Below are 48595 nucleotides of genomic sequence, written 5' to 3'. Positions count from 1 at the left end.
GTTCACCAAGGAGAGTTACGCGGTGGCCCGCCTCCTGTTCAGGGAGCGGTACTCATCCGTGGAAGTGCGCCCCGGGCAGACGCCCGCGCACTCCCGGCCGCTGATCGCCAACACCACGACGAGGGACACGATCCTCGAGGCGGCGGCCCTGATCGATCCCAAGCTCGCACGGCCATGACCGATCAGGGCGGGCAAGCCGGGTGTCGGTCGCAGGGCAGCGGGCGCATGCGGCCCCCAGATCGGTCACGGCGGCCCATGACCGATCCACGCCGATCGGTCATGACCGATGACCGGTCGACGGGCTATCGGTCATCGGTCACGCCGGTGGATCGGTCATGACCGATCCACCCCGAGGCCATCGGTCACGGTCTACGCGGCGCTCCAATCGGCCATGACCGACCGGCTCGGATCGGTCATGGGAGACCGCCACGTTCCTCCCGCCCTGACGGGCAGACGATCCGGGGACATGCTTCGGGCCCGGACGCTGACGCCCGGGCCCGAAGCATGTGTGGAGCCGCAGCGGCTCACGCCGACCGCAGGGGTCAGTCGCTGCGAACCGAGCGCAGGTGTGCGCGGCCGCGATCGCGCCGCTGCTTTTCCAGGATCTCCTTGGCCTTGATGACGTCACGCTGCCCTGTCTTGGGAGAGACCTCATTGCGGCGGGCCGCTTCGGCGCCGGACAACTTCTTGCCGTTCGCCTCCGCCTCGAGCAGCCACTGGACGACGCGCTCGATCCGCTGGCCCTCGGTCAGCTCATCCACCGGCGTTTCGGCGACCTGCTGCTCGGGGATGCGCGCCGTGGCTTCGCTTGTGTCCGTCACCGTCGCCTCCCAGGACGCCGCATCCCCGTCCGTGCCGCCCGCGGCCGAACCGGCCGTGAAGTCGAGAGCGGTCTGCCGCGGCAGCCGGCCACCGGCGGCCGGCGTGTCAGTCGCGGACGCCATGGGCGCGAGCACCGGCTCGGCGACGGGCGCCGCCTGGGGCGGTGCAGCGGTCGACGTGACCGACGGACCACCGAAGTGCGGATGCCCGGTGACCGATGCAGGGTGTGCGGCCGGATCGGTCATGCCGGTGGACGGGATGTCCGTGACCGACGGATCGGTCACCCACTCCCCTGGGTTCTCGACGCGGCGCCGCAGCTCTCTGACGACCGGCACGAGTTCCTTCTCGGCGACCGGGCCATCATGCGACGGGTCGGTGATGCCGTAGCCGTCCGCGAGGAAGAGGGCGAATTGGCGGGCGGTGGGGAAGTCGCCGTGGTGGTTGAGGTACTCGGCGTATGCCGTGGGGAAGCTGGAGTGCGAGTCCGCGGTCAGCTCCAAGGTGGCTACGTCGACCGGCTCTTCGACGAGCGCCTTTGGCTGTGCGTCGACGGTCTCCTCGGCGGCCCCGCCCGCGTCCAGGGCCCGGTGATGCTCAGCGCTCGCGGGCGCGAGCGGCATCGGATCGGCGTCCGGCGCCAAGCCGGCGAGGATGGGCATGGACTCGTCGATCCCGGCGGCCGCCAGCCCGGCAGGCGCCGTCTCCGCGCGCGGCATCCCGTAGCGGGCAAGCCGCAGCGGCATCAGTGACTCCACCGGCGCTTTGCGCTTCCATGCCCGGCCGAAGCGCGAGCGCAGCCGTGCCTGGTAGACGAGCCGTTCCTGCTCGAGCCGGATGACGTGGTCGTAGGAGCGTAGCTCCCACAACTTCATACGGCGCCAGAGAAGGAAGGTGGGGACGGGCGAGAGCAGCCAGCGGGTGAGGCGGACGCCCTCCATGTGTTTGTCGGCGGTGATGTCGGCGATGCGGGCGATGGCGTGCCGGGCCGCCTCGACGGCGACGACGAACAGCACCGGGATGACCGCGTGCATGCCGACTCCCAGCGGGTCCGGCCAGGCGGCGGCGCCGTTGAAGGCGATCGTCGCCGCCGTCAGGAGCCAGGCCGTCTGCCGCAACAAGGGGAAGGGGATGCGTATCCAGGTCAGCAGCAGGTCCAGCGCCAGCAGGACGCAGATGCCTGCGTCGATCCCCACCGGGAACACGTAGGAGAAGTTCCCGAATCCCTTCTTGAGGGCAAGCTCCCGCACGGCTGCGTACGAACCAGCGAAGCCGATCCCGGCGATGATGAGCACTCCGGTCACAACCACACCGATAAGAATGCGGTGCATCCGGGTGAGCTGCAGTGGGCTCCTCCTCGTCCCCGCGGCCACCGTTTCTGTCCCCTCTCCGAGCGTGAGACTGATCGGTCATCACACTTTCACGGCTGAGACCGGCACACAGCCGATCGGCTGTGCACGGTCCCTGATCATCGATCAAACGATTGATCCCAGATCCCTAGGGATTGCTGGGCTTCCTGGCGTCCGCGGTTACTTCCGTCCCTGTACGCGCCTCAAGACTGCGGTCCGATCCCCGCCTTCGAACTGGCTCAGTGGCGAACAGGTGCGGCCCGCGGCAGTACGGCAAGACGGGTGCGCGAAGCCAGCCATGTCCTATGGCGCACGCTCGGAGCCGAACGCGGTGGCTTTGTGAAGCGCTAGCGAGACGAAGGACGGTCATAGCCGTTCGGTAGGCGCTGCCATGCCATGCAGCGAAGGGCTTGTTCGGCAGTATCAGCTCTCCCCCTTCACCGCATGGCCGTCCCCCTTGGTGGCCGGAGTGGCAGCCGAGGGGTCAGCTCCGTCGGCCAGAGCTGACCCTCCTACAGCTACCTCTGGGCCTGTCCGATCCGAGTGGCGGCTCGCTCGGCAGCCGAGCTCGCTACCCTCCTGAGCCGAGCTGGATCTCTTTCGAGGGCTGTGGTCGTCAGGAACTGGAGCAAGGCGAAGAACGTGTCGTCCGACTCGATCTTTCTGTCCAGGAGCATCGCGAGGGAGCCAGGCTCGTCGTAAGGCACACCGCGGACTCGGGCGCCAGAAGCAGCGTCCTCATCGGTCCTCGTGGTCGACGAGTCCGTTCGTGGCTCTGGAACAGCCTGCTTGGGTGTTTCGCCGGCCACGTGGTCTGCCACTCGGGGGCGTGCGCGAGTTCCGTTGGACGCGCCGTCCCCTATTACGCCGTAATAGCCGTCGGTCGTTTCAGCCCGCTGCTCTGTCGTCTCCTCAGACGCCTGCTGGCCCTGGGCGCTCAGCGAGGACCTGATGGGCGTGCGTTCCTCTATTACGCCGTAATAGCCGTCAGGTGTACCGTCTCCTTCGAGGGCCGGGGCCTCCTCAGACCGAGCCTTCCGGCGGCCCGACGGACGCCGCTCTTCTTCCTTCCGGGCCCGCTCTTCCTTGAGCTCCTCGAGGGCGGCCTCCTGTTCTGCGGCGGGCTTGTTCGCGACAGCACGCAGCAGATCGATGGGCTCTTCGCCGATGAGGGCCTGAAGTTCGGGAGTGAGGTTGAGGAGCGCGAGGCGCTGAGATACCCAGCCTTGTGAACGGTGGAGTCGCTTGGCCAGCGCGGTCTGGCTTCCGTGGATGGCCAGGAGGCGCTGAAGTGCTCGGGCTTCGTCCAGTTCCGGAAGATCTTGTCGGTGGATGTTGGCGACGAGGGCTGATTCGAGCAGTTCCTCGGAGTTGGCGCCCTGATCGTCGCTGACCAGCACCTTGACCGCAGGGAGTTGTGCTTCACGGGCGGCAGCGAGTCGGCTGCTGCCATCGATGACCACGTGGGTCGTGTTGGGTTCGAGGTCCGCTTCACGCTCGGGGTTCGCCTTGATGTAGGCGTCGCGGTTCATGACCGTGATCGCCTGCTTCTGCCCATGCGTCTTCAGGCTGCCCGCGAGGTCAGTGAGGTCACCCAGGCTGGAGCGGGGGTTGTCTGGGTTGAGACTGACCCTGTGCGGGGGAAGCTCGCTGGGCGGGGCTACACCGTCAGTGGGCACTCCAGTGGCGGCGGCGACGGCCTGACGGCGTGCGCTCACAGGCCGTACTGCGGCGCTGAAGCGGCCGGCTCCCAGCTGGTCGGCCTTGCTCATGCGATCTCCCGGGCCAGTGCTCGCATGCCGATCGCCTGCTGCGATTTGGGGGCGTAGGCGAGCAGGGGGGCGCTTCATTCGGACTGCTTCCTTCTGTTCTTTGAGGTCCCCGATGAGGCCGACGACTCGTGGATCCTTTATGTCGATCCACCCCTGGAGTGAGGAGGTGGCGATGAAGCCGCGGCGGGAATCGTAAAGGTTGACGACGATGCCGAGGTAGTCGATGTCGACCATGAGGTCGTTGCGCAGGTCGTCGATCTGCGTCGTGAGTAGGTCGTAGGCGTCGGCGGAGCTGTCTTCCGCCTGCACCACGATCAGGGCGCCGGACTGGCCGGGCTTTTCGCCGTCACGACGCCGGCCGTAGTACGCGGCGGCGTCCATGCTGAGGCCGAGGCTGGGAGGGCAGTCCACGAGGATGACGTCGTAGTCGGCCTCGAGCGGGGCAAGGGCCCGTTCCAGCGCGGCTTCCCTGGCTCGCACGGCAGACAGGCGGACGTCGAGCAGGAAGGCGTCGTTGCAGGCGGGCAGAAGGTGGAGTCGGCCACCGAAGGTGCCGTCGTCGATGGAGATGATGAGGTCGCGGAGGTCGCCCTTGGGGTCTCCTGCCATGTGGTTGGTGAGACTGTCACCGTTCATCGGCAGAGGTGCGCCACCGAGCTGGTTGGTGAGGTGGCACTGGGGATCGAAGTCGACGAGCAGAACGCGGAGCCCGAGGCCGGGGAGGTTCTCGATGTCCAGTGGATCGTCGTCGGCCAGTTCGTCACCGGATTGAACGTCGCTCGCACGGAGCGCCTCGGCGAGGGCCTTCGCCACACGGACGGCGTGCAGCCTGTTGGCGTCTTCAGCAAGTGCCTCGCCGACACCAGCGGTGATGGCTGTCTTCCCGACGCCGCCTTTCTGGTTGCAGACGATGATGCGACGGGTGATCTCGGGCCGTGCGACGCCCGGAGCCGGGTGGGTGTCGAGCCACAGTTGGACCGACTGGGCCAGGCCTTGGATCAGGGAGACACGGCGGTCGGTGGCGACTTGACGGAACTGGTCCCACTGAACAGGTGGCAGGAAGGTGGAGAAGGAGTCAGCACCTGCGGTGTCGATCGTCGCACGGGTGGAGGCGAGAGCGCACCATTCCCGATGCCTTCTTCGACGGCTGCCTGGATCTCGACGCCGCGCTGCGCAGCTCTGACTTTGAGGTTCTGCCGGAGCCATCCCGGCAGTTTGGAGACGACCTTTTCGCGGTCGCTGGAGGGGGCTGGCGAACTCATGGGTGACACCTTACTAACGTCCAACGCCCTTGGAAGCATCGACACGTTAGTTTGGCACTTTTGGGGGCGGGTCAGCTGCGACGAACTTCCCAAACCTCTCAGGCATCAGCCCCGTCCGCCCAGCGGCGTCGAGGCGGCTGCGGGCTATTACGGCGTAATAGCCCGCAGGCACCCGGCGCCAAGGCCCTGTTCTCCCGAAGCTACGGCGAAGTGACAAGTAGCTCTGTGTAATCAGAGTGACGCTCGGTCAGGGAGCGCGAGGCGGGGTCCGGGGACTTCGCCGGCTTGGAGGGCGGCAAAGTCGGCGTGGGCCTGCTCGACGGCTTCGGGGTATGCCTCGCGCTTGGCATGTTCGGCGAGCGCCCGGTAGATGCTGGCCACGGAGGGGCTCTGTCCCTTGCGCTTGCCGGTGGGGATGATCAGGTCGGGCTGGATCTGCTCGACGGACTCACCGAGTGCCCGGCGGCGGAGCACGGTGTGGAGCATGTCCTCAGTGATGACCGGCGGTCGGCCGCCGTGCTTGCCCTTGCGGGCCGCGGTGTCGAGCCCCTCCAGCGTCGACTCGCGGATGTTCTCCCGCTCGGTCTCCGCCATCGCCGCGAAGAACGCGAACAGCAGCTTCCCCGGCCCGGTGGGGTCGAGATACCGGGCAGGGGACCTCCGAGCATCTCCAGGACCAGGCCGTGGGCGGTGAGGTGGTCGGCAAGCGCGGTGAGTTCGGCGGCGTCACGGCCGAGCCGCTTCATCTCGTACACGGTGAAGATGACCCGGCAGTGCGGTGCATGCGCCTTGACCTCCCGCGCGGTTCGCAGCGCCTCCTCGAACTTCGGCCGTACGCGGACCCGGGTGCTGATCTTCTCGCTGAAGATCTTGTCCCTGGGGATGCCGTGCTTGCTGAGCGTGTCGAGCTGGGAGTCGAGTTCCTGCCCGAGGGTCGAGCACCTCGCGTACCCGATGCGGATGTCCGCGCTCGGCAGGTCCGGGTCGATAGGCGCCGGCGGCGGGGTGCCGGGCCGCCAAGGCCGACCCGGGCCGCGGTCGGCCGGGGTCGGCACCCGCAGCGCCTTCTTCAGTCGGGGCACCAGGGTGAAGCGGCGGGTGTGGTAGGCGGAGGCGACCGCGCCGCCGCGCGAGCGGCAGAGCGAGGCGGGCTGCGCGTCACACTTCGGACAGGCGTGCTGTTCGACGTCGTCGGCGTCCGACCGTTCGGTTACGGAGGGCTGCTGAGGGTCCGTCACGGGTCCGGGTTCTCGCACAATGCAAGTCTCAGAAGGGGGTCCGTCCCGCTTTTGAGTGAGAACGTGTGCTGAGAACGAATCCGGGATTGACGGGGGTTCGGCGACTCGTAATTGATCTTGCTCGCACAAAGGGCCGTTTGCGAGAGTCTGCGGTCCGCGATCGCGTCCTGCGGCCCGAGGGATTGGTTGCGGGAGGCGCCGCGAGTTCGAGCTCGGTGACGCCGGGGTTCGGAGCCCGCCGTGCGGAGGTGGAACGCCTCGGGTGGCTGCGGCCGGGCTGGCGTTGGGTTACTGGGCGGTGTAACCGCCGTCGACGGGGAGGGCGACGCCGACCACGAAGCTGGCGCCCGGGCTGCACAGCCACAGGACGGCCTGGGCCATCTCCTCGGCGGTGCCCAGACGGCCGATGGGCTGGTTGCCTTCGGCTTCGGCGCGGTCGAGTTCTCCCTTGGCGATCATGTCGTGGACCATGGGGGTGTCGATGGTGCCGGGGCAGATGGCGTTGATGCGGATGCCGCGCGGGGCGTATTCGAGGGCGGTGCTGGTGGTCAGGCCGATCACGCCGTGCTTGGAGGAATGGTAGGAGGCCCGTCCGGGGATGCCGACCAGGCCGCCGAGGGAGGAGCAGTTGACGATGGCTCCGCTGCCTTGTGCGCGCATGTGGCGCAGTTCGTGCTTCATCGCGGCCCAGACGCCGCGCAGGTTGATGGCGTGGACCTTCTCGAACTGGTCGAGGGGTTCGTCGGCGGCGTCGGTCGGCGGGATCTGGATGCCGGCGTTGTTGTAGGCCATGTCGAGGCGGCCGAAGGTGTCGACCGTGCGATCGACGGCGGCGGCGACCTGGTCCTCGTCGGAGACATCGCAGACCAGGGCGAGGGCCTTGTGACCTGCGTCGGTGAGGTTCTTCACCACGTCGGTCACTGCGGCCTCGTCGACGTCGGCGAGGGCGACCGCAGCGCCGGAGGCGGCGAAGGCACGGGCAGTGGCCAGGCCCATGCCGGAGCTGGCGCCGGTGATGAAGGCGACCTGGCCGGTGAAGTCGTAGGTGGGGTTCATGAGTTACTCCTTGCGGGTCGTGCGGGGAGGTGCCGGTTCAGGAGTGCAGTGACGTCGCTTCATCCCTGTCTTGCGGTGCTGGGGCCCCTGCGTCGAAGGCGCCCCGGGCGACGACGCGGGTCGTGCCGCGTTTGGCGGAGGGGGCCAGGGCGGTCAGCGGCAGCAGGGTCAGGGCCGCGAAGAGCGCGCCGACGAGGGCAGGTCCGGTGACGCCGAGGGAGGAGGCGAGGGCTTGGCCGGCGAGCGCGGAGCCAGCGGCGATGCCGGTGTTGTAGGCGGACGTGGTCAGTGCCGAGGTCAGGGTGGGGGCGTCGCCGGCGAAGCGGACGGCGAGGGCGGTGACGACAGGGTTGATCGTGAACCCGGCCAGCGCCATGAGGAAGATCAGGGCGACGGCGGACGCCGGAGTCGTGGAGAGCGGGATGAGGGCGAGCAGGGCCAGCGCGGTCGCCGCGGCGGCCGGAATCGTCGTGGCCATCGGTCGGCGGTCGCCGAACCGGCCACCGATCACGGTGCCGCCCAGCGCGCCGGCGCCGAAGGCGACCAGGACCAGCGGCACGGCACTGGCCGGGATGCCGGCCCGCTCGGTCAGGAGGGGGGTGATGTACGTGTAGGTCGCGAGGACGCCGCCCATGATCAGGACGGCGGCGGCCAGCGCCAGCCACAGCCGGCCCTGCCGCAGCGCACGGATTTCGCGGCGCACGGAAATCCGGGCGTGCTGCTCCATGCGGGGGATGAACCGGCCGATCATCATGGCGCCGAGCGCGGCCAGGATGGCCAGCGCCCAGTACAGGGCGCGCCAGCCGGTGATGTGCCCGGCCAGCGAGCCGACGGGGACGCCGACGACGTTGGCGAGGGTCAGGCCGCCCATCATCACGCTCACGGCCCGGGTTGCGTTCGCCGGCCCGGCGGCGGTGGTGGCGATGACGAAGCCGACGGCCCAGAACGCGCCGGTGGCCAGGGCGGTGACGAACCGGGCGGCCAGGACGACGGTGAAGGAACTGGTGAGGGCCGCGACGACGTGACCGGCCGCGAAGACCGCCAGGGCGAGAACGAGGGTCAGGCGCTGGGGCATGCGCAAGGTGGCCAGGGCCATGGTCGGTCCGCCGACGATCATGCCGACGGCGAAGGCGGTGATCAGCAGTCCGGCGTGGGAGACGCTGGCTCCGAGGTCGGGGGCGATGTCCGGGAGGATCCCGGCGATCACGAACTCGGTGGTGCCCATCAGGAAGGTGCCAGCGGCGAGCACCCACACGACGAAAGGCAGGTTGCCCGACGCGGAAGCGGCGGGGTGGGGCATGAGAAAAGCCTCTTTCCGTACTCGGGGGTGTGGTTCACGCGGCGGGCGCGAGGGTGATCCGCTCGGCCCGGGCCAGCTGTTCGGCGGGGACGTCGAGGTGGCCGAGAATCAGCAGGTCCGCGGAAGGGGCGGGGCCGTCGTGGTAGAAGAGGGCCAGGTTCCCCCAGGGCGCGTAGTAGGCGAGGTCTCCCGCCTTGGCCGCGGACGGTGGGGGCGCCCCGTCGGTGGTGAGCTTGCGCGGCGGGTAGCCGATGCGCTCGGTACCGTGGAAGTCCTTCAGCTTCACGGTGAGTGGGAGCAGGCTCGCCAGGTCGCGGGCGGCGGGGCTGTCGTTCAAGGTGGCGTGAGTTTCGTGGCCGTCGATGGTCAGGCGAATGCGCATGGAGTTGGCCCTGTTGGATGGTGCGGAGGTCTCGTGCGTCGACGCCGGCTGACGCGAAGAGGGGGAAGGTGCAGGCGACGGGTGATCGCTGCAGGCCGTCACGGCCAGGACCAGCAGGGGGAGGCAGCTGCAGATACGTAGAAGGGCGCGAAGCACGGTCCTGCGCGAAGCACGGTCCTGCCTCTCTTGATGGGGCGAACGAGCCGCCCGCGTGGACCCGGGTCCGGGACGTGGCGGCATGGCGCGGGTTCAGCTGGTCGCCGGGGCGGCGGCGTATTCCTCGTCGGTGACGGGGGTCAGCCAGTGCACGACGTCGTGGTCGGCGTCGCCCTCGTTGATGGCCAGGTGGACCATCAGCCGGTTCGGTGCGGCGCCGTGCCAGTGCTCCTCGTCGGCCTCGAACAGGACGCGGTCACCGGGCCGGATGACCTCCACCGGTCCGCCGCGGCGCTGGCACAGACCGACGCCCTCGGTGACGAAGACGGTCTGGCCGAGCGGGTGGCGGTGCCAGTGGGTGCGGGCGCCGGGCATGAAGTGCACCAGGGCGGCGGTGACCCGGGACGGCTCGGGCGCGGCGGCGACGGCGTCGATGTACACGTCGCCGGTGAACCAGTCGGCCGAGCCCTTGACGGTGTCGACCGAGCTACGGGTGATCTGCACGAAAGCTCCTTGTAGGGCGTGAGTCAGGGCTTGAGGAGGGTCTTGATGGCGCGGCGCTCGTCCATCGTCTTGTAGCCTGCGGCGACCTGGTCCAGGGGCAGGGTGAGGTCGAAGACCTTGCCCGGGTCGATCGCGCCGGTCAGGACCCGGTCGATGAGGTCGGGCAGGTAGCGGCGTACGGGGGCGGGGCCGCCGCGCAGGCCGACGTGGGAGAAGAACAGCTCCTGCCCGTCGATTGCGACCTCATGGGGTACACCGACAAAGCCGACGTTGCCACCGGGCCGGGCCGAGTGCAGGGCCTGGCTCATGGCCTCGGCGGTGCCGACGCACTCCAGGACGGAGTCGGCGCCGATGCCGTCGGTCATCTCCTTGATCTTCTCGACACCCTCCTCGCCGCGCTCGGTGACGATGTCGGTGGCGCCGAACTCCCGGGCGAGCTTCTGCCGTGTCTCGTGGCGCGACATGGCGATGATCCGCTCCGCGCCCATCTCCTTGGCCGCGATCACGCCGCACAGGCCGACCGCGCCGTCGCCGACGACCACGGCGGTCGCACCGGGCTTCACCTCGGCGGCGTCGGCAGCCCACCAGCCGGTACCCATGACGTCGGACACGGCCAGCAGGCCGGGCCAGAACTTCTCGTCCGGCACCTCGTCGGTGGCGACCAGGGTGCCCTGGGCGTTGGGGATGCGGACGTATTCGGCCTGGCAGGTGGACATGAACTCGCGGTGCAGGCAGCTCGACTGGAAGCCGTTCTTGCAGTGCGCGCAGGTGTTGTCGGAGGTCGCGAAGGAGCCGACGACGAACTGGCCCGGCTTCACCGAGGTGACCGCGGAGCCGACCTCCTCCACGAAGCCGACGTACTCGTGGCCCATGGGGTGCGGGTCACCGATCGGCTCGGCACCGCGGTAGGGCCACAGGTCCGAGCCGCACACGCAGGTCACGGCCGTACGGATGACGGCGTCGGTCGGCTTGAGGATCTTGGCGTCCTTCACGGTCTCGAAGCGGACGTCGCCGGGGGCGTAGATCATTGCTCCGCGCATGGGAGAGGTTCCTTTGCTTGCCGAGGCGTGCGATCCCGGATGCCGGGGCCGTCGCCGAGTGCAGGGCCAGGTGCAAGATCCCGTCGTGATGACCGGGCGGAAAGCACCACGTCATCCAGGTAACCCGCTTCCCGCACCCGTAGCGAGACACCATCAAGGGGTGTACTGCCAGTACATCCCTGTGGACACGGGCGGGACGTACCGTCGAAAGCGTGGACAACCAAGCAGAGGTCCGCGAGTTCCTGACCTCGCGGCGAGCGAAGATCACCCCCGAACAGGCCGGGCTGCCCTCCGGCACCCGCCGGCGCGTGCCGGGCCTGCGCCGCAGCGAGGTCGCCGCCCTGGCCGACGTGAGCGTGGAGTACTACGCCAAGCTGGAGCGCGGCAACCTTACCGGCGTCTCCCCGGCCGTCCTCGAAGCCGTCGCCCGCGCCCTCCAGCTCGACGACGCCGAGCGCGCCCACCTGCTGAACCTCGCCCAGGCTGCCGACGGATCCGACACTCTCACCCGGCCCCGCCGCCGCACCGCACGTCCGTGGACAGCGCACCGCAGCCTGCAATGGGTCCTCGACGCCGTCACCGCCGGGCCCGCCTTCGTCCGCAACGGCCGCATGGATCTGCTGGCCGTCAACCGGCTCGCCCGCGCGTTCTACGCCGACGTCTACGCCACGGCCGCGAACCAGACGAACCTGGCCCGCTTCCAGTTCCTCGACCCCGCCTCGCGCCGCTTCTACCCGGACTGGGACCAGGCCGCCGACGTCGTCGTCGCCATCCTGCGCACCGAGGCGGGACGCAACCCCCACGACAAGGACCTTCACGACCTCGTCGGCGAGCTGTCCACCCGCAGCGACGCCTTCCGCACCCGCTGGGGCGCGCACAACGTCCGCCACCACGGCACCGGTACCAAGCGCTTCCACCACCCGGCCGTCGGCGACCTCACGCTCGCCTACGAAGGACTGGAGATGGCCGCCGAACCCGGCCTCACCCTCACCATCTACACCGCCGAACCCGGCTCGCCCTCCGATGAGGGCCTGCGACTGCTCGCCTCCTGGGCAGCCACTCAGGAGGCCGGCACTGCTGTGGGACAAGCCGCCGACTGACCGATGCCGAACGCACTGCCCACGGCCGACAGGAAGAACCCGAGCCGGCCGCGCCAGCCGCCGCTGCCGCCCCTGCGGACTTCAGACCCAGCCGGCGCTGCCGCCCGCGGGCTGGGCCGTGGAGGCTCCTGGCGCCGTGCGGGGGACAGGCACCATGGAGGCCAGGGCGGCGAGGTCGAGATGAGAGTTCATGTCCAGCTCGAACCGGCCGTAGGGGTTCACGTGTGTCCAGAACAGCGGGGACAAGGCCCGCCGGTCGGCGTCGGTGAGCCGCTTCTGCCACTTCTCCTCGCTCAGAATGTCCTGGAGGAGGAGGGTGTTGACGTGCACCAACGCCGACTGGAGCAGGTGTAGGGCGAGCATCGAGACTTCCTGGGACTCCTTGTCGGAGCCGGTCAGGTCGCCGTCCTTGCCGTAGAACAGGTCGTGGTTGGCGGAGTTCCAGTTCTCCACGACCTGGAGACCGTCGTTGATCTCGCGCCGCAGCTCGGCGTCAGCGAGGTAGTCGCAGATGAACGCCGTGCGCACCGCCCGCCCGAGTTCCTCGATCGCGCGGTAGGTGGGGTGCTTTGGGCCGCCGCGGGTGAAGTGCCGCAGGACCTGCTCGGCCTCGGCGGTGCCCAGGCGCAGGGCGGTGGTGTACTTCACGATCTGGTCGTACTGCTGGCGGATCAAGTCCCAGTCGATCGTCTTGGTCGACAGCACCGGCGACAGGTTCGGCCACTTCTCGTCCTCCCCTGCCGCCGGCCGGTACAGGCGCGCGGAGCCGACGTTCTTCAGCCTGGGCAGCAGGTTGAAGCCGAGCATGTGGGCGAAGGCGAACCCGACGATGGAGGCGCCGTGCGTGTCGGTGTACTGCCGGTCGATCTCCACGTCCGTGCAGTGCCGCAGCACGCCCTCGATCATCGCGGCGACCTCGGACGCTGAGCAGGACTTGAGCTGGCTGTAGACGCACAGCGACTTCTTCTCGACGTGCCAGTAGATCATCACCCCGGGGCCGCGGTACCGCTGGTGCCACTCCGTCATGAAGTTCGAGCTCCAGGAGCCGAACTTCTTGGAGTCGGACGCGCAGGCGGTGCCCTCGCCCCACCACGCCTCGTCGCGGGCGGCGAAGGTGGCGTTGACCAGCCGTACCAGTGCCGCGCGCAGGTTGGTCCGGTTGACGAACAGGTGCCGTACCCGGCGCAGGACAGCCTCGCTCTCGCCGTGCTTGCCGGTGACCGCGACCCGCTTGATGCCCATGTTCGTCCCCAGCGCGAACAGCACCAGCAGCAACCGGCGCCGCAGCACCGCCTTCGGCACCGCCTCCCTGGTGGCGACCGAGGTGAACTCCGAGGTGAAGCCGGTGGCGAACTCCGCCTCCTTGAGGATGTCGATCAGGTCGATGGTGCCCCACCGGCGCTCGATCTCCGCCTTCAGTGCGACGAGGTTCTCCGGCTCCTCCTGCTTGCCCAGCGGTGAGACCTTGATCCACGGCTCACCATGCCGCTTCACGATGTCCACCCCGCCCGTGGTGCCCAGCTCAAGCGCGGTGTCGAAGCGGGTCAGGGCCTCCCGCAGTCGCTTCTGGAGGGCCTCGATGAACTTCTCCGGGTCCTGCGGCTGGCGGATCGCGCCGTAGTGCACATCACGGTTGTCCTCGAAGTCCGGCGGCAGATCGTCTTCCGGGTTCTGCCACCGGTTCGCGCCCGGCACCCAGATCTCCCGCCGCCGCAGCGCGTCCCGCAGCGCCACGAGCACGCACAGCTCGTACGGGATGCGCTCGACCCGGCCGCGCTCGTCCACGACCGCCTTGCGCCATTCATCGCGCACCACGCCCGCGAGCGGGATCTTCTCCGCCTCGTCGAAGAACGCGCCCTCCCTGGCGATGGGCTGGTCCAGGTACCGCTCGAGCAGGTCGATCGCGTCCATCACCGGTCGGTAGGCGGTGTTGTTGCACTTCAGATCCAGCGCGTTCAGCAGCGGCGAGAGCATCCGCCGCCAGTGGTTGGAGTACGACGAGCGCAGCACCATACGCACCCAGGCCCGGTACCGCGCCTCGTTCGCCGCAGCCTCCGCCGCCAGCGCCTTCAACGTGGACTCCCCGGCCACCGGATAGATCACCTTGCGGAGCGTGCCGCCCGGCTCCGCGACCGCCGCCTCCGCCAGCCGCAGCAGAATGCCCTCCTTGCCCCGCACCCGCTTGAGCTCCTTGGTGAACTCGCCCTCGACCTTCTTCTCCGCCCGCGTGTTGATCTTCTGGACGAGCTGGATGAACAGCTCCACCAGAGAGTCGGTGATCTCCGTCTCCCGCACGTGGCATAGCGCGGCCAGCAGCGTGTACCGCACCGGCCCTGCCGCCGCGCGCAGGTCCGAGGGGTACTCCTTCGCCGCCCGCGCCCGCCAGGCCGCCACCAGCTTCCCCGACACGTCCGCGAACAACTCCGGCGGCAACTCCAGCGCCCGCACCCGCTGGAGCTTGTTCACCTCCGCCAGCAGACTGTCCAGCCCCAACGCTCCGGGATCGGCCTTCAGCTCGGTGAAGAACGTGCCCCCGCCGCCCGCGCTGTCGTCCGCGCCGGTGTCCTCGGCGATCAGATCATCCAGCCGGGACCGGGTCGCGGCCGACAGCCGGCCCACCGTGGCCGCGCAGAACCGTTCCTCGAAGGTGCTGACCGCCTTACCCACCAGCCGGGCGACCTACCCTGGGGCCGGCGGCTCCAGCCGGTCCTTGCGGCAGCGGGCCACCACCGCCTCCGCGAGCCGGTCCCGATTCAACTCCACCCCGCACAGCTCGACCGCCAGCCACTCGGCGAGCTGGGCCTGGTGCTCCTCGGTGCACTCACGGAAGCCGAACACGCCCCGGATCTCCATCCGGTGCCGCTTGATCGCCCGCCCCAACCAGTCGTAGGCGGCCCACTCCCCCGCGGGCACCCTCACCTGCTGAGCGACGTACGACACCGCCGGCACCGGGATCTCCCCGGCGTCCTCCGGGAACCGGGCCTCCACCTCGAAGAACTTCAGCAACAGCGCGAACCCCAACCGGTTCGCCCCCGACTTGTTCCGCAGCCGTTCCTGGTCCTCCTCCAGCAGCGTCCAGACCTCGATCAGGTCCTCCGGCTCCCACTCCTGCCGCACTCAGGGCTCCTTCCGGTCGTCATGACCGGACCAACCTCTCCGAGCACGGTCCCCGATGAGCCCAGAGAATCGAAACCACTGACAAGCCCATCCCTGATCCGCTACAGAGAGCTACTTGTCACTTCGCCGTAGCTTCGGGAGTACAGGGCCCTGTCCAGCGGGGCCAACTGCAGTGCTCGGTCACAGCCGCCGTCTGCCTGCTCTACCAGGCCCGCGGTGGCGCCGAGGCCGCACGGCCTCGCGCACACGCCGACCGGCAACCACAAATGCGCGTCCCCCCGTGACGGGCTATGGATCAGGCGACGAGCGCGGCGACGCGAACGGTGACCCGGGCTGAGCGCAGCGAGACTCACCCGAAATTCTGGTCGAGGAGGCCGGACGGGAGCGGGGACGGCGTCGCGCTCGCCTCAAGCGCCTGGATGCGCCGGTTGTAGTAGTCCACGTCGTGCGGCTTGAGGATGTAGTCCTCGATCTGCCCGTCGGGCTGGGGCGCCTGGAGCGTGAGCGTGCCTCCGCTGAGGGTGCCCTTGAGGGCGGTGCCGCCGACCTCAAAGTCGACGGTCAGGGTCACGCGCTCGCCCTTGACGCTTCCGCTCACCCTGCCGTGCCGATGCTGGACGTCGGTGCCGTCCACCTGAGTCGTGTCGAGCGTGCCGGTGACGGTCGTGCCGGACGTGTCGGTCTCCAGCATGGTGACGGAGTTGTAGTCCTCGCCGACGAGCGTGTGCGGCAGCCCGAGGCCGCTGTCCCCGGCGTCGGTGGAGCTGCCGGAGCCGCAACCGGCCACCGTGACCAGGCAGATGACGGTGACGGTCAGCGCCGCGGGTCTGACGTGCATGGTGCCCCCAGGGGTGAGGGCGCCACCGTAGCGCCGGTTCGCCGCCGTGCCCAGGGAGTCCGGGCATGGTGGTGACCGCGTGATCTGCGATGCCCGGTGCGTCTCATTCGTAGCTGCCCTCAACGGCTGGTCGCTGAGGAGAGCAAGGGCTGGGTATCGCAAGGGTGACGTGGCCCAATTGACTATCAGCCCTGAAGGTCAGAGCTCGCCGCGGTGCCACTGGTCGTGGTTGCTGGCGAGAAGGTCGAGGTCGACATATTCCTGGCGCAGGGACTCGACCCATGCTGCCACCAAGCCTCCGAAGGCTTCGAAGTCGGTCGCGTCCAGTCTGTCGCAGACCGTAAGGAGCTGTAACAGGGCTTCGGTATCCCGCTTCCCCTGGTCGCAGACCGAGCACAGTGTGCTCTCGCGCAGGCCTTCGATTCTTTGCCCGTTGCTGTTTGTCCAGGAGTGTGGGAATCGGGCCAGCAGAAGGGCTGGTCCGTCGCATCGTGTGCACGGCGGAGGGGTATCGACCCGGAGGTGGATTTCCTCGTTGCTGGCGTTTGGATCTTTCACGCGACGCCTTGCCATGCATCGGGTCCGAATGATCCCTTGATGTCGGAGGCGATCGTGGTGGCGTTCACGGTGGCCTGCAAGCGGTAGACGATCGTCTTTTGCACTCCGCGCACCGAGAGGTGAACTGGGTTCTCGCCGGGGTGAGCCCCCACGATGCGCCGGAGTTCCCTGACCGCGGGCTCGTTGATGCGGTGGTAGGGCATCGTGAGCACTACGGGGGCCGTGCCGGTGCGTTCTGCTGAGGTGACGTCGAGTACCTGCAGTTCCTGTCCGAAGATACTGATCGTGCCGTCTCGGTCGTTGATGCGGCCCTGGACGGACACGACGCTGTCTTCGACCAGGGCGCCAGCGACGAGTTGGTACGTGGCGGGGAAGAAGAGGACTTCGATCGTGCCGTCCCGGTCGGCAAGGTTGACGATCGCCCAGCTGTTGCCCTGCTTGGTCACCTTCAGCTGGACGCCGGTGATCAGGCCCGACAGGCGCACGATGCCCTCAGTGCGGCCGGAGGACACCAGGTCGACGATCGTGGTGTCGCGGTTGGCAGCGAGAATGTTCTCGGTGCCGTCCAATGGATGGGCCGAGACGTACATGCCGAGCATCTCGCGCTCCGTGGACAGGAGCTGCTTGCGCGGCCACTCCTCCTCACCGATCTTCATCTCGAGGCCGAACCCGGAGTCGTTGCCGCCGCCGTCGGCGCCACCCAGGCCGGCGAACAGGTCGTCTTGCCCGTACGCGGCGGCCTTTTTCAGCGGTACGACCGCGTCGACTGCCATCTCGTGCACGGCTGCCAGGCCCTTGCGGGTGTGCCCGAGTGAGTCGAACGCGCCGGCCTTGATGAGTGAGTCGATGGCCCGCTTGTTCAGCGCGGGCAGGTCGACCTTGTCGAGGAAGTCCTGGAACGAGGTGAACTTCCCCTTGGCCTTCCGCGCCGTGATGATCGAATCGATCACGTTCTCGCCGACGTTGCGCACCGAGAGCAGGCCGAACCGGACGTCATCGCCGACGGCAGCGAACTCGGCCAGGGATTCGTTGACGTCCGGCGGCAGGACGGTGACACCGAGCTTTCGGGCGTCTGCCAGGTACACGCCGGCCTTGTCCTTGTCATCACCGACGGAGGTGAGCAGCGCGGCCATGTACTCGGCCGGATAGTTGGCCTTCAGGTACGCGGTCCAGTAGGAGACGAGCCCGTATCCGGCGGTGTGGGACTTATTGAAGGCGTAGCCGGAGAACGGGAGCATGACGTCCCAGATCGCCTTGGTGGCTTCTTCCGAGTAGCCGTTGCCCGTCATACCGGCGTGGAAGTTCTTCCACTCCGCGGCCAGGACCTCGGGCTTCTTCTTGCCCATCGCGCGGCGCAGCATGTCGGCGCCACCGAGGGTGTACCCGGCCAGGGTCCGGGCGATGGCCATGATCTGCTCTTGGAAGATGAGCAGGTGATGGGTGCTGCCCAGGATCGGCTCGAGGACGTCCTTCAGTTCCGGGTGGATGGGGTCGGGCTCCTGCTTGCCGTTCTGCCGCAGCGCGTAGTTGGTGTGCGCGTTGGCAGCCATCGGGCCGGGCCGGTACAGCGCCAGGGCGGCCGCGATGTCCTCGAATCGGGTCGGCTCCATCAGCTTCAGCAGCGCGCGCATGCCGCCGCCATCGAGCTGGAACACACCGAAGGTGTCGCCTCGGCCCAGCAGTTCGAAGGTCTTCTTGTCATCCAGCGGGATGACGATGGTGTCCTTGTCGCCGTTCATCGGGTCGACGGTGGCCAGCTTGACACCGCGGTTCTCCCGGATGTTCTGCAGGGCGTGGTCGATGACGCCCAGGTTCCGCAGACCCAGGAAGTCCATCTTGATCAGACCCATGGCTTCGCACGACGGATAGTCGAAGCCGGTGATCTTCACGCCGTCGGAGGCCCGCATGTGCAGCGGGATACGGTCCGTCAGCTTCGTCTTGGACAGGATGACCGCGGCCGCGTGAACGCCGGTGCCCCGGGTCAGGCCCTCGACACCCTTAGCGGTGTCGATGACCTTCTTCACGTCCGGCTCGTTCTCGTACATCTGCCGGATCTCGCCGGCCTCGCCATAGCGGGGGTGCTCCGGATCGAAGATGCCGTCGAGCGGAATCGACTTGCCCATGATGTCCGGCGGCAGCGCCTTCGTGATGCGCTCACCGTGGGAGAAGGGGTAGCCGAGAATCCGTGAGGAGTCCTTGATCGCGTTCTTGGCTTTGATCTTGCCGAACGTGTTCACCATGGCGGTGTACGCGTCGCCGTACTTCTCGGTGACGTAGCGCACCATCTTGTCGCGCTGCCGGTCGTCGAAGTCGAGGTCGACGTCCGGCGGGTTGATGCGCTCGGGGTTGAGGAACCGCTCGAACAGCAGGCCGTGCTCCAGCGGGCACAGCTCGGTGATCCGCGTCGCGTACGCCACGATCGACCCGGTGGCCGAACCACGGCCCGGCCCGACCGGGACCCCGTTGTCACGGGCGTACTTGCAGATGTCGGCGACCACGAGGAAGTAGGAGGAGAACCCCATGGGGCCGATGACCGACATCTCGGTCTCGAAGCGCTCCAGCACTTCGGCAGGGATCGGGTCGCCGTAGCGCATGGCGAGCCCCTTGAGGACCTCCTTACGCAGCCAGGACTCCTGCGTCTCCCCCTCCGGCACGTCAGGGAACTGGGGCATCTCGTCGACGTAGTCGAAGACCTCGTCATACGAGCTGACCCGCTCCGCGATCACCAGCGTGTTGTCACACGCCGCCGGCAGCTCGGAGAACAGGGCCCGCATCTCCTGCGCGGTCTTTAGGTAGTAGCCGCTGCCCTGGAACCGGAACCGCTTCTCGTCGGCCTTGTTCTTCCCGACACCGATGCACAGCAGGTTGTCGTGCGCGTCGGCCTGATCCTCGTGGATGTAGTGCGCGTCGTTCGTGGCCAACAGCGGGACGTCCAGCTCCTTGGCCAGACGCAGCAGCCCGTCCCGGACCTCCCGCTCGATGGACAGCCCGTGATCCATCAGCTCCAGGAAATAGTTCTCCTTCCCGAAGATGTCCTGGTAGCAGGCAGCGACCTCACGGGCCTCGTCGTACTGCTTCAGCCGCAACCGGGTCTGGATCGCGCCGGACGGGCAGCCGGTCGTCGCGATGATCCCCTCGGCGTGCTCACTGATCAGCTCCATGTCCATGCGCGGCTTGCCCGCCGGGAACTGGCCCGTGTAGCTGGCCTCCGTCGACAGGTAGAAGAGGTTACGCAGACCCTGCGCACCCGCCGCCCACATCGTCATGTGAGTGAAGCGGCCACCGCCGGAGACGTCCTTCGAGCCCTCGCCGTCGTCTGACATGGCACGCTGCCCGCCCGGACCCCAGAACTCCTGCTTCCGGTTGCGCCGCGACGACGGAGCGACGTACGCCTCGATCCCGATGATCGGCTTGACGTTCTCGAAGCCCTTGGCCACCTGGTGGAACTCGTACGCGCCGAACATGTTGCCGTGGTCACTCATTGCGACGGCCGGCATGCCCTGCTTCGCGACCTCGGCGAACATCGGCTTGAGCTTCTGGGCACCGTCGAGCATCGAGTACTCGGTGTGGTTGTGCAGGTGAACAAAGGACCGGGACACCGGGTGCGCACCTCCGCGACGGGGTCAAGAGGAAGGCCTCAGGCTACCCCTCGCCCCCACAGTTCCAGGTCTCGCACACCCAGCGAACTACCCTTATTTGCAAGGGAGTTGATGGATCACATGCCCGTCACGCCAGGGGATCTGGCATCTGCTGAAGGCCATCCATTCGGCGTGTCGGAGCCCACCGGCCCCGTTGTCATGGCGGCGGGCAAGACGGGCACTGGCTGCTGCGCGGGCTTCCTCCCCGGCCCACCTGCGGTGCTGCGTCAGCTCGTCGAACGCAGCAGATGGCAAGAAGACTCTCCGTACACGGCAGCAGAACGTGATGGCCTGGAGAAGACCGCTCTACCAGGGCGCTGAGGTCCGGATGTGGCGTGTTGCGGCGAGAGCATCTCGGACAGCGCTCACGTGGGTTCGCACCCGAGCAAGCGCGGCAGTGTCAGCGCCCGCGATGGCCGACGGCCTTACGCCACATGAACGCTCCTGCAAGCGCCGGGCCGTGCCCCACCGCAGACTAGGAGCGGAGCCTGTCCGGGACCCCTCGCACGTCGTCCCGGGCGGGCCGCAAGCCGTCGAGCGTGAGCTTTCGGCACCCACCACGTCCAGGCAGTTCGGCGATCGCTATCGAACGACCTCTACGGGCGTGAGCAGCATCCAGCTGTCCAGGCCAGAAGCAAGCGGCGCACCTACGGGACGGAACCCGTCAACATCGGGACCTCCCGCCCGTCCACGTGCTGCCCCACCGGGACACCGCGCCCTTCGCCGCCTGGCTGCGCGATCAACCGCGGGCGGAGATCGTCTGCCCCGACCGTGACGCCGAACAAGGCCTTGCTGTGCCGCCCCGGGCCGGAATTCAGGGTTTCCAGGTACGCAGAAAGGAGGCAATCCGGGCGGCGGTGCAACGCGGATTATTGAGCTCGTGGGCGAGTGCGGTGAGCTGTTCGCGAGTGGGGTTGACCGGGATGTTGCTGGCCTCGAGATACATGACCGCAACGGCACAGGCGACGGTGAGATTTGAGCGCTCCAGCCAGCGGCAGCGGCCCAGAGTGTGCACCAGGGCGGCGGCGCGGGCGTAGGCGCCGTCATAGACGGGATGCTCGAGGAGCTCGCCGCGGTGGCGGGCGACAGCGGCGATGGGCACACCGTAGTCGTCGGCAGCCGGGTCGCGGTGCCCGGCCCGTTCCGCCACCTCAAGGATCCAGGATTCGTCGACGTGCAGGATCACGCGGCGGCGCCCGGCTGCTGCTGGTCGTACGGCGCGTCGAGCTGCTCCTCCAGGTCGTCGAGGAACGTGCCGTGCTCGTCGATGAGCCGCTGGGCGGCCGTCATGCCGGCGGCGCGGGCACCGGTGGTGTCCTCGATGATGAGTCGCTCCACGTACTTGTTGAAGTCCAGCCGACGGGCGCGCGCGGCGGCCTTGCCAGCCTCCAGTACGTTCTCTTCCAGCCTGACCTGCGTCTGTTTCTTCACGGAAGTCACACCAGTATGGTAGCAGGGTGGTAGCAGGCAGGGGGCGGCCCGTACGATACGCAGTGCGCAGCTCCTGTCCCCATCCACGAACCCTTGAGCGGACAGGGTGCGGGGGCCATCCCGATGGTGCGGACGGTGAGCTGGCGCAGGCGGGCGAGATAGGTGCCGTCCGCCAGGACGTGCAGTTGGGCGGGGCGGCGGGTGGATTTGAGCCGTACCAGGAACTGGGCGCCGGTCGCGACGAGGTCGGCGAGGAAGGCGTTGGCGTCGAAGCCGCGGTCGACGAGCACCAGGTGCCGGTCGTCCAGCAGGGGCAGCAGGCGGGTCGCGTAGGCGGTCTCGCCCGCGGTGGTAGGGCCGAAGCAGGCTCCGAGCAGGCCGCGGGTGCCGGTCTCCACGAGTGTCATCAGCATGACGGTGGGGTAGCCGGCCCAGGCGAGCCGGTAGCGGATCTTTCCCAGCCAAGTGCGAGCGCGGATCGTGCGCGGCTCCAGGTGCGGCGCGGACAGCACCACGCGGAACGTCGCCTGTACGGGGGGAGGCGGCGGCACCGGTACGCCCGACGTCGTGGCGACGGCGGGCCTCGGAGCGGAGCGCGGCCTGAAAGACGGCCAGGATCCGGCGGCATAGACGGCGTCGGCGACGTGCCAGACCTGCCCGTCTCCGGGACGGAAGCGCGTGGTGGTAGCTGTGCGGGCTGGGCGACGACCAGTCCGCCGGCACCGCGGCCGCCACCAGGTGAACGCATAGCAACCCACTGATCCGCAGAGGCGCGCCGGGGACGTCCCGGCGGGCCTTCGTCGTCCTCGGTCTACTACAAGCGTTATTGGTAGGCCGTCCGGTCACCGGCGGCGATGCTGCTCCCGGCGTGGCGGACGCAAGTAGGGCGGCAGGTCGTTGACGGCGGTCTTCTGGACCTGCTCCTGCTTGCTCGTTGGGGGCGCTGATTTGCCGGATGCCTGGGCCGGCTTCTCCATGGCCTTTTCCATGGCCTCCATCCGGGCCACCTTTTCCTTGGCCTCCATGGCGACGAGCGCTGCGACGACGAGCGCGACCTCCAGGCCGGCGAAGATGCCGCCGACGACGTGGCCCGCCACGGTGCGCGAGTGGAACGCCGCGACCCACGGCCAGACGAAGAGGCTCAAGGCCATGACGACGAGCACGAAAGCGCACCCACCTCCGCTGCCACCGCTGCGGCTGCGGTACCGGCGTCTCGTGCTGGTGCTGGCGTAGAACGGACCCACCTTGACGCCAAGTCTCATGGAACGTCCCCCCATAGGCGCGAGTGTGGCGTCACCGTACAGCGCGGGACCCGGGCCGTAAGGCTGGTCGCACGCCCTTCCGCTGCAGCCCTGGGAGTTCACCGATCCGCAGATCGTCGCCGAGACGCGTGCCTGGGTCGCCGACGCCCCAGCAGGACAGCGACCGTCCGCCGTTGGTGATGATCGGCTCGATCGAGAATGGCCAGTGGATCAACTGACACCGCCCCACGGCCTCTCGCCCGTCGGTCCCCTCCTTCTGACCCAAGTTGGTAGTCCCTCAGCGTCGCGCCGGGGGCCTGCATTATCCACAACTATGCCTGCTGTACGAACAACTTCGACTGATCGGCAGAGTTTGGATTTCGGGCTGCGATCACGGCCCTAGAGTTCTCGGTGAGTCGTCGGGCCGCTCTCGGCTCTCTTCCGGTGGAGCTCCCGGAAGAGGAAGGAGGGCTATGTACAAGCTCGATGAGACGCCAGACTGGACGCTCTGGACGCTGGTGGTCGCGCTGATCCAGTTGCAGCTGGATCTGACCGTTCAGCTCAGCCATCTAGTCTGACGCACTCACCCCAGGGGGCCAGCCGTGCGGTTGGCCCCCGCTCCTTGTGCGGAGGTACCCCCGAAGGGAAAACCTCCCCGTCCCGACCAAGGTAGCCGGGACCGGTGGTCGAGCCAACAGAGGCCGGTTTCGCCTGACAGCGGGTTGCCAACCGTGCCATCCTGCAAGGTTTGTATCTACCCTCTCACGCTGACCCTGTGGTGTCCCAGAACCCGGTGTACGCGATCGTGTCGGCCGTGACGGGCGGCTGCCGGTCGGCGAGGAGGGGGTGGGTGGCGCACATCTGCCCGACGACCTTGTTGACCCAGCGGGACTGCAGGGCGCGGCGGCGGGCGCTCGGCTCGATCGAAAACGGCCAGTGGGTCGACTGGAACCTCGAAGCGGTCCGGCGTCCGCCGTCCCCTCCTTCTGACCCGCGCCCGACCAGCGAGAACGGCCCCGCGCGAAGGAAGCGCACGGGGCGGGTGCGGGGAGCAGTTGACCTGAGTCGTTTCGATGAAGACCACGTCGGGACCATCCCCGCGGGTGCGGGGAGCAGAGCTTCGACTCGACTGCCGCGTCCTTCGATGCGGGACCATCCCCGCGGGTGCGGGGAGCAGGGACTGGTCCCCGGGGACGGCTTCCGGAGGTGGGGACCATCCCCGCGGGTGCGGGGAGCAGGCGCCCTGACTCTGGTGTGTCCGCACACCGCCGGGACCATCCCCGCGGGTGCGGGGAGCAGACTGCGCGGCCTGCGGGTTTATGGCGCAGGTGCTGTGGTTTCCATGAGTTCCGAGGAGTCCGGCAAAAAGAATTTATCGCCCATTCGGGTTCCTGTCCCGACGATCGGTCGAAGATCCACTTTCGGATCGCCTCTGTGCCAGCGTCTGTGGCGTGGGGCTTAACAATAGTCCTACGCGCTTTCTTCGTATTGGCTTCACGCTTCATATACATCCTGTATGTATCTGGCATGACAGGTGAGGGGGCCGCCCCTGTAGGGCTTCACGCCCGGCTGGGCGGGCCGGCGTTGTCCGTATGGGCCAAGCACGAGCGTGATTCCGACAGGTGGCTGCCGTTGTGGCGGCACATGGAGGACAGTGCCGCCGTGGCCGGGCGGTTGTGGGACGAGTGGCTGCCGCTGTCCGTCCGGAGGTTGATCGCCGGTGCGCTGCCTGGTGGGGAGGTGGATGCGCGCCGACTGGTGGTGTGGCTGGCCGGTGTGCACGACATCGGGAAGGCGACGCCCGCGTTTGCTTGCCAGGTGGAGCAGTTGGCGCAGGTCATGCGTGGCCATGGGCTGGAGATGCGCTCCAGGCAGGCGATGGGTGCGGACCGGCGGCTTGCGCCGCATGGACTGGCCGGGCAGGTGTTGCTCAGGGAGTGGCTGGAGGAGCGGCACGGCTGGACGGTCAAGCAGGCCGGTCAGTTCACGGTGGCGGTGGGCGGGCATCACGGGGTGCCGCCCGAGCACGGCCAGATTCAGGCGCTCGACGGTCACCTTCATCTGCTGCGCACACACGGGTCAAGCCAGGTGCTGTGGAAGCGGGTGCAGGAGGAGTTGCTCGACGCGTGCGCGGATGAGTTCGGCGTACGGCAGCGCCTGGGGGCCTGGCAGGCGGTGAAACTGCCGCAGCCAGTACAGGTGCTGCTTTCTGCGCTGGTCATCGTCTCCGACTGGATCGCCAGCAATCCTGACCTCTTTCCCTACTTTCCTGAGGATGTACCCCGCACAGGCCCAGAGCGCATCGCGGCCGCTTGGCGTGGACTGGACCTGCCAGGCCCATGGCATGCCAAGGAACCGGTGGGGAATGTGCAGGAGCTGTTCGCGTCCCGGTTCGACCTTCCGCCGGGGGCGAAGGTCCGGCCGGTGCAAGAAGCGGCTGTCGAACTGGCACGGAGCATGGACGAGCCGGGGCTGATGGCGATCGAGGCGCCGATGGGGGACGGGAAGACGGAGGCCGCGCTCGCCGCTGTAGAGGTCCTTGCCTCGCGGTTTGGGTCGGGCGGTGTGTTCTTCGCGTTGCCGACGATGGCCACCGGCAACGCGATGTTCCCCCGTCTGCTGGACTGGCTCGACCGTCTGCCAGCCCCCGAGGGGACTCGCTACTCGGTGCAGCTGGCCCACTCCAAGGCTGCTCTCAACGACGACTTCGCCGATCTGATGGGCAAGGGCCGGCGGATCGCCGCGGTCGACCTGGACGGATCCGAGGAGCGTGAGTGGCGTCCGACGAGCCGGAACCGTTTTGCTGCCGCAGAACTCGTCGCCCACGCCTGGCTGCGAGGGCGAAAGAAGGCCATGCTGTCGTCGTTCGTTGCGGGCACGGTCGATCAGCTGCTGTTCGCCGGGCTCAAGAGCAGGCACCTGGCGATGCGTCACCTCGCGATCGCCGGGAAGGTTGTCGTCATCGACGAGGCGCACGCCTACGACACGTACATGAGCGCCTATCTCGACCGGGTGCTGTCGTGGCTGGGTGCGTACCGGGTACCGGTGGTAGTGCTGTCCGCGACGCTGCCGGCCGGCCGGCGAAGGGAGCTGGCCGAGGCGTACGCGGGAAAGGCCGCGGGTGAGGCCGCGGCCTCGTTCGATGCTGTTGCCCAGGCCGACGGGTATCCGCTCTTGACGGCGGTCACGCCCGGGGGCGAGCCGGTCATACGGTGCCCTGCGGCCTCGGCCCGCGGCACGGACGTCGAACTGGAGCGGCTCGACGACGACATGGACATCCTGGCCGACCGGCTGGAGAGGGAACTCGCCAAAGGCGGCTGCGTCCTCGTCGTACGCAACACGGTGCGCCGTGTCCTTGAAGCAGCGGCTGCGCTGCGGGAGAGATTCGGCGAGGCGCACGTCACCGTCGCCCACTCATGTTTCATCGACGTCGACCGTGCCGCCAAGGACGCCGGCCTCTTGAAAAGCTTCGGGCCGCCCGGCAAGGCCGACCGGCCGCAGGCGGCGCACATCGTCGTCGCCAGCCAGGTCGCCGAGCAGTCCCTGGACGTCGACTTCGACCTGCTGGTCACCGACCTCGCCCCGATCGACCTCCTGCTGCAGCGCATGGGACGCCTGCACCGGCACCTGCGCGGCGGCGAGAAACAGACCGACCGGCCAGAGCCGCTGCGCCAGGCACGCTGCCTGGTCACCGGCGTCGACTGGAGCGCCCCAGTTCCCGTGCCGGTGCGCGGATCACTCGCCGTATATGGGGTGCACGCGCTACTGCGTTCAGCTGCCGTCCTACTGCCGCACCTCGGCGGCGGTCCGGAGCGCCCCGTAAGGCTGCCGGCTGACATCAGTCCACTGGTGCAGCGCGCCTACGCCGACGAGTTCGACGGCCCGGTCGGCTGGGCGGAGGCACTGGAAGCGGCCCGCGCGCGCCACGAGGAGCATCGCGCAGACCAGGCCGAGCGGGCTGCGACGTTCCGGCTGGATGCGGCCGCCCGTCCCGGCCGGCCGCTGTTCGGCTGGGTTGCAGCGGGGGTCGGCGACGCGGACGACACTCGCCAGGGGCGGGCCCAGGTACGCGACAGCCGCGAGAGCCTGGAGGTCGTGGTCGTGCAGCGGCGCGCTGACAGCACCTTGGCCACGGTGCCGTGGCTCGCACCCGACAGCAAGGGTCACCCCCGCGCCGGGCTGCCACTGCCCACAGACCAGGTGCCGACTGCTCTTGCGGCCCGCACCGCGGCAAGCTGCGGACTGCGGCTGCCGATCCAGTTCAGCTACGCCGACGTCATGGACCGGGCGATCGACGAGCTCGAGGAACTCCATATCCATGCCTGGCAAATGAGGGGCAGTCACTGGCTTGCTGGCCAGTTGATCCTGCCGCTCGACGAGGACTGTCAGACCCACCTGGCAGGCTTCCGTCTTCGGTACAGCCCCAGTGACGGTCTTGAGGTGACCCGCGATGAGCGGTTGGAGGGCAGCGCGGCCCGCAGTGGTTGAGCACAAAATCCCCGCACGGGCGGGGAGCAGTGAAGGCACAAGCTTGGGTGCGCCTCTTAGGTTGGGGCCATCCCCGGCTCAGCAGGGAGCAATGACCGAATGCTACTCGAGGGCCCTTTCCGTGCACGCGGGCTCGCCTTCTGGGCTGGGTGTGGCGCGAGTTGGAGAGATGGAGCCCTGTCGGCCTCTTTCCGCCCACCGGACCAAGGGCAGGCCCGCTACGGCGGATATCACACTTGCCAGGGTGGCGGCGACGCCCCACCTCGAGGCTTCATCCGCCGGGCCTGGCAGCGGGAGCCAGCGACCCAGCAAGAGGGCTAACCAGAAGATGATCGCAACAGCTCCTGTCACCACCACCCACCGGACCCATCTGTTCAACTCATCTCTCCTCTTAGGTTGTTGCACCATGGATGCATGAACTCTAGGGGATTGGAGCCCTCATGCCGCACGCCTTAGCAGAAATCAGTGAATCGCCCCAGCCCATAGGGTCGTTCCGCAAAGACGCACCGACTTCGTCGCAGCGGCCAGCCAGCCTGAAAGCCCGTCCGCAAGGGGCGGACCGAGGCCTGCGGAGGCCGATGATCAAGGTGTCGCCGGTCCGGCCGTCCGCTGCCGGCTGTCAGACCCACCTGGCAGGCTTCTGCCTCCCGTACAGCCCAGTGACGGCCTCGAGGTGACCCGTGCCTGAAACCGACCAGAACAACAGCGACGGTGTGTTGTCGTTCGACCTCACTGCCCGGCCGTGGATCCCCGTGCTCAGAAGGGACGGCAGCCAGGACGAGCTGTCGCTGCGCCAGGTGTTCGAGCAGTCGCATGACCTGCGGCGCATCGTTGGTGACCTGCCAACCCAGGAGTTCTCCCTGGTCCGTCTGCTGCTCGCGGTCGCACACGACGCACTCGACGGGCCGCAGGACACCGACGCATGGGCGGAGCTGTGGGCAGACGAGACCTGCTTCGCGCCGGTCGGGGCGTACCTCGAGGCGCACCGAGGACGGTTCAACCTGCTGGATGCTAAGGCGCCGTTCTTCCAGACCACAGGTTTGCGCACGGCGAAGGACGAGGTGTTCTCCCTAAACCGGATCGTGGCCGACGTCCCCAACGGAGAACCGTTCTTCACCGCCCGCATGCCCACCGTCGAGCGGCTCACCTTCGCCGAAGCAGCCCGCTGGGTCGTCCACGCACACGCCTACGACACCTCCGGCATCAAGACCGGAGTGGAAGGCGACAAGCGCGCCAAGGGAGGCAAGGTCTACCCGCTCGGCGTCGGCTGGGCCGGGAACCTCGGCGGCGTCTTCGTCGAAGGCCGCACCCTGCGCGAGACGCTGCTGCTGAACCTAGTGGCGGCCGACACCTCCAACCTGGAGATCGACAAAGCGGACGCGCCGGCATGGCGCAGGCAGCCGTGCGGCCCGGGCGGCGCCGAGCGCGCCCCGACCGGTGTACGCGACCTGTACACGTGGCAGACGCGGCGCCTGAGACTCCACTTCGACGAGACTGGCGTGCACGGCGTCGTCCTCGGCTACGGCGACCCGCTCACCGCCCGCGACCGTCAGCACCGAGAACCGATGACCGCCTGGCGGCGCAGCAAGTCTCAGGAGGCAAAGCTCCGCAAGAGTCCGGTCTATCTGCCGCGCGAGCACGCTCCCGAGCGTTCCGCATGGCGTGGGCTCGGCGCCCTGGTCGCCAACGAGGCTGGCACGGCCCAAGGGTCGGAGCCCGCCGACTATCTACGGCCGGGGATCTTGGAGTGGGTGGCCCGCCTGGTGACGGAGGGAGAGCTGGAACGCGGCTTCCTCGTACGGGCCCGGATCATCGGCGCACGCTACGGCACGCAGCAGTCCGTGATCGACGAGATCGTCGACGACCACGTGGCCATGGCCGTCGTCCTGCTCCACGAGCAGGACCGGCGCTATGCCGAGCAGGCCGTCGCAGCCGTCGGCGACGCCGATCTTGCGGTCAATGCGCTCGGTGACCTCGCCACCAACCTGGCCCGCGCGGCCGGCACCGAGATGGATGGACCCCGCTCCAGCGCACGCGACCTCGCCTACGGTCTCCTCGAGGCCCCGTACCGCACCTGGCTCGCACACCTCGCCGACACCGACGACCCGTACGCGCAGCGCACCGACTGGCAGCAGCAGGTGTACGGGATCGTCGGCGGGCTCGGCGACCGGCTGATGGCCACGGCCGGGGACGCGGCCTGGCAGGGCCGGATCGTCCAGCTCAAGCACGGCACCGAGTGGCTCAACTCCGCGCTCGCCGGCAAGTGGTTCCGCGCCGCGCTGTACAAGGGCCTGGGGCGCCCTGACTCCTCTGACATGCCGCCGGATGCGGACGCAAGCCCGGCACCCGAAACCACCGTGAAGGCACCCGCATGACCACCGTCACCGCACCTGCCACCCCACGCGAACGCGTCGCCCGGCTCGCCGCCGGCCACATCGCCGCCCTGCAACGGGGCTACCTCGATGATCAGCCTCATGCCGTCGCGGCCCTCGCCCGACTCCGGCGCGGCGCCGGCCGGGAGGCCGGCCAGCTGCCCGATCTGTGGGCGCTGATCGACACCGGCCCCCTGCACGAAACACCGGACGGTGCCCGACCGCTGAGCGAGAGCGAACTGATCCGGGCCGAGGACGCCCTGCACGTCGCGCTCACCCTCTACGCGCTACACCAGCAGTCCCGACGCTCCGGCATGTACCAGGCCGACCGGCCAGGCCGCCGCCGCGGCCTGGGCGCCGCGGTGCGCCGGATGATGAAGCCCGGCGAGATCGACGAACCCGTGCACAAGCGCCTGGTCCGGGCCGGCACCTCCCTCGACCTGGCCGTCCTCGCCCAGCGGCTGCGCGACATCGTCGTCCTGCTGCGCCGCGAGGACATTGAACTCGATCACGCGCAGCTCGCCGGACAGCTCTACACCTGGCAGTGGCCCGGCGGCGCGGACACCGTGCGCAGGGAGTGGGGCCGTTCCTTCCACGCCTGACAAGGCAAGCCCACCGACGGCGAGCCCTCCCCCGCCGGCACTTACACCACCAGCACCGCAAACACCGACAAGGACGCCTCGTGAACCGCATCTTCCTCGACGTGCACGCCCTGCAGACCGTGCCGCCCAGCAATTTGAACCGTGACGACACCGGCGCGCCGAAGACCGCGGTGTACGGGGGCGTGCCGCGCGCCCGCGTCTCCAGCCAGGCATGGAAGCGAGCCACCCGTACGTACTTCAAGGAAGAGCACCTGCTGGACGCGAGCGAGCTCGGCGTGCGGACCAAGAAGATCGTGGAGGCGGTCGCCGACCGGATCACCGCCCTCGATCCCTCCCTCACCGGCGAGACGGCGCTGCTAATCGCGGACGAGACGGTGAAAGCCACCGGACTGAAGACCGAGGTTCCCAAGCGCAAGGCGGCCGCGGCCAAGGACGGTGAGCCGGAACCGGCACCCCAGTCGAAATACCTGGTGTTTCTCAGCGCCCGCCAACTCGACGGACTGGCCCGCCTCGCCGTCGAGGGCGCCGCCGACATCACCGCCCATCTGAAGGACAAGGAGAACAAGGGCCGGGCGAAACAGATCGCGGACACCTTCCACTCCGTGGACATCGCCCTGTTCGGCCGCATGGTGGCCGACGACGCCGACATCAACGTTGACGCCGCCGTCCAGGTCGCTCACGCCATCAGCGTCCACCGCGTGGACAACGAGTCCGACTACTACACCGCCGTCGACGACGAGAACACCGACGCAGAGACCGGCGCCGGCATGATCGGCACCATCGACTTCAACTCCGCCACTCTCTACCGCTACGCCGCTCTCGGCGTCCACCAGCTCGCCGCCAACCTCGGACGGGGCCTGCGCGACGACGAGCCACGCACCGAACCGGTCCGCCGCGCCGTGGAGGCCTTCGTCCACGGCTTCGTCGCCTCCCTGCCCACCGGCAAGATCAACACCTTCGGGCACCACACGCTGCCCGACGCCGTGATCGTCAAGCTGCGCACCACCCGGCCCGTCAGCTTCGTCGCCGCATTCGAGGACCCGGTGCGCGGCGAGAGCGGCGGCTACGTCCGCGAGGCATCAGAACGTCTGGCCGCGTACATCCCCGACATCGAGCGCGCCTACGGCGACGAAGAATCCACGCTCACCTGGGTCCTGCGCGTCGGCCCGAACACCCAGCAACTCGCCGGGATCGGCACCGAGTCGCAGAACATCGGCGAACTCGTCACCGCCGTCGGCCAGGCCGTCGCCGAGCGCCTGGAGAAGCCCGCATGAGCGTGCTGACCCTCCGGCTCGCAGGCCCCCTGCAGTCCTGGGGGGCCTCGGCCCGCTTCGCCCGCCGCACCACCGAGTCCGCCCCCACCAAGAGCGGCGTCATCGGCATGCTCGCTGCCGCAGCCGGCGTAGAACGCGGCGACGACGACAAGCTGAAGCCGCTCGCCGCCTTGCGGTTCGGCGTCCGCATCGACCAGCCAGGAACCCGGGTACGGGACTTCCAGACCGCCCACCACGGCGTCACCGGCAAATCCATGCCGTTGTCCGAACGCTTCTACCTAGCCGATGCCGTGTTCGTCGCCGCTGTAGAAGGCGATCGCCCGCTGCTCGCCGAGTTGCATGCGGCGCTGCGCGCCCCGGTGTATGCGCCGTTCCTCGGCCGCCGCTCCTGCCAGCCCGCCCTGCCGGTCGAGCTCCACCTCTACGACCACGGTGGTCTGCAGGACGCCCTGCGTGAGGAACCGTGGCAGGCCTCTCCCTGGTACCGCAAGCAGTACCGCGACCGGAACGAGGTCGAACTGACCGTGCTGCGCGAGGCGGACGAGTACGAGCAGAATGTCGCGGACACCCTGCGCGACCAGCCGCTCAGCTTCGCCGCCGAGCACCGGCGCCACATCCTGCGCACCCAAGTCACCGACAGCGTGCGTATCCCCAACCCGTCCGCCCGGCAACTGCCCCGGCATGACCCGTTCGACGCCCTGCACGAAGAGAGCGCCTGATGTTCCTTACCCGCTTCCGCGTAAACACCGCGCGGTCCGGTGCTCGCCGCCTGCTGTCCTCACCGCAGGCCATGCACGCGGCCCTCATGTCGTCCTTCCCGACGCTGCTGCCCACCGACACTCCCCCCTCAGGCGGCCCGCGTGTGCTGTGGCGGCTGGACCACACCACCCGCGCCGAAGTCATGCTGTACATCGTCAGCCCTGACCGGCCCGACCTCACCCATCTCGTCGAACAAGCCGGCTGGCCCGCCGCAGCTGCCGCCGACCCGGCCGAGCCAGGCTGGCAGAGCCGCCCCTACGGCCCGTTCCTCGACCGGCTCGCCACCGGTGACCGGTGGGCGTTCCGCCTCACCGCCAACCCCGTCCACCACGCCCGTCGGAAGGACGACGAACCGACCAAGCGCACCGCGCATCTCACCCCGGTACATCAGATGGGCTGGCTCCTCAAACGCCAGGAAACCTGCGGCTTCCGCATACTGGAAAAAGCAGACGACAAGCGACTGTTTCCCCGCGGCACCACCCACACGAGGCAGCCCCACTACGGCGACCGATACGAACTGACCGTCCGCGACAAACGCGCCCTTGCCTTCGACAAGTCCCGCAGCACCGGCTCCCAAGGCGGCCGCCAGGCACCCGTCAGCCTGGTCACCGTCACCTTCGACGGCCGCCTCGAGATCACCGACCCACAGCTGCTGCGCGGTGCCCTGACCCAAGGGATCGGCAAGGCCAAGGCATACGGCTGCGGCCTGCTCACTCTGGCACCACTCGGCACGACAAGGTGAGACGGTGACCACAGTCTCCCGGCGCACCGCGCTGACCCCACGCCAGCTCACCCGCACCAGCGAACGGCTGTCCTTCGTCTACCTCGAGCGCTGCACAGTGCACCGGGACGCCAACGCCATCACCGCCGATGACGCCAACGGCACCACCCACATCCCATCGGCGACCATCGGCACTCTCCTCCTCGGGCCCGGCACCCGTATCACCCACCAGGCGATGAGCGTCCTTGGCGAAACCGGCGCCGCCGTCTGTTGGGTGGGAGAGCAGGGCGTGCGCTACTACGCCGGCGGCCGCGCCCTGACCCGCTCCTCCGCGCTCGCCGAAGCACAAGCTGTGCAATGGGCAAACATCCGCAGCCGGCTCGCCGTCGCCCGCGCCATGTACCAACTGCGCTTCCCCGACGAAGACCCCGCCGGCCTCACCCGCCAGGAACTCCTCGGCCGTGAAGGCAGCCGCGTCAAGGACTGCTATCGGGCCCAGTCCGCCCGCACCGGCGTCCCCTGGCGTGGCCGCCGCTACACCCCTGGTGACTTCACCAGCGGCGACCCTGTGAACCAGGCCGTCACCGCCGCCGCCCAGTGCATGTACGGCATCGCCCACGCAGTTGTCGCCTCCCTCGGCTGCAGTCCGGCGCTCGGTTTCGTCCACTCCGGCCACGAGCTGTCCTTCGTCCTCGACATCGCCGACTTGTACAAGACGGAGATCGGCATCCCGCTCGCCTTCGACGTCGCCGCCGAGGACGAGGAAGACATCGGCCCGCGCACCCGCCGTGCCCTACGGGACCGCATCAACGAGACGTCCCTGCTCGACCGCTGCGTCAACGACATCAAACGCCTCCTGTTGCCGGAGACTGCCCCGGCCGCGGCGACGAACGACGACCTCGACGTCGTCACCCTCCACAGCGACAGCGGCCACACCGTCGCTGCGGGCCGGAACTACGGCGGCGGAACCGATGAGCACGACGCCTACGGCGATGTGGAGCTCTCCTGGTGACCGTCATCGTCCTCACCAACTGCCCACCCAGCCTGAGGGGCTTCCTCACCCGCTGGCTCCTCGAGATCTCCGCCGGCGTCTTCATCGGCAACCCGTCCGCCCGGATCCGTGACCTGCTCTGGGACGAGGTCCAGCAGTACGCCCACCAGGGCCGAGCCCTCCTTGCCCACACGACGAACAATGAACAGGGCTTCACCTTCCGCACCTACGACCATGTCTGGCACCCGGTCGACCATGAGGGTCTGACCCTGCTCCGCCGTCCGAACACCGAGAGCTCCTCAAATGCCTCGGGCACCCCACGGAAAGGCTGGAGCAACGCATCCAAGCGACGGCGGTACGGCAGAAGCTGATGAACGTAATGCCCCATATTAGCGCTTTGCCGGAATCGGTGAAACTGCTTCAGAACGACGTGCCTCCGTGACAAAGCCGCAGCTCACGAAGTGTGCTCCCCGCGCCCGCGGGGATGGTCCCGCGGCTTCGGCGACCTTGTCGTGGCCGGCGGCGTGCTCCCCGCGCCCGCGGGGATGGTCCCCTGCAGCAGCTGCTTGCCGCGGTGGGCGGGGCGTGCTCCCCGCGCCCGCGGGGATGGTCCCCACGTCAGGAACTCGTCCCAGGTCTTGCCGACGTGCTCCCCGCGCCCGCGGGGATGGTCCCCCACCGCGCGCCGCGGACCAGGCGCCGGACGAGTGCTCCCCCGCGCCCGCGGGGATGGTCCCCATCGCCGCCTCCTAGGTGATCAGGCCGGGGAGTGCTCCCCGCGCCCGCGGGGATGGTCCCCCGTCGTCCTGTTTTTGGGTGTGCGAGGTCTGGTGCTCCCCGCGCCCGCGGGGATGGTCCCACCGTTTGGGTGCGGGCCGGCTGGGACGCCGAGTGCTCCCCGCGCCCGCGGGGATGGTCCCGGCACCAATCCGACGGTGCTGGCCCTGGCCGAGTGCTCCCCGCGCCCGCGGGGATGGTCCCGCATGGCCTTTGCCATGTCGTACGGCCACTTCGTGCTCCCCGCGCCCGCGGGGATGGTCCCCAACCACGCGCCCCAACACCCGGGAGCCCACTGTGCTCCCCGCGCCCGCGGGGATGGTCCCGCGGCCTGCACGGACTCGGCTTGGCCGGTCGGGTGCTCCCCGCGCCCGCGGGGATGGTCCCACCTGCCGGCGCAGGCCGTCCAGCCGCATGCGGTGCTCCCCGCGCCCGCGGGGATGGTCTCGCCGCGGCATCCGTCGCCGGTCACCTCTACACGTGCTCCCCGCGCCCGCGGGGATGGTCCCGGGATTTTGGCCTCGTCCATGAAGATGGCGAAGTGCTCCCCGCGCCCGCGGGGATGGTCCCACGCCGGACGCCGACGCGGTGAGGGGGAACCGGTGCTCCCCGCGCCCGCGGGGATGGTCCCAACGACCGCGCCAGTGCGGCCATGGACGTCATGTGCTCCCCGCGCCCGCGGGGATGGTCCCCACCACATCACCGTGAACGGCGCGCTCGTTGCGTGCTCCCCGCGCCCGCGGGGATGGTCCCAGCGAGAGCCGCGGACGGCAGACGGCCCGCCAGTGCTCCCCGCGCCCGCGGGGATGGTCCCGGGTTGTCGTGAGATCCTGCATGGCGGGATCAGTGCTCCCCGCGCCCGCGGGGATGGTCCCCCCACGGCGAGGCAGATCCCGACGAAGACGGGGTGCTCCCCGCGCCCGCGGGGATGGTCCCTACACGGCCGGCGGCGGGTACTGACATGTCGGGTGCTCCCCGCGCCCGCGGGGATGGTCCTGCCTGACCTCGTCGAGGGCGAGGCCCAGGCCAGTGGCTTGATCGGTCTGCGCGTCTTGATCGCTTCCGAGCCTGCTGCCTAGGTTGGCTGGCATGGCTGCCCCCAAACGCCTCGCCTGGCCACCTGCCCCCATCAAGACCGAGCGGCTCGTACTCCGCGAGTCCGAGGCCCGGGACCGCGAGGCGGTCATTGAGCTGAACGCCTCGCCAGAGGTGAACGCCTACCTTGGTGGCCCTCGACCGCGCGCCGAGCTCGAACGCACGGTGCCCGAGGTGCCCGGGCAGCGCTGTGGCTGGTTCGTGGTCGAGCTCGACGGAGCAATGATCGGCACGGTCCAGCTCAAACCGCACGCCCCCGAGAGTCCGAGTAACCGCCGTCTGGAGGCCGGGGAGACGGAACTCGGCTACTTGTTCCTACCGGAGGCGTGGGGCCGCGGGTACGCCACCGAGGCGTGCACAGCGGCACTCGACTGGTTTGCCGGCGCGCTGCCCGGTGAGCCGGTGGTGCTCTACACCCAGACCGCCAACGCCAGCTCGATGCGCCTCGCGGCGAAGCTCGGGTTCACCGAGCTGGAACGGTTCGAGGCGTGGGGAGCCGAGCAGTGGTTCGGCGTGTGGTCTTCGCTCACGCCGTCCAATTGATCGGCTCTGCGGTCGACGATCGCACAGGCTTCCCCGGCCCCCGGTCAGGCGCCCTGCCTGGGGTGTTCGGCGGCGATGGCTGCGCACAGCGGGTCAGCGAAGGTTTTGTCCCACTCCGCGAACGGGGAGTTCGTCGCGACCGCGGGGATGGTCCCGGGCTTCACTGGATGGGCGTGTGTCGACTCGGACGGCAGGCGACTGTTCGTGCAGCCAGCAGGGCGTCCGGGGCTGAGTGGGAGATCGTGGCGCGCTCAATTCTGGGGTGCGTTCTGGGAGTCCAGTTGCCGCCTCCTCCGGAGCCGTACCGGGTGACCGAGCTGTAGCAGGACATGCCGGAAGGGCCCGACCGCACTCGCGGTCGGGCCCTTGGTCATGCGGCCGGAGGTTCCTCCGTCTCCGGTGGTGCGGCTCGGTCGTCGATGACGATGCGGACGGGCGTTCCGTCGCCGCTGCGGCTGGGTTTGCTGATGATCTCCTGCACTGCTGCGGTGATCTTCTGCCGGATGTGGTCGGCGATGGCCCGGGTCACGGGGTTACCGGTCGTCTCTGCCACCTGGCCGAGGCTGGTGATGGCGGCTACGAGGCTGGGTCCGGAGAAGCGGACGCTGACGAATCCGTCGTGGTCTTCGACCTTGCCGGGGATGTGGAAGTGCTGTTCGTTTCCGGCGACTTGGATGAGGAAGCCCCAGGTGTCGCGGTGGGCTTCGACGGTGGCGTGGGCGACGCCCGCGGCGGCGCGGAGGATGTCCGGATCGGGTTCGGCAGGGCCGGGGGTCTCAGCCTCCGAGTGCGGCTCCGACGCCGCTGGCTCGGGTTGTGTCGGCGGTGAGGGATCCGCGGTCGGCTCGGGCTCGGGTGGGCTGTCGGTTTCCGGCGCGGCCGGCGTGCTGGCGGCCTGCGCCCGAAGCTGGCTGTCGACTTGGGCGATGGTGCCGCGGATGGCGACGAGTTCGTTGCCGATGCTGGCGAGCGGCCCGGTGGTGATGTCGTTGGTGCGGGCCATGGCGTCGCGGGCGACGGCCCGGATTTCGGCGAGCCCGGTGGTGATGGCGGCGGTGGTGTCCTGCCGGATCTGGTCGATCGTGTGTTGCTGGTCAGAGACCTGCTGCTTGATTGCGGCGAGGTCGGCTGTGATCTGGGTGAGCTGGTGACTGATCTGCCGGATGGACTCCCTGTCTGCGTTGCCGAATGGCACGTTCCCCCCTCATGTTCACTAGTGACCTAAAACAGGGTGGAGTCGGGCCAACCTGGCGACAAGGATGCGATTCGGACACATGGCGGGCCCCCGCCGCAGGTGCGGTCGAGGCTGTTCAGTGCCGAGGTTGGATGTCGTAGATCCGGACGGTCTGCTTGTCCTCGTTGACGGCGAGGACGGCGATCACGAGTGGCCGGACCAGGATGCGGTGGGTTCCGTCGTCGATGCCGTAGGGCTCGGTTTCGATGAACGGCTCGTGGCAGACGTCGGACAGCGCCATGGTGAGCTGTGCGCTGGCCTCGTCGGGGAGGGAGTCCCACACCGCCAGGAGGGTCTCATCGCAGAGGAGCCGGTACACAGCCCCCAGCCTGTCAGGTCAGGCAGCGCCCTGGGACCGGATTCGCGCAGCATCCCCGAGAACACGCTCGGTGACGTCGACCCACTGCCCCGGGGGTTCCTCGCCACGGGCCTCAGCGGCTGCGATCTCCCGGCCGCGCTCGACAGCAGCAACGACGCGCTCCGCCCGCTCCACCCACTCAGCGAACGTCTGCAGCAGCTCGCCCTCCGGCGCACGGTTGATCTCACCGAGAAACTTCTGGGCCAGGACAGGGTTGCCGAGGGCGTCACAGATCCGCTCGATGGTCCACGGCTGCTCGCTCATCCCGGCCTCCCAAACTTTAGCGGGCTTGAGTTTCAGGCTAGCGCGATCCCGGGACCACAGACCAAGAATCCTGTGGGCGAATACTGCCCAGGAACTCCATCGCGGGATTACCAGCCGGAATCCTGCTGGCCGCTGCCAGGCACGGCCGGTCCTTGCTGCAGGGTGGGCGGACGCGGAGCAGTCGGATGGGCCGGACGTCGCGGCTGTCGTCGGCGCGTTCGACGAGGACATTCCGCGGTGCTGTGCGGCCGGTGGTGAGGTGCGGGAACGGGATGGCCGGCGGCGGCCCAGGCCGGGCGTACCGGGTGTGGACGGTGATGGGCTCCCACAAACCCCCGCAGGCGCGGGAATGGTTCCGGCCGAACCACGGCGGCCGCGGTAGGCGGCCTGTGCTCCCTGCAGGCGTGGGGATGGCCCGATGGATTGAGGCGCCGTTGTCAGTGGTGGCAGGAAGGATGGCGCGCATGACAACACCTGCAGCAGTGATCGTGGATGCAGCCGCCTACGCGCAGGCCGTCGAGGACGCAGTGAACGCTTCGGCTGCCTACTACGCGGGCGGCACCTCGGTTCTGGATGACGAGACCTACGACCGGCTCGTGCGCGGCATCGCGGCATGGGAAGCGGCGCATCCCGATCAGGTGCTGCCCGATTCGCCGACGGGGAAGGTTGCTGGCGGCGCCGTGGAGGGGGATGTGCCGCACACGGTAGCCATGTTGAGCCTGGACAACGTCTTCTCGCCAGAGGAGTTCACCGCTTGGACCGCGTCGCTGGCCCGGCGCATCGGCCATCAGGCAGAACGCTTCAGTGTCGAGCCCAAGCTCGACGGTCTGGCAATCGCCACCCGATACACCCGCGGCCGCCTCACTAGGTTGATCACGCGCGGCGACGGCACGGCTGGTGAGGATGTCTCACACGCGATTGGCACCATCGAGGGCTTGCCACGCGAGCTGACCGAGCCGATCACAGTGGAGGTCCGCGGCGAGGTCCTGATGACCACCGCCCAGTTCGAGCAGGCCAACGAGGTTCGTACAGCCCACGGCGGGCAGCCGTTCGCCAACCCACGCAATGCCGCGGCAGGCACCCTGCGCGCCAAGGAACGCGCCTACACGGTACCGATGACGTTCTTCGGCTACGGCCTGCTGGCCCTGCCCGACACCGATACGACCCTGGCGAAGCAGCTCGGCGAGCGTGCGCACAGTGACCTGATGGCGCAAGCCGCTGCGTTGGGAGTGAACACCACCGCAACCACGGCCGTGCCCGGCATCACCTCTGAGACCGTCGAGGACGTTCTGGCCCGGGTAAAGGAGATAGCTGCCGTACGGGCGGAGCTGCCATTCGGAATCGACGGAATCGTGATCAAGGCCGACCTGGCCGCCGATCAACGGGCCGCCGGAGCCGGGACGCGGGCCCCGCGCTGGGCGATCGCCTACAAGCTGCCCGCCGTCGACAAGATCACCCGGTTGCTGGCCGTGGAGTGGAACGTGGGCCGCACCGGCATCATCGCCCCGCGCGCCGTCCTGGAACCCGTCGAGATCGACGGCTCCACCATCACCTACGCCACCCTCCACAACCCGGCCGACATCACCCGCCGCGACCTCCGCCTGGGCGACCACGTCATGGTCCACCGGGCCGGAGACGTCATCCCCCGCATCGAAGCCCCCGTCGCCCACCTGCGCACTGGCGACGAACAGCCCATCATCTTCCCGGAGATATGTCCGCGCTGCGGTGCCGGCATCGACACCAGCGAACAGCGCTGGCGCTGCGTAAACGGCCGCAACTGCCACCTCGTTGCCTCCCTCTCCTACGCGGCTGGCCGCGACCAGCTCGACATAGAAGGCCTCGGCGCCACCCGCGTCATCCAGCTCGTCGAAACCGGCCTGGTCGCCGACCTGGCCGACCTGTTCACCCTCACCCGCGACCAGCTCCTGGGCCTGGAACGCATGGGCGAGACCAGCACCGACAACCTTCTTGCCGCAATCAGCGCAGCCAAGGCCCGGCCGCTGTCGCGGGTGCTGTGCGCCCTCGGCGTCCGGGGCACCGGCAGGTCCATGTCTCGCCGCATCGCCCGGCACTTCGCCACCATGGACGCCATCCGTGCTGCTGACGCGGAAGCGATGCAGCAGGTCGAAGGCATTGGCACCGAAAAGGCCCCCTCGATCGTCGCTGAACTCGCCGAACTTGCCTCGCTGATCGACAAGCTCGCCGCCGCCGGGGTCAACATGATTGAGCCGGGCGCCACCCCTCCCGCTCCCGCCAGCGACGCCGCCAAGGGCGGCTCGCAGACCGACGACGCGCAGGGCGGACCGCTGACCGGGATGACGGTCGTGGTCACCGGTACGATGACCGGCCCGCTTGAAGCTCTCAGCCGTAACCAGATGAACGAGCTCATCGAACGCGCCGGCGGCCGCTCCTCCTCCAGCGTCTCCAAGAAAACCACCCTGGTCGTCGCCGGAGAAGGAGCCGGATCCAAACGCGCCAAGGCAGAAACCCTCGGCATCCGACTCGCCACCCCCGACGAATTCGCCGCTCTCATTGCCGACCACCTCAACTGACCTACACAGCAACGGGCGTGCTCCAGAGCGGCAGGTGCTCCCCGCGCCCGCGGGGAAGGTCCCAGCGACTACGAGGGCGAGATCTCCGGCCCCGGCTGCTCCCTGCGCCCGCGGGGGTGGTCTCCGGCGGATCGGGGGCGGCGTGTCCGATTGCTCCTCGCACATAGGCGGCAGGCGAATCGGTGCGTTTGCTCTCTATGCCGGGATCGGTGAAAGTAATGAAAAGCGAGCTGACTGTGCAGTATGAATGCAGGTCAGCAAGTGTGCTCCCCGCGCCCGCGGGGATGGTCCCTCGACCGAGCCGTCCCGGTTGATGCTCCATCCGTGCTCCCCGCGCCCGCGGGGATGGTCCCTGCATCGCAACCCAGACGAGTCCGGCGGGTGCGTGCTCCCCGCGCCCGCGGGGATGGTCCCGTCGCGGCCGACCTCGAGCCCCCGTGGGCGGGGTGCTCCCCGCGCCCGCGGGGATGGTCCCGACTTCCGGCCGCAGAAGAACGGCCCGTCCATGTGCTCCCCGCGCCCGCGGGGATGGTCCCAACTCGCCGATCCGCTCACGCAAGAGATCAACGTGCTCCCCGCGCCCGCGGGGATGGTCCCAAGGTCGTTCCGTCTGGTCGTCATCATCCTGAGTGCTCCCCGCGCCCGCGGGGATGGTCCCTGGGCCGGGAGGATGGGACCTTGGGGGTCTTCGTGCTCCCCGCGCCCGCGGGGATGGTCCCCGCTGCAGGTCCTCGCTCGCCCACCGGAACGGGTGCTCCCCGCGCCCGCGGGGATGGTCCCCTGCAGCAGGCGACGACCGCGCTGCCGTCGGTGTGCTCCCCGCGCCCGCGGGGATGGTCCCGACCGCCTCGCATAACCCGAAGGACAGCACTCGTGCTCCCCGCGCCCGCGGGGATGGTCCCTACGGCGAACTCGCCTGGCGGTACGGCTCGAAGTGCTCCCCGCGCCCGCGGGGATGGTCCCGCACGGCGCGCAGCCGTCACGAACTTCGGAGTGTGCTCCCCGCGCTCGAGGGGATGGTCCCGTGTCGCGCCTTGGGAATGAAACAACAGAGTTTGTGCTCCCCGCAGCCGCGGGGATGGTCCCGGTCTCGTGCAGTTCTCGGTGTAGCGAGGTAGGTGCTCCCCGCGCCCGCGGGGATGGTCCCCATGGATGCCGCCGGCTGCGCAACCCGGAGGAGTGCTCCCCGCGCCCGCGGGGATGGTCCCGCCAGGTTGCCGAACGCCAGGTGGAGGAACAGCTGCTCCCCGCGCCTGCGGGGATGGTCCCCAATCCCTACGTGTTGCGCTTCCACAACGGCGCTGCTCCCCGCGCCTGCGGGGATGGTCCCGCATGGCACGCCCGGCAGGTGCAGGCCGCGGTCTGCTCCCCGCGCCTGCGGGGATGGTCCCGTATCGGAGGCCCCGCCATGGGCAAGGTTCTGCTGCTCCCCGCGCCTGCGGGGATGGTCCCCGGTGCAGGGCGAGCGCGGCGTAGTCCAGGAACTGCTCCCCGCGCCTGCGGGGATGGTCCCGGCCGTGGTCGGCACGTCTAGAGCGGACGCAACTGCTCCCCGCGCCTGCGGGGATGGTCCCGAGGCCGTCGGCGGGGTTACGGCTGACATCGCCTGCTCCCCGCGCCTGCGGGGATGGTCCCAGCAAGGCGGCGGCATCGGCGAACGCTCAAGTCTGCTCCCCGCGCCTGCGGGGATGGTCCCAGGAGTCCGCCCGCGAGGTCGCCGCCCTGGTCCTGCTCCCCGCGCCTGCGGGGATGGTCCCGGACCCTTGTCGATCATCGGCCTGAGCGCGCTCTGCTCCCCGCGCCTGCGGGGATGGTCCCGGGCGCGGTTGGGAAGTCAAGGTACGCGACCTTGTATCGCCAGAGTTTGCCGATTTCGTCGCGTACGAGACTGACGCGTCGGACGCGTATCACTGCTCCCCGCGCCTGCGGGGATGGTCCCAGGTCGCGGAAGTACGAACGGCCGTGGTGCCTGTGCTTACGCCAACCTCGCCGTCGCCCGGTGCTCCCCGTAGGTGCGGGGGATCGTCCCTTACCTGCCTGTCCCATCGGTCGGCTGGCCCGAACCCCAAGTCCGCGTGCCCGCCGAAGAGCGTGTCGAAGGTGACAACCCGCAGGACGGGCATGTGGATCTCCATCATTCAGTCGGCCAGCAGCTCCATCGCCCCAGGGCCAGGATGGGCCGTCGCTGTCCCGGCCGCCTCCCAGCACACAGCCCGACCAACGCCCCCAATTCGGCAACGGAAGCGCCATGCGGGCAAAGTTCATGATTTCACCACGGTGGGTGCGAAGGTGCCGTAGTATCCGTCGCCCGGCGGGAATTGAGTGCCGGGAGGGCAGGGGGAGATCGTGGATCTTGCTGACATCGAAAACATCGCACGTGCCGCGGCGAATCTGTTCGCGACGGCGATGGTCAGCTCGGCGGGTGGGGAGCTTGCCAGCAGCGGGGTACGTCGGCTGGTCGAGCTGGTGAGGGCCAAACTGAACGACAGCGAGGGCCGCGCCGTGCTGACCCTGATAGATGCGGAACCGTCGAACGACACGCGGGTGCGCATGCTCGGCGACATCCTCACCACGCGGGCACGCTCCGACGCCGAGTTCGCCGAGGCGCTGGCCCGTCTACTCGGGGAGCGCACGTCCGGTACGGCAACGGTGAACGCCGTCGAATCCGGCATCACCGCCGGCGGCGACGTCACCGTACGAGGGCGCAACTTCGGCGGCCGCGACGTCCGGCGTCGATGAGCCGACCGGCACGCGGGAGCAAGCGGCCGCCCCGCGCTCGCACGCCGGGGGAGCCGGATACCGCTTGCGATGAACCGTTATCGGTGAAGGCCTCCGAGAGCGGCATCACGGCCGGCCGCGATGTGCGGCTGCGGGGTATGTACGTGGCCGGCCGTGACCTGTACGCCCCTAGGGTGCGGGTCGTCATGAGGCGGCCGGCAGTGTTCCGCTTCCGGATGCCTCCTCCGCCCGACGATCTGCCGGCCGCCCCGGGCGACTTCACCGGCAGGCGGCGTGAACTCGAACAAGTGCGCAAGGCCGCGCGGAGATCTCCGAGCAGCGGTGGCAGCCCGGGCGTGTGCGTGATCACTGGGCCGCCCGGGGTCGGCAAGTCCGCACTCGCGCTGCGTGTCGCCCGGGAGATCTCCCGCTCGTTCCCTCACGCTCGGCTCTACGCCGACCTGCGCGGTGGGACGGACCGGGCGCCCGCGGAACCCGCCGACGTGCTCGGGCAGTTCCTTATCCAACTCGGCGACCGGCAGCTGGGGCAGGCCACCAGTCTCGACGAACGTGCCGCCCGCTTTCGCGCGGCACTGGCCCGCAAGAGGGCGCTCATCGTGCTCGACGACGCCGCTGGCGCCGACCAGATACGGTCGCTGCTGCCGGGCGGCTCCCGCTGCTTCGTACTGGTGACCTCTCGCCGCCAGCTGACGGGGCTGGCAGGCGCCGAACTCGTGCGTCTCGACGCGCCCAGCGAGGAGGAGTCGACTGCCTTCCTGAGCGCCCAGATCGGTGCCGCGCGCGCTCGCGCGGAACCGGAAGCGGTCGCCGAGATCGTCGCGTTGTGCGGACGGTTGCCGCTGGCGCTCAGAGTGGCGGGGGCGCGGCTGCGACAGCGTCCGCAGTGGCCGGTCAGCAGCCTGCTGGAGGGGCTGCGTCGAAGCGATCGGCGCATGGCCGAACTGCGTGTCGACGATCACTTGGACGTTGGCGCGGTCCTGTCGGTCGGCTATCGGGCTCTAGACGCCGAACCGGCCCGGGCTTTCCGGTTGCTGGCGCTGCTGGAGATGCCGGCCTTCGGTCGTGCCGCGGCAGCCGCGGTGCTCGACCGCGATCCGGTGACCACTGAGAAGACGCTCGATGTTCTGTTGGACGCGGCTTTGCTGGAGGCTCACACCGACCATCGATACCGCCTGCACGACCTGGTCCAGATCTTCGCCGCCGATCGCCTCCGTCAGGAGGAGAGCGCCGCCACGGCCGAGGAGGCATTCCAACGGCTGCTGACGTACTACAGAGGGACCGCGGAAGCCGCTGTCGGCGCCATCAACGGCGAGGCGGAGGCCTCGGCGGAGTTTCCCGACTACGCGACCGCGATGAGCTGGATGCGTCACGAGCAGCACAACGCGCGTCTGCTGGTCGATCGTTGTGTACGCGGCGAGCACGCGGCGCGGCTGATGCAGGCGGCCGCACTGGCCTCCGGCGTGAGCGTCTATCTCGGCCAGTCGTTCCTGTGGAGCGAATGGGAGCAGACCCATGTGGAGCTGCTGCGCGCCCTCGACGCCTCCGGCCAGATCAATGCCGACCTCCTGCGCCGCCGCAGCGCCCTCCTGTGCCAGCAGCACCGCTTCGAGGAGGCTCACTCCCTGCTCAGCCAAGCCCGTTCGCTGTCCCATTTAGAACGCGACGCCATCGGCGAGGCACGTGTCTACTACGAAACGGGCTTCTTGTATCTGCAGCAGGGAAAGTTCGACGAGGCCGAGTACGCATTCGGCCACGCGCTGCGCCGCAGTCGAAAGGTACGCAACACCCGGCTGGTTGCCAAATGTATGCTGGGGCTGGGCACCGCCGCCAGGAACCAGGGCCGCCTCGACCAGGCCCGCGAGTGCTATGAGGCAGCGCGTGAGGGGCTCCAGGCCGGTGGAGACGTTCACAGCCTCGGAGTCTGCTGGATGAACACCGGGAATCTGGAGGTTCAGCAGGGCCGGTGGGACGTCGCCGTACAGGCCTACGAGAACGCCTGGGAGTTGCTGCGGGATTTCGGCGACCAGTCCGGCCAGGAGTCAGTGCGGGCCACTGCGATGCTCAAGCTCGGAATCGCCCATCTACGCGGTGGGAGCCGTCGTCGCGGCCTTCCGTTCGTCATCCGCGGCCTGGTCCTGCTGCGGCGAATTCGGAAAAGCGGCTCGGGTCTTTCCCTGATGCCGCCATTCGGGCAGGCAGGGGCCACACTCACCCGGACACCGAACAGCAAATGATGCCGTACGGCGGCGCCGCTACTGAGGTTGAAGCCATGATGTCGGTGCCCATCGCTGGCGCCGCGTCCGCGGGGATGGCTCCCCGAGCACTGGCTGATGGGGACCGCTTGGTCTGCTCCCTGCGCCGGCGCGGATGGCTGTCAGTGTGGCTGTCGGCGGCACCGGCAAGCGCGGCGACTCTACTTGCGCCCTGCTGCAACGGCACGCTGCCGGTGGTGTGTCAATGCCGTCCTCTACCTGGCTGACGTGTTGGCGACCGGCAAGCCGCGTCGAGCTGACATCTCAGCTGAAGTAAGCGACGAGCACCATGAGTCGGTCGTCGGTGGCAAACGCCGTGGGCTACACCTCAGCAGGACGGCGGTGCGCTTTGTCTTTGATGCCGGATTCGGTGAAAGTAATGAAAAGCGAGCTGACGGCACGGTATGAATGCAGGTCAGCAAGTGTGCTCCCCGCGTCCGCGGGGATGGTCCCATCCGGGGCCGGTGCGGGGGCTTGTGAGACCTGTGCTCCCCGCGTCCGCGGGGATGGTCCCCCGCGCGGCCAGGACGAGTGGGTTCTCATCTAGTGCTCCCCGCGTCCGCGGGGATGGTCCCAGCAGCATGCTGGCAACGATCTGCCCCAGCAGGTGCTCCCCGCGTCCGCGGGGATGGTCCCCGCAGCACGTACGGATTGGCGCCGGTCGTCTCGTGCTCCCCGCGTCCGCGGGGATGGTCCCTCCTGCCGCGGCATGAACGGGTTCGGCCGGTTGTGCTCCCCGCGTCCGCGGGGATGGTCCCACGTCGGCATCCTCCCCCACCTGTCCGCCGATGTGCTCCCCGCGTCCGCGGGGATGGTCCCGCGACTGCAACAACGATGGTCCTGAACAGCAAGTGCTCCCCGCGTCCGCGGGGATGGTCCCTACCCGCACTGACCGCCAGGGCCCAGGCGGTGGTGCTCCCCGCGCCCGCGGGGATGGTCCCGATCGGTGTCGCGGCGGCCGGCGGCACCCACGGTGCTCCCCGCGCCCGCGGGGATGGTCCCTCGCGTACCGACGCACGCATTACCGACCGCAAGTGCTCCCCGCGCCCGCGGGGATGGTCCCGCCCGTGCCGTAGGAGTCACGGGGTACCACGAGTGCTCCCCGCGCCCTCGGGGACGGTCCCCGTCCGCGCGCTCGCCGCCGAGCTAGTCCCGAGTGCTCCCCGCGCCCGCGGGGATGGTCCCACGCCGCCGTTCTGGACCAGGGCGACGCCGGTCTGCTCCCCGCGCGTGCGGGGATGGTCCCTACCCGCGCCTCGCGGACCCGATCCGCCGGTACTGCTCCCCGCGTGTGCGGGAATGGTTCCTCCTCCGCGCGGCGCTGGTCCGGGATGGATGCTTGCTCCCTGCACACGCGGGGATGGTCCCTCCGCGACGTCGCCAACGGCACCGTGAAAGTGCTGCTCGCCGCACCCACAGGGATGGTCCCACCGAGCCCGTGGACCTTTGCTCCCCGCGGACGCGGGGATGCTCCTGCCTTGCCGCCGACCTGGTGGGAGCGCTCATTGTCAGGTCGTGCTCCTAACGCCATGCCACAGCCCAAAGCGAGCTTCAACCCGCATGTCGAATCGACGAAAGTGGTGAAATGCGAGCGGCTAACACGGTAAGAAAGCAGGTCAGCAAGTCTGCTCTCCGCGCCTGCGGGGATGGTCCCCGGATGATGTCGGCAACACCATCCCCCTCGGCCTGCTCTCCGCGCCTGCGGGGATGGTCCCACCGTGCTGACCGCCATCCGCACCGTGGCCGCCTGGTTCCCCGCATCCGCGGGGATGGGGTTGCGTCCAGGAAAGTGGTGTACGGGTTCGACCTGATCCGGGGGTTTGCTCTGGCATCGGGGTGGTGCCCGCATAGATGAACGGCCACCGGCTGATCTTCGAGGTGTCGAAGCTCGAAGGAGATCAGCACGATGACCGCACCTGACAGTCTGCCCCCGCACGCTCTCGCCGAGGACAACCTCGCCGCGGCGAGTCCCGATCTGCTGCGTGCGATGGTCAAGACGTTCGCCGACGCGCTCATGTCCGCAGAGGCCGACGCACTCTGTAACGCCGAATACGGGCAGGTCAGCGACGAACGCGTCAACCACCGCAACGGCTATCGCCCACGCGAGTGGGACACCCGCGCAGGGACTGTTGAGCTTGCCGTCCCCAAGCTGAGGCAGGGCAGTTACTTCCCGCACTGGCTCCTCGAACGGCGCCGGCGGGCCGAGCAGGCCCTCATCTCGGTCGTCGCCACCGCCTACCTGCTGGGCGTCAGCACCCGCAGAGTCGAGAAACTCGCCGAGTCCCTCGGCGTCACCCAGCTGTCGAAATCCCAGGTCAGCGCAATGGCCAAGCACCTGGACGAGCAGGTCGCAGCCTTCCGTAACCGGCCCCTGGATGCCGGGCCGTATGCGTTCGTCTGGGTCGACGCGCTGACCCAGAAGGTCCGCGAGGGCGGCCGCATCATCAACGTCCACGCCCTGATCGCGGTCGGCGTCAACGCCGACGGACACCGCGAGATCCTCGGCATCGACGTCGCCACGGCCGAGGACGGCGCCGGCTGGCTCGCCTTCCTGCGCTCGCTGACTGCCCGCGGCCTGTCCGGCGTCCAGCTGGTCGTCTCCGACGCTCACACCGGCCTGGTGAACGCGATCGGCGCGGTCCTGCCGGGCGCCTCGTGGCAGCGATGCCGCACACATTGAAGCCGTAAAGAATCAACCTGTCGGTGTGTCGGTTTCTTCATGCGAGGCGGCAAGGAGATCGGGGGCGGTGCGGTAGCGGGTCGTGGCCGGGGG

The 48595-nt window shown here is 68.9% G+C and carries 32 protein-coding genes, 4 pseudogenes and 4 CRISPR repeat arrays; of the genes and pseudogenes, 14 read left to right on the top strand and 22 right to left on the bottom strand.

Features of this window, described 5'->3' with window-relative positions; all coding sequences use genetic code 11:
* Positions 1–542: 542 nt before the first annotated feature.
* The 10 genes and pseudogenes from ACFYOH_RS40950 to ACFYOH_RS40905 all read right to left on the bottom strand — a co-directional run bounded on the left by ACFYOH_RS40950 (position 543) and on the right by ACFYOH_RS40905 (position 10878).
* Positions 543–2150 carry a DUF2637 domain-containing protein gene (locus ACFYOH_RS40950; RefSeq protein WP_388636459.1) on the bottom strand — a complete coding sequence of 536 codons (1608 nt, stop codon included), beginning with the start codon at positions 2148–2150 and terminating at the stop codon, positions 543–545.
* A gap of 536 nt (positions 2151–2686) precedes the next feature.
* Positions 2687–3760: pseudogene (locus ACFYOH_RS40945) on the bottom strand (ParB/RepB/Spo0J family partition protein); the annotation flags it as partial.
* 176 nt (positions 3761–3936) lie between these two features.
* A pseudogene (locus ACFYOH_RS40940) lies at positions 3937–5202 on the bottom strand (ParA family protein).
* 231 nt (positions 5203–5433) lie between these two features.
* Entirely contained in the window at positions 5434–5796 is a 363-nt protein-coding gene (locus tag ACFYOH_RS40935) for a hypothetical protein (protein ID WP_388636457.1), read from the bottom strand.
* A 128-nt stretch (positions 5797–5924) separates the two neighbouring features.
* A pseudogene (locus tag ACFYOH_RS40930) lies at positions 5925–6257 on the bottom strand (recombinase family protein); the annotation flags it as partial.
* 471 nt (positions 6258–6728) lie between these two features.
* Positions 6729–7496, bottom strand: coding sequence for a glucose 1-dehydrogenase (locus ACFYOH_RS40925; RefSeq protein WP_388636455.1), 768 nt, complete (start codon positions 7494–7496; stop codon positions 6729–6731).
* Positions 7497–7533: 37 nt separating this feature from the next.
* A complete protein-coding gene (locus ACFYOH_RS40920) occupies positions 7534–8796 on the bottom strand; it encodes an MFS transporter (protein ID WP_388636453.1) in 1263 nt (420 codons plus the stop codon).
* A 34-nt stretch (positions 8797–8830) separates the two neighbouring features.
* Positions 8831–9178: a cyclophilin-like fold protein gene (locus ACFYOH_RS40915; protein ID WP_388636451.1), complete on the bottom strand. Its 348-nt coding sequence runs from the start codon at positions 9176–9178 to the stop codon at positions 8831–8833.
* Positions 9179–9427: 249 nt separating this feature from the next.
* A complete protein-coding gene (locus ACFYOH_RS40910; RefSeq protein ID WP_388636449.1) occupies positions 9428–9838 on the bottom strand; it encodes a cupin domain-containing protein in 411 nt (136 codons plus the stop codon).
* Between the two features lie 23 nt (positions 9839–9861).
* Entirely contained in the window at positions 9862–10878 is a 1017-nt protein-coding gene (locus tag ACFYOH_RS40905; RefSeq protein ID WP_388636447.1) for a zinc-dependent alcohol dehydrogenase family protein, read from the bottom strand.
* Positions 10879–11090: 212 nt separating this feature from the next.
* On the opposite strand from ACFYOH_RS40905, the gene ACFYOH_RS40900 reads away from it, so the two are divergent.
* Positions 11091–11978, top strand: coding sequence for a helix-turn-helix transcriptional regulator (locus ACFYOH_RS40900; protein WP_388636445.1), 888 nt, complete (start codon positions 11091–11093; stop codon positions 11976–11978).
* Between the two features lie 81 nt (positions 11979–12059).
* On the opposite strand, the gene ACFYOH_RS40895 is transcribed toward ACFYOH_RS40900, so the two are convergent.
* From ACFYOH_RS40895 to ACFYOH_RS40855, 9 genes are all read right to left on the bottom strand, one after another.
* Positions 12060–14645: a Tn3 family transposase gene (locus ACFYOH_RS40895; protein WP_388636443.1), complete on the bottom strand. Its 2586-nt coding sequence runs from the start codon at positions 14643–14645 to the stop codon at positions 12060–12062.
* 12 nt (positions 14646–14657) lie between these two features.
* The gene (locus ACFYOH_RS40890) at positions 14658–15095 is read right to left on the bottom strand and encodes a DUF4158 domain-containing protein (protein ID WP_388636441.1); all 438 of its coding nucleotides are present in this window, start codon (positions 15093–15095) and stop codon (positions 14658–14660) included.
* Between the two features lie 349 nt (positions 15096–15444).
* Positions 15445–15933: a hypothetical protein gene (locus ACFYOH_RS40885; RefSeq protein ID WP_388636439.1), complete on the bottom strand. Its 489-nt coding sequence runs from the start codon at positions 15931–15933 to the stop codon at positions 15445–15447.
* A 198-nt stretch (positions 15934–16131) separates the two neighbouring features.
* A complete protein-coding gene (locus ACFYOH_RS40880) occupies positions 16132–16506 on the bottom strand; it encodes a DUF6300 family protein (RefSeq protein WP_388636437.1) in 375 nt (124 codons plus the stop codon).
* Positions 16488–20090, bottom strand: a complete 3603-nt coding sequence (gene dnaE, locus ACFYOH_RS40875) for a DNA polymerase III subunit alpha (RefSeq protein ID WP_388636435.1) — start codon at positions 20088–20090, stop codon at positions 16488–16490. The genes ACFYOH_RS40880 and dnaE overlap by 19 nt, the downstream gene beginning before the upstream one ends.
* 853 nt (positions 20091–20943) lie before the next feature.
* Positions 20944–21315, bottom strand: coding sequence for a fic family toxin-antitoxin system, toxin component (locus tag ACFYOH_RS40870; RefSeq protein ID WP_388636433.1), 372 nt, complete (start codon positions 21313–21315; stop codon positions 20944–20946).
* A complete protein-coding gene (locus ACFYOH_RS40865) occupies positions 21312–21569 on the bottom strand; it encodes a hypothetical protein (protein WP_388636431.1) in 258 nt (85 codons plus the stop codon). Before ACFYOH_RS40865 ends, ACFYOH_RS40870 begins: the two co-directional genes overlap by 4 nt.
* Positions 21566–22075 (bottom strand): transposase, encoded by a 510-nt coding sequence (locus tag ACFYOH_RS40860; protein WP_388636430.1) that lies wholly within the window; start codon positions 22073–22075, stop codon positions 21566–21568. Before ACFYOH_RS40860 ends, ACFYOH_RS40865 begins: the two co-directional genes overlap by 4 nt.
* Before the next feature lie 327 nt (positions 22076–22402).
* A complete protein-coding gene (locus tag ACFYOH_RS40855; protein ID WP_388636428.1) occupies positions 22403–22723 on the bottom strand; it encodes a hypothetical protein in 321 nt (106 codons plus the stop codon).
* A gap of 1104 nt (positions 22724–23827) precedes the next feature.
* Positions 23828–24100: direct repeats of the CRISPR family, unit length 29 nt; unit sequence GGGACCATCCCCGCGGGTGCGGGGAGCAG.
* A gap of 228 nt (positions 24101–24328) precedes the next feature.
* Between ACFYOH_RS40855 and cas3 the strand changes: the two genes are divergently transcribed.
* The 9 genes from cas3 to ACFYOH_RS40810 all read left to right on the top strand — a co-directional run bounded on the left by cas3 (position 24329) and on the right by ACFYOH_RS40810 (position 36423).
* The gene (gene cas3 / locus ACFYOH_RS40850; RefSeq protein WP_388636426.1) at positions 24329–27289 is read left to right on the top strand and encodes a CRISPR-associated helicase Cas3'; all 2961 of its coding nucleotides are present in this window, start codon (positions 24329–24331) and stop codon (positions 27287–27289) included.
* A gap of 680 nt (positions 27290–27969) precedes the next feature.
* A complete protein-coding gene (gene casA, locus ACFYOH_RS40845) occupies positions 27970–29664 on the top strand; it encodes a type I-E CRISPR-associated protein Cse1/CasA (RefSeq protein ID WP_388636424.1) in 1695 nt (564 codons plus the stop codon).
* Positions 29661–30263 carry a type I-E CRISPR-associated protein Cse2/CasB gene (gene casB / locus ACFYOH_RS40840; RefSeq protein ID WP_388636422.1) on the top strand — a complete coding sequence of 201 codons (603 nt, stop codon included), beginning with the start codon at positions 29661–29663 and terminating at the stop codon, positions 30261–30263. Before casA ends, casB begins: the two co-directional genes overlap by 4 nt.
* Before the next feature lie 80 nt (positions 30264–30343).
* Positions 30344–31537, top strand: a complete 1194-nt coding sequence (gene cas7e, locus ACFYOH_RS40835) for a type I-E CRISPR-associated protein Cas7/Cse4/CasC (protein ID WP_388636420.1) — start codon at positions 30344–30346, stop codon at positions 31535–31537.
* The gene (gene cas5e, locus ACFYOH_RS40830) at positions 31534–32256 is read left to right on the top strand and encodes a type I-E CRISPR-associated protein Cas5/CasD (protein ID WP_388636418.1); all 723 of its coding nucleotides are present in this window, start codon (positions 31534–31536) and stop codon (positions 32254–32256) included. Before cas7e ends, cas5e begins: the two co-directional genes overlap by 4 nt.
* Entirely contained in the window at positions 32256–33038 is a 783-nt protein-coding gene (gene cas6e / locus ACFYOH_RS40825; RefSeq protein WP_388636417.1) for a type I-E CRISPR-associated protein Cas6/Cse3/CasE, read from the top strand. Before cas5e ends, cas6e begins: the two co-directional genes overlap by 1 nt.
* 4 nt (positions 33039–33042) lie before the next feature.
* On the top strand, positions 33043–34029 hold the full coding sequence (gene cas1e, locus ACFYOH_RS40820; RefSeq protein ID WP_388636415.1) for a type I-E CRISPR-associated endonuclease Cas1e: 987 nt from the start codon (positions 33043–33045) through the stop codon (positions 34027–34029).
* On the top strand, positions 34026–34379 hold the full coding sequence (gene cas2e / locus ACFYOH_RS40815) for a type I-E CRISPR-associated endoribonuclease Cas2e (RefSeq protein WP_388636413.1): 354 nt from the start codon (positions 34026–34028) through the stop codon (positions 34377–34379). Before cas1e ends, cas2e begins: the two co-directional genes overlap by 4 nt.
* Before the next feature lie 92 nt (positions 34380–34471).
* Positions 34472–35782: direct repeats of the CRISPR family, unit length 29 nt; unit sequence GTGCTCCCCGCGCCCGCGGGGATGGTCCC.
* Positions 35783–35874: 92 nt separating this feature from the next.
* On the top strand, positions 35875–36423 hold the full coding sequence (locus ACFYOH_RS40810; RefSeq protein ID WP_388636411.1) for a GNAT family N-acetyltransferase: 549 nt from the start codon (positions 35875–35877) through the stop codon (positions 36421–36423).
* A 370-nt stretch (positions 36424–36793) separates the two neighbouring features.
* Here the strand turns inward: ACFYOH_RS40810 and ACFYOH_RS40805 are convergent, their stop codons facing one another.
* The 3 genes from ACFYOH_RS40805 to ACFYOH_RS40795 form a co-directional block, all read right to left on the bottom strand.
* A complete protein-coding gene (locus ACFYOH_RS40805) occupies positions 36794–37618 on the bottom strand; it encodes a hypothetical protein (RefSeq protein ID WP_388636409.1) in 825 nt (274 codons plus the stop codon).
* A 115-nt stretch (positions 37619–37733) separates the two neighbouring features.
* Entirely contained in the window at positions 37734–37976 is a 243-nt protein-coding gene (locus ACFYOH_RS40800; protein WP_388636407.1) for a hypothetical protein, read from the bottom strand.
* 18 nt (positions 37977–37994) lie between these two features.
* Entirely contained in the window at positions 37995–38279 is a 285-nt protein-coding gene (locus tag ACFYOH_RS40795) for a hypothetical protein (RefSeq protein WP_388636405.1), read from the bottom strand.
* Between the two features lie 464 nt (positions 38280–38743).
* On the opposite strand from ACFYOH_RS40795, the gene ligA reads away from it, so the two are divergent.
* The 4 genes and pseudogenes from ligA to ACFYOH_RS40775 all read left to right on the top strand — a co-directional run.
* Positions 38744–40831 carry an NAD-dependent DNA ligase LigA gene (gene ligA / locus ACFYOH_RS40790; RefSeq protein WP_388636403.1) on the top strand — a complete coding sequence of 696 codons (2088 nt, stop codon included), beginning with the start codon at positions 38744–38746 and terminating at the stop codon, positions 40829–40831.
* A 264-nt stretch (positions 40832–41095) separates the two neighbouring features.
* A CRISPR array of direct repeats spans positions 41096–42649; the repeat unit is 28 nt; unit sequence TGCTCCCCGCGCCCGCGGGGATGGTCCC.
* A 528-nt stretch (positions 42650–43177) separates the two neighbouring features.
* Complete coding sequence (locus tag ACFYOH_RS40785; protein ID WP_388636401.1) at positions 43178–43570, top strand: hypothetical protein; 393 nt, start codon at positions 43178–43180, stop codon at positions 43568–43570.
* An 83-nt stretch (positions 43571–43653) separates the two neighbouring features.
* Positions 43654–45804, top strand: coding sequence for a tetratricopeptide repeat protein (locus ACFYOH_RS40780; RefSeq protein WP_388636399.1), 2151 nt, complete (start codon positions 43654–43656; stop codon positions 45802–45804).
* 442 nt (positions 45805–46246) lie between these two features.
* Positions 46247–47251: direct repeats of the CRISPR family, unit length 29 nt; unit sequence GTGCTCCCCGCGTCCGCGGGGATGGTCCC.
* Positions 47252–47728: 477 nt separating this feature from the next.
* Positions 47729–48499 (top strand): annotated as a pseudogene (locus ACFYOH_RS40775) (IS256 family transposase); the annotation flags it as partial.
* Between the last annotated feature and the right edge of the window lie 96 nt (positions 48500–48595).

It is taken from the genome of Streptomyces sp. NPDC007856 (genome assembly GCF_042868225.1).
In the GTDB taxonomy this organism is placed as follows: Bacteria; Actinomycetota; Actinomycetes; order Streptomycetales; family Streptomycetaceae; genus Streptomyces.
Note: the sequence above shows the minus strand (reverse complement) of the source record. Positions and strands in the feature narration are given on the sequence as shown.

Excerpts from the sequence above, each read along its gene's own strand:
- ACFYOH_RS40950 (WP_388636459.1), bottom strand. The coding sequence starts at position 2,150 with ATGCACCGCATTCTTATCGGTGTGGTTGTGACCGGAGTGCTCATCATC.
- ACFYOH_RS40935 (WP_388636457.1), bottom strand. The coding sequence starts at position 5,796 with ATGGCGGAGACCGAGCGGGAGAACATCCGCGAGTCGACGCTGGAGGGG.
- ACFYOH_RS40925 (WP_388636455.1), bottom strand. The coding sequence starts at position 7,496 with ATGAACCCCACCTACGACTTCACCGGCCAGGTCGCCTTCATCACCGGC.
- ACFYOH_RS40920 (WP_388636453.1), bottom strand. The coding sequence starts at position 8,796 with ATGCCCCACCCCGCCGCTTCCGCGTCGGGCAACCTGCCTTTCGTCGTG.
- ACFYOH_RS40915 (WP_388636451.1), bottom strand. The coding sequence starts at position 9,178 with ATGCGCATTCGCCTGACCATCGACGGCCACGAAACTCACGCCACCTTG.
- ACFYOH_RS40905 (WP_388636447.1), bottom strand. The coding sequence starts at position 10,878 with ATGCGCGGAGCAATGATCTACGCCCCCGGCGACGTCCGCTTCGAGACC.
- ACFYOH_RS40885 (WP_388636439.1), bottom strand. The coding sequence starts at position 15,933 with ATGCACGTCAGACCCGCGGCGCTGACCGTCACCGTCATCTGCCTGGTC.
- ACFYOH_RS40880 (WP_388636437.1), bottom strand. The coding sequence starts at position 16,506 with ATGGCAAGGCGTCGCGTGAAAGATCCAAACGCCAGCAACGAGGAAATC.
- cas3 (WP_388636426.1), top strand. The coding sequence starts at position 24,329 with ATGACAGGTGAGGGGGCCGCCCCTGTAGGGCTTCACGCCCGGCTGGGC.
- casB (WP_388636422.1), top strand. The coding sequence starts at position 29,661 with ATGACCACCGTCACCGCACCTGCCACCCCACGCGAACGCGTCGCCCGG.
- cas5e (WP_388636418.1), top strand. The coding sequence starts at position 31,534 with ATGAGCGTGCTGACCCTCCGGCTCGCAGGCCCCCTGCAGTCCTGGGGG.
- cas6e (WP_388636417.1), top strand. The coding sequence starts at position 32,256 with ATGTTCCTTACCCGCTTCCGCGTAAACACCGCGCGGTCCGGTGCTCGC.
- ACFYOH_RS40810 (WP_388636411.1), top strand. The coding sequence starts at position 35,875 with ATGGCTGCCCCCAAACGCCTCGCCTGGCCACCTGCCCCCATCAAGACC.
- ACFYOH_RS40795 (WP_388636405.1), bottom strand. The coding sequence starts at position 38,279 with ATGAGCGAGCAGCCGTGGACCATCGAGCGGATCTGTGACGCCCTCGGC.
- ligA (WP_388636403.1), top strand. The coding sequence starts at position 38,744 with ATGACAACACCTGCAGCAGTGATCGTGGATGCAGCCGCCTACGCGCAG.